General features: G+C 53.6%; 38 protein-coding genes. 23 read left to right on the top strand and 15 right to left on the bottom strand.

The genetic code is table 11. From position 1 onward, the window contains the following. Positions 1-74: 74 nt before the first annotated feature. From L215_RS0104280 to L215_RS0104315, 8 genes are all read right to left on the bottom strand, one after another. Positions 75-764, bottom strand: coding sequence for a DNA alkylation repair protein (locus L215_RS0104280; protein ID WP_027451398.1), 690 nt, complete (start codon positions 762-764; stop codon positions 75-77). A 432-nt stretch (positions 765-1,196) separates the two neighbouring features. Further along, positions 1,197-2,228, bottom strand: a complete 1,032-nt coding sequence (locus L215_RS0104285) for a sirohydrochlorin cobaltochelatase (protein WP_025883760.1) — start codon at positions 2,226-2,228, stop codon at positions 1,197-1,199. Between the two features lie 87 nt (positions 2,229-2,315). Next, positions 2,316-4,460, bottom strand: a complete 2,145-nt coding sequence (locus L215_RS0104290; protein WP_025883759.1) for a TonB-dependent receptor plug domain-containing protein — start codon at positions 4,458-4,460, stop codon at positions 2,316-2,318. 204 nt (positions 4,461-4,664) lie between these two features. Beyond that, the gene (locus L215_RS0104295) at positions 4,665-5,402 is read right to left on the bottom strand and encodes a precorrin-2 C(20)-methyltransferase (protein ID WP_025883758.1); all 738 of its coding nucleotides are present in this window, start codon (positions 5,400-5,402) and stop codon (positions 4,665-4,667) included. After that, positions 5,399-7,234, bottom strand: a complete 1,836-nt coding sequence (gene cobM / locus L215_RS0104300; RefSeq protein WP_027451400.1) for a precorrin-4 C(11)-methyltransferase — start codon at positions 7,232-7,234, stop codon at positions 5,399-5,401. Before cobM ends, L215_RS0104295 begins: the two co-directional genes overlap by 4 nt. Before the next feature lies 1 nt (position 7,235). Further along, on the bottom strand, positions 7,236-8,429 hold the full coding sequence (locus L215_RS0104305) for a bifunctional cobalt-precorrin-7 (C(5))-methyltransferase/cobalt-precorrin-6B (C(15))-methyltransferase (protein WP_025883757.1): 1,194 nt from the start codon (positions 8,427-8,429) through the stop codon (positions 7,236-7,238). Continuing rightward, entirely contained in the window at positions 8,426-9,829 is a 1,404-nt protein-coding gene (gene cobJ, locus L215_RS0104310) for a precorrin-3B C(17)-methyltransferase (protein WP_025883756.1), read from the bottom strand. The genes L215_RS0104305 and cobJ overlap by 4 nt, the downstream gene beginning before the upstream one ends. Positions 9,830-9,869: 40 nt before the next feature. Then, positions 9,870-11,336 (bottom strand): PepSY domain-containing protein, encoded by a 1,467-nt coding sequence (locus L215_RS0104315; RefSeq protein ID WP_025883754.1) that lies wholly within the window; start codon positions 11,334-11,336, stop codon positions 9,870-9,872. 401 nt (positions 11,337-11,737) lie between these two features. Here L215_RS0104315 and L215_RS0104320 point away from each other — a divergent pair, with 401 nt between their 5' ends. From L215_RS0104320 to L215_RS0104390, 14 genes are all read left to right on the top strand, one after another. After that, entirely contained in the window at positions 11,738-12,154 is a 417-nt protein-coding gene (locus L215_RS0104320) for a helix-turn-helix domain-containing protein (RefSeq protein WP_044111745.1), read from the top strand. Positions 12,155-12,159: 5 nt separating this feature from the next. After that, positions 12,160-13,116 carry an IS3 family transposase gene (locus L215_RS09295; RefSeq protein WP_044111749.1) on the top strand — a complete coding sequence of 319 codons (957 nt, stop codon included), beginning with the start codon at positions 12,160-12,162 and terminating at the stop codon, positions 13,114-13,116. A gap of 638 nt (positions 13,117-13,754) precedes the next feature. Beyond that, positions 13,755-17,150, top strand: a complete 3,396-nt coding sequence (locus L215_RS0104330) for a leucine-rich repeat domain-containing protein (protein WP_027451402.1) — start codon at positions 13,755-13,757, stop codon at positions 17,148-17,150. 376 nt (positions 17,151-17,526) lie between these two features. Then, on the top strand, positions 17,527-17,985 hold the full coding sequence (locus tag L215_RS0104340) for a radical SAM-associated putative lipoprotein (RefSeq protein ID WP_025883752.1): 459 nt from the start codon (positions 17,527-17,529) through the stop codon (positions 17,983-17,985). A gap of 71 nt (positions 17,986-18,056) precedes the next feature. Beyond that, a complete protein-coding gene (locus L215_RS0104345; protein ID WP_025883751.1) occupies positions 18,057-18,506 on the top strand; it encodes a radical SAM-associated putative lipoprotein in 450 nt (149 codons plus the stop codon). Positions 18,507-18,547: 41 nt separating this feature from the next. Continuing rightward, positions 18,548-18,805, top strand: coding sequence for a hypothetical protein (locus L215_RS0104350; protein WP_025883750.1), 258 nt, complete (start codon positions 18,548-18,550; stop codon positions 18,803-18,805). A 23-nt stretch (positions 18,806-18,828) separates the two neighbouring features. Further along, positions 18,829-19,968 carry a TIGR04133 family radical SAM/SPASM protein gene (locus L215_RS0104355; protein ID WP_027451404.1) on the top strand — a complete coding sequence of 380 codons (1,140 nt, stop codon included), beginning with the start codon at positions 18,829-18,831 and terminating at the stop codon, positions 19,966-19,968. Further along, on the top strand, positions 19,965-20,921 hold the full coding sequence (queG, locus tag L215_RS0104360) for a tRNA epoxyqueuosine(34) reductase QueG (RefSeq protein ID WP_025883748.1): 957 nt from the start codon (positions 19,965-19,967) through the stop codon (positions 20,919-20,921). Before L215_RS0104355 ends, queG begins: the two co-directional genes overlap by 4 nt. After that, positions 20,918-21,874 (top strand): bile acid:sodium symporter family protein, encoded by a 957-nt coding sequence (locus L215_RS0104365; RefSeq protein WP_025883747.1) that lies wholly within the window; start codon positions 20,918-20,920, stop codon positions 21,872-21,874. Before queG ends, L215_RS0104365 begins: the two co-directional genes overlap by 4 nt. A gap of 182 nt (positions 21,875-22,056) precedes the next feature. Further along, positions 22,057-23,517: an aminoacyl-histidine dipeptidase gene (locus L215_RS0104370; protein WP_027451405.1), complete on the top strand. Its 1,461-nt coding sequence runs from the start codon at positions 22,057-22,059 to the stop codon at positions 23,515-23,517. A gap of 13 nt (positions 23,518-23,530) precedes the next feature. After that, positions 23,531-24,421, top strand: a complete 891-nt coding sequence (gene fabD / locus L215_RS0104375; RefSeq protein ID WP_025883744.1) for an ACP S-malonyltransferase — start codon at positions 23,531-23,533, stop codon at positions 24,419-24,421. Positions 24,422-24,516: 95 nt separating this feature from the next. Beyond that, positions 24,517-24,996: a cytidine deaminase gene (gene cdd / locus L215_RS0104380; protein WP_025883743.1), complete on the top strand. Its 480-nt coding sequence runs from the start codon at positions 24,517-24,519 to the stop codon at positions 24,994-24,996. A 46-nt stretch (positions 24,997-25,042) separates the two neighbouring features. After that, on the top strand, positions 25,043-25,681 hold the full coding sequence (locus L215_RS0104385; protein WP_025883741.1) for a cytidylate kinase-like family protein: 639 nt from the start codon (positions 25,043-25,045) through the stop codon (positions 25,679-25,681). Positions 25,682-25,687: 6 nt separating this feature from the next. Then, positions 25,688-26,113 (top strand): DUF695 domain-containing protein, encoded by a 426-nt coding sequence (locus L215_RS0104390; protein ID WP_025883740.1) that lies wholly within the window; start codon positions 25,688-25,690, stop codon positions 26,111-26,113. 448 nt (positions 26,114-26,561) lie between these two features. Here the strand turns inward: L215_RS0104390 and L215_RS0104395 are convergent, their stop codons facing one another. The 3 genes from L215_RS0104395 to L215_RS0104405 are packed head-to-tail and all read right to left on the bottom strand — an operon-like array spanning position 26,562 to position 28,640. Then, positions 26,562-27,248, bottom strand: coding sequence for an RluA family pseudouridine synthase (locus tag L215_RS0104395; protein ID WP_025884196.1), 687 nt, complete (start codon positions 27,246-27,248; stop codon positions 26,562-26,564). 19 nt (positions 27,249-27,267) lie between these two features. Continuing rightward, on the bottom strand, positions 27,268-28,017 hold the full coding sequence (gene fabG, locus L215_RS0104400) for a 3-oxoacyl-[acyl-carrier-protein] reductase (protein WP_025884195.1): 750 nt from the start codon (positions 28,015-28,017) through the stop codon (positions 27,268-27,270). A 5-nt stretch (positions 28,018-28,022) separates the two neighbouring features. Continuing rightward, on the bottom strand, positions 28,023-28,640 hold the full coding sequence (locus L215_RS0104405; protein WP_025884194.1) for a TetR/AcrR family transcriptional regulator: 618 nt from the start codon (positions 28,638-28,640) through the stop codon (positions 28,023-28,025). A 107-nt stretch (positions 28,641-28,747) separates the two neighbouring features. On the opposite strand from L215_RS0104405, the gene L215_RS0104410 reads away from it, so the two are divergent. Then, on the top strand, positions 28,748-29,917 hold the full coding sequence (locus L215_RS0104410) for a sensor histidine kinase (protein WP_025884193.1): 1,170 nt from the start codon (positions 28,748-28,750) through the stop codon (positions 29,915-29,917). Between the two features lie 178 nt (positions 29,918-30,095). On the opposite strand, the gene L215_RS0104415 is transcribed toward L215_RS0104410, so the two are convergent. From L215_RS0104415 to L215_RS0104430, 4 genes are all read right to left on the bottom strand, one after another. After that, positions 30,096-30,674, bottom strand: a complete 579-nt coding sequence (locus L215_RS0104415; protein ID WP_025884192.1) for a CD225/dispanin family protein — start codon at positions 30,672-30,674, stop codon at positions 30,096-30,098. Positions 30,675-30,740: 66 nt separating this feature from the next. Further along, positions 30,741-31,505 carry a CD225/dispanin family protein gene (locus L215_RS09595; protein ID WP_025884191.1) on the bottom strand — a complete coding sequence of 255 codons (765 nt, stop codon included), beginning with the start codon at positions 31,503-31,505 and terminating at the stop codon, positions 30,741-30,743. Positions 31,506-31,942: 437 nt separating this feature from the next. Next, the gene (locus tag L215_RS0104425; protein WP_025884189.1) at positions 31,943-33,196 is read right to left on the bottom strand and encodes a type II toxin-antitoxin system HipA family toxin; all 1,254 of its coding nucleotides are present in this window, start codon (positions 33,194-33,196) and stop codon (positions 31,943-31,945) included. Between the two features lie 3 nt (positions 33,197-33,199). After that, on the bottom strand, positions 33,200-33,520 hold the full coding sequence (locus L215_RS0104430; RefSeq protein ID WP_025884187.1) for a helix-turn-helix domain-containing protein: 321 nt from the start codon (positions 33,518-33,520) through the stop codon (positions 33,200-33,202). A gap of 557 nt (positions 33,521-34,077) precedes the next feature. Between L215_RS0104430 and L215_RS0104435 the strand changes: the two genes are divergently transcribed. From L215_RS0104435 to L215_RS0104470, 8 genes are all read left to right on the top strand, one after another. Beyond that, entirely contained in the window at positions 34,078-34,965 is an 888-nt protein-coding gene (locus tag L215_RS0104435) for a cell division protein FtsX (protein ID WP_025884186.1), read from the top strand. 31 nt (positions 34,966-34,996) lie between these two features. After that, entirely contained in the window at positions 34,997-35,257 is a 261-nt protein-coding gene (locus L215_RS0104440) for a DUF3098 domain-containing protein (protein WP_025884185.1), read from the top strand. A 24-nt stretch (positions 35,258-35,281) separates the two neighbouring features. Beyond that, positions 35,282-36,133: an undecaprenyl-diphosphate phosphatase gene (locus L215_RS0104445; RefSeq protein WP_025884184.1), complete on the top strand. Its 852-nt coding sequence runs from the start codon at positions 35,282-35,284 to the stop codon at positions 36,131-36,133. Positions 36,134-36,200: 67 nt separating this feature from the next. Further along, positions 36,201-36,902, top strand: a complete 702-nt coding sequence (truB, locus tag L215_RS0104450; RefSeq protein ID WP_027451406.1) for a tRNA pseudouridine(55) synthase TruB — start codon at positions 36,201-36,203, stop codon at positions 36,900-36,902. Between the two features lie 40 nt (positions 36,903-36,942). Further along, positions 36,943-38,016, top strand: coding sequence for a tRNA preQ1(34) S-adenosylmethionine ribosyltransferase-isomerase QueA (gene queA / locus L215_RS0104455; protein ID WP_025884181.1), 1,074 nt, complete (start codon positions 36,943-36,945; stop codon positions 38,014-38,016). A 34-nt stretch (positions 38,017-38,050) separates the two neighbouring features. Then, entirely contained in the window at positions 38,051-38,518 is a 468-nt protein-coding gene (folK, locus tag L215_RS0104460) for a 2-amino-4-hydroxy-6-hydroxymethyldihydropteridine diphosphokinase (RefSeq protein ID WP_025884180.1), read from the top strand. Further along, entirely contained in the window at positions 38,515-39,927 is a 1,413-nt protein-coding gene (gene mnmE, locus L215_RS0104465; protein WP_027451407.1) for a tRNA uridine-5-carboxymethylaminomethyl(34) synthesis GTPase MnmE, read from the top strand. The genes folK and mnmE overlap by 4 nt, the downstream gene beginning before the upstream one ends. A 1-nt stretch (position 39,928) precedes the next feature. Then, entirely contained in the window at positions 39,929-40,231 is a 303-nt protein-coding gene (locus L215_RS0104470) for a nitrous oxide-stimulated promoter family protein (protein ID WP_025884178.1), read from the top strand. Positions 40,232-40,631: the final 400 nt, after the last annotated feature.

Here is a 40,631-nt window from a genome sequence, read left to right on the forward strand (position 1 = left end):
AGGTAGGAATTGGGCAAATTTCTAGGTACTTATTGGGCAAATTCCTAGGTAGGAATTCGATTAGAGGTTAGAGATTAGATGCGACGAGAGTCGCGGAGCTTCTGCTGGTACATACGTAGCACGGTGGCGTCGGTGATCTCCGTGCGGATGGCTTCCGTGAGGGAGGGCTCGCCAGTGAGCGTCATCTCGGCAAGGAGCCACGCTATAGCCATCTGGACGTAGTACGCATCGTCGTGTTGCAATGGGACGACATGGTCTAGTGCAGCTCTAGGGGTGGCTAAGCCGTGACGTATGAGGTCCAGCCAAGCAACGATGGTAAGCCGACGTGCGTAGGGATTGGCGTCGTGAGCATGCTCAGCTATCGAGCGGAGGACTATCTGGCGCTCTGTCTCTCCCCTACTCGACCAGCTTGCGAGGAGTTCCTTGTAGTAGTCAGGCACAGCCCAGCCATCGCAGAGGGGATAGAGGAGCGGTAGCCCCTTATTAGGAGTAGCTAAACGACCGATGACCCCGCCGAAGATGATCTTGTACTCATACCATGCGAGGGCTCTCTCGTGAAGTAGCTTGATGGCCTCGTCGAGTGTGAGCAAGCGACTGAGCTGCTTTACGGCTTGTCGGAGCCACTTCATACTAATGCCGAGGACGCTCTCGGGTCGTGAGGAGACTTTGGTGCGTAGTGCCATAAAGTCGGCATAGGCTGGCTCCCGACGCTGCTCCAGCTGTGCGAGCAGTGCGGAGGCTTCTTCAAGAGGAGACTGTTGCATAAAGGCGAATCGCTGTGTTGCTTTCGGAACTCGGCTTCGGTCACATACGGAGGTATGCTCCATTCAGACCTCACCCTCAGCGCCTTGCACTTCATCCTTTCTGCAAAGTCAGGACAATCTTGCAAGCAAGATTGTGAGACTGTTGACTTTTGCAACAGTCACATACGGAGGTATGCTCCCTTCAGACCTTACCCTCAGCGCCTTGCGCCTCATCCTTTCTGCAAAGTCAGGACAATCTTGCAAGCAAGATTGTGAGACTGTTGACTTTTGCAACAGTCTCAAGAGGTGTGGGTGTCATACGGAGGGTGTGTAGCAAGTTTCTCTAAATAGCACAGTCCCCCATATACGAACAGTGTATATGGGGGACTGATTACATGATGCCACCGTGAGCATGTGGAGAGCCTCCACAGTCACTTAGTGATGTGCTTGAGATTACTTCTCGTCCTCTTCGGGAGTGTAGAGAGGCTTGCCAGCGAGCGCCTTCTCCATGTGGCTTATCCAGACGTTGACGATAGCGGGATAGTCAGCTAGTCCGTTCATCGTGCAGTCATCTAGGGTGCACTTATAGCCAGCCTTGTTCATCTCATAGCGCCAGCTTCCCTCCTCAGGATTCTGAGGATCGACACCACCCTTGAGGTCGTTGTTGGCATGGTCACCAGCGATAGACATGAGCGGGTGTAGGAGCATCGTGCCTTTGGTCTTGCCAGCCTTCTTAGCGCGAGCGATCAAGTTTTCTACCAGGTTGCCCTCCATGTCGACGGTAGCGACGAAGTAGTTTTTGTTGAGCTTCTGTAGCTCCTCCTCGATCTTGAGGTAGCGAGAGTTACCGCGTCCGTAGTTCATGTTCTCAGGATTACCGTGTCCCATGAAGCTAACGAGCTTGTTATCAGCAACAGCCTTGCCATAGATCTTGTGAAGCTCAGCAGCAACGGTCTTGCAGTCATCATCGCTCTCTAGTAGTGGACCAGCAAGGTAGACGGTTGTCTTGGCGAACTCAGGGTGATCACCATCGTTGCGGAAGTCCTTAATGCAGTTCTGGATACGTAGGAACTCCTCACCAGGTACGATGTGTAGTGACTGTACTGCGATGTCCTTGTACCCAGCAACTCCAAGAGCCTCTAGATAGAACTTGGGTGCGTAGTAGTTCCACCCCTTCTGAGCGCAACGTGTCATGCAGATCTCAGAGGTAAAAGCGAAGTAGAGGTCTCTGTCGGGGAACTTCTTCTTAAAGGCCTCCTGTACCTTCTTAAAGGTCTGCTGAGGCTTATCCCAGGTACTACCGAAAGAGACGAGGAGTAGAGCCTTGTCTGTGGTCTTCTTTGCCTTCACCTCCTTGGTAACAGCCTGTAGCTTCTTGTCGTGATTTGAGAGAGCTAGGTTGTTGTCGTCCTCTGTACAACCTACGCAAGTCAGGAGGGTTAGTCCTAGAGCGCAGAGTGATAAGATTGTTAATAGCTTCTTCATTGTTGATAGGGTTATAAGTGATTTTATATGTGTGTGTGTTGGCTTGATAAAGTGTAGTGTACGCTAAGCGTGGGGAACAATATTTTTCTAATCCTCCTCATCCTCCTGAGAGCGCGAGCGACGGGAGGAGCGCTTGGTCGGTGTGATCTGCTTGGCTCGCCCGAAGTGTACGCTCATGGTCATGTAGAGTGTGCGCCCTGGCGTAGAGGTACCGTAGTGCAGACCGTGTGGTGTGGTCTCATAATAATTGAGCAGGTTGTCCACGCCAATGTTGAGGTCGAGAGACCAGTTCTCATTGGGTATGATCGTCTGCTGCGTGTTGAGACGCCATAGGTGATAGGGCTTGCCATTGCCATCATCCTGATAGTAACGGGTGCTCTGCATACGTCCGTATAGTCCTACGGCTAGCTTGTAGCGCTGCTGGAGGAAGGCTTCGCTCCACGACAGCCCCACAGTGGCACGGTGGTGTGCCATACCATCGATTGTGACCTGGCGCATCTCTTGCTTCTCGTCATCGTAGAGGAGTGCCTCTGTGTCAAGGTAGCTATAGCTGGTGGTTAGCGTCCACTGCTTATAGATGCGCCACTTGGCGGTGACATCAGCACCATAAGTCTTGGCGCTGTCCATATTCTTGTACTGACGCACGCGAGCTGGTCTGTAGGATGCGATGAGATCACCAGGAGCCTCTCGACTTGGGATCGTCACGAGGGTGATCATATTGTCAAGGAAGTTGGCATAGCCCGTAGCACTCACGTTGACTAGCGGGTTGTGGTACTCTACGCTAGCTGAGACATAGCGACTAGTCTGCGCCTTGAGGTTGGGATTGCCAAGGTGGAGTATGACCATCGCCATCTGGCGAACGTATCGATAGTGGAGCTCCTTGATCGTAGGAGTCTTAAAGCCTTCGGAGTAGGTAGCACGCAGATTGACAGGGCCTAGCTTGTAGAGGAGAGAGACCTTGGGGGTAAACTTCGCCCCAAAGGCTGGGTGGTAGGTTAGCCTAGCTCCTGCGGTGAGATTGAAGTTCCTCGTGGGTGTCCACTCATCCTGTAGGTAGAAGCCCGCCTGAAAGTCATTAACCCGATTCTCGTCCAGTCGGCGTGGTGCTATGAGCCAGTTGTGGTGTAGGTCTAAACCAGCGCTAAGTCGCTGATCGAAGGGAAGTGCGAAGACCCCCTTGAGCTCTGTCGTGATGCGCTGCTGATTGCTCTGCAACCCTACATTTCCAGGGAAGTAGGGGAAGCTGAGCTCCTTGCCATCTGGCAGGAACTCCTTAGCCCAAGTTTCACCTGTGTAGACGTAGTAATAGGCGTGCCTGTAGTACTGCATCTGAGCCGTCAGGACAGCTCCCTGTGGGGTCTGCCAGCGCATACCTGCACCTGCGGAGGTGTTGTGATAGCGGAAGTCGTAGGTCTTGTAGTCGGGCACACCCGTCGGGCGGTGGATATCCTTGCGATAGTAGTTGCCCTCGACATAAGCCGAGAGAGGCTTGCCCTGTCGCCAGTAGAGGTGTTGCCCTATCTGCCAGTCTAGATAGGGATTTGAGGTGTTGTTGACCGAGTTGGTTACAGGCTTTTCGTAGCGGTTGGGGTTTTCGTAGGTTGTGTTTTGCCAACCGTCAGAGTGCTTTAGATTAAAGTCAGTCAGCGTCGTCCAGTCGCCCACCCTATACTGAAAAGCGTTGGACTGATTGATCACTCCATAAGAGGCGACACGCGTGCTATTGTCTATGGATAGATTGTCGCGGCTCTTCTTGGTGATGATGTTGATGACACCCGCTATGGCGTCGCTACCGTAAAGCGCGGAGGAAGCTCCTTTCACCACCTCAATACGCTCGATGCGTGTCGGGTCAACCATATCTAGATTCGTTTGCCCCCCGAGGTCGCTCATGAGCCTCTTACCATCGACGAGGATGAGGATATAACGGTCTCCCAGCCCGCCCATCTGCATAGCTGTACCCATATCGCTATGACTAAAGTCTATCGACGGGATCAGCCCCGATAGTATCTCCGTGAGGGTTGCCGATCCGTAGCTCTCTAGCGTCTTGGCATTGATGATCTCCGTCTGCACAGGCGCATTCTTGAGGAGGTAGTTTGTTCCCGTGCCCGTCACGACCACCTCGTCAAGATTAACAACCGAGAGCGAGTCGGCCGGGGTCACGCTCTGCGCCATCAACGTAGCGGGAAGCAGCAGGACTAAGAGCTGTGCAACGATTGCCAGATATCTATTCATAAACCAACTGGATAAACTAACAGAGGCAGGCAACCTAACCAAAAGAAAAGCGGATTCGGTTAGAGTAGCTTTTACACCACAAAGGTAGTAAAAAAAAGTATTGTCCAGCAACCCACGAATCTTCTGGCCAGTAGACTTGCACTACATATTGGGAGGCTTACAGGCGACAAGGCGTGCAGCAGAGCGCAGGCTCCTTTGTCGGTCTTATTGCCCTTGCACTATCTTCACATACAGGTGGGGAACCCTTCGGCTAGGACGTATGATGATGAGGGAGAAGTAAGGGATGGGCTGACGGGCGAGGAATGTGTCACGGTCACTGGTGAGTAGCTCTAGAGCGGGATTGCCTAGATGCTCGGCATAGATGAAGTCATAGTTGTCCTCGGCTATGACCTCACAAACGATGTCAGCACAGCGCGAGAGCTTCATCACTACCACAGTAATTTCCATCGAAAGTGCCTCACGGAGCTGAGAGCTACTGAAAACCTTGCTCAGCACGAGGAGCGACTCGTCTTGACGCACCAGACCTTGACCAAAGGCTGCCGCTGCGGCTATATAATAAGGTATCCCTGGCACGACTTCTATCTCGGCACGAGCCTGACGGAGCAGGTCTGCGAGATACTGCACCGTGGCGTAGGTGCCGGCATCGCCGATGGTGACGACGCTACAAGCGAGTCCCCTACCCTGCTGCTCCATCAGTCGGGTGGCAAGCTGCTCGTAGTAGCGGATCGCCTCTGTACGGTCGCTGCTCATCGGGATCTCTAGGATCTGACAGCGCTGAGCGAGGGCGGAGCCTTCGGGCAGTGCAGCGACAATGCGGTGAGCTGCTTCGCCTAGGCAATAGATCTCGTCAGCCTTCTGGAGCTTGCCATAGGCACGCATAGAGATATCCTCAGGCGTGGCAGCGCCGAGGGAGACGATTGCTATCGGCTGTGGCGCTTTCATCGGCGGAAGAGGTGCTTGAAGTTGTCATTGTAGAGCTTGGAGAGCCCAGCACGATTGTCTATAGCGTCACCGACGACCATCAGCGTGGTGAGCGTGAGGTGATGCTCGCGAACTATCTGCGCCAGCTCGGAGAGTTGACCACGGTAGATGCGTTGCTCAGGCCAAGTAAGCTTGTAGCAGACCGCCACGGGCGTCGTGGGCGGATAGTGAACGAGTAGCTCCCGCTGCACCTCCTCGGCAAGGGTGGCACTGAGGTAGATGCACATCGTGCTTTGCGAGGCTGCGAGCTTGTGCAGTTGCTCTCGCTCGGGCATTGGCGTACGACCGCCGCCTCGGGTTAGGATGATGGTCTGCACACGCTCAGGGATGGTAAACTGAGACCTGAGCTCTGCGGCGGCTGCTAGGAAGGAAGAGATACCAGGCGTGATATGATAACTCATACCGGCCTCGTCAAAGAGTGCCATCTGCTCTTGTATGGCACCAAAGATGGCGGGGTCTCCCGTATGTAGTCGCACGATGAGGGCGTGCTTGTCGTAAAACTCCTTCATCAAGGCAAACTGCTCCTCGAGATTCATATCGGCGGAGCTTTTCACTGTGGCACCCTCCTTGGCATAGTAGGTTAGCTCAATGGGAACTAAGCTACCAGCATAGAGGATCAGGTCGGCTCGCTCGAGGAAGTGCTTGCCACGCACGGAGATTAGCTCTGGGTCGCCCGGGCCCGCCCCAACGATCTCTATATGCCCGTGGGGCAACCCTTCGGGAGCTACCGCAAGGCTATAGGTGAAGTCGCTCTGCGGAGTAAGACAACCCTTTTGCTTCTCTATAATAAGGAGTCCACCTTGACTGGCTGCGAGTGCGGAGGCTTCGCTGACGCTCGTCGAACCAGTGGCCGTGGCGACACGTTCCGAGGGATTGGGCACCTCGATGGTGGCTAGCTCGTCGCTACTGTAGAAGTGGCAAGGCTTGCCTAAGTGCTGGGAGAGCTCGTCGAGGATCGGCTCGCCACGCTTGAGCTCGATGCTATTGATCGTGGCGATGGCACTGGGTGCAAAGCCTTTGGCACGAATGTCTGAGAGGATATGCGCCACGACACCCTCGGGATTTGCCTGATGGCGACAACCCACACCGAGGTGCAGGAGCGGTGGACGGAAGTAGAGACAAGGGATGGTCAAGCCCTCTAACAGGCGAAAGCTCACCGCGATAAGCAGGTCGTAGCGACTTTGGTCTATCTCCTCGTAGCGGTAGTAGAGATCCACATGCTCTGGATGGGTGCGCTCTAGATAGGCGGTACCCTCGGAGCGCATCTCGAGAAGCAGGGCGACGGGACGCTTATTGACAAAGGTAGTGATGGCTGCGTTCATAGTACAGCCGGCGGTCTCGCGACTCCACCCGCTCTCTGCGCCCAAGGTGTCTAACGCCCACAGGCCCTGACGATCGCTCTGGGTGGTGATGACCGGCTCGGCACCTAGTACGTGTGCGATGCGCTCGGTCCACTCGTTGGCGCCGCCGATGTGTCCCGAAGCGACGGAGATGACGTACCGCCCCGTGGTATCTACGCAGAGAACTGCTGGGTCGTGATGCTTATCTCTGAGCAGTGGGGCAATGGTGCGAACGCAGATCCCCATGGCGGAGACGAAGAGCAAGACATCGCTCTCGTCAAAGAGGCTCTTAGCTCCTTCGGCTAGGTTGGGCAGTAGGGTGAATGCTTCGCTGGGTTTCTCCTGATGTGTCGTATAGAGCTTTACGTCGGGCAGTTCGCTCGCTATTTTGAGTGCGATTGCTTGGCCATCGGGAGAGATGGCGAGGATCGCTATGCGTGTTTGTGAGTACATACTAGTGTGTGCTTTTGGTCGCTTGTAGGACAGCTATCGGGTTGTAGTCGTCAATCTGCATACGGGTCGTGGAGGCTATGGAACCACCGACGGCTGCAATGGCTCGTCTGAAGGCTTCCTCGCTCTCGCTCGAGACGGAGTTGAAGACGATCCGCCCGCCTAGGGCGAGACGACGCCACGCCTCCTCGACGATCTCCTGCAAATGTCCACCATGCCCGCCAATGAAGATAGCGTCGGGCTGAGGCAATGGATCAAGATCGGCACGAAGAAAGTCGCCCCCGCAGAAGGTAATGCCCGGAGTGTGATGACGACGCGCATTGGCGTCGAGAAGCTCGGCGCCCTCGGGACGTATCTCGAAGGCGACCACCTGTAGGCTCGGTTGCTGCAGGCGAGCCTCGATGGAGACGGAGCCGGTGCAGGAACCGATGTCCCACAGGACGTGCGCCTGATGCAGGTCTAGCTGCGAGAGCGTCTCGAGACGTATCACCCGCTTGGTGATCATCCGCTCACGTCCATTCAGCGGAATGAAGTCCGCATCGGGGATACCAAAGGGACGAGGCAAAGGCTTCGTCTGAATGAGGATTAAGTTGTTGGGATAGGCAAAAGTGCGCTCAGCCATTTCCGCAATAGAGAGACGGTAGAGCTGCTGTCGCTCTCTATTGCCCAGATGCTCCCCAACGATGGCTCGGTAGTTGTCGTAGCCGTAGTCGAGCATGCGCTGGGCGATGCGCTGAGGAGTGTGCTCCTTGCGATCGGTCAAGATGCCAATCATTCGTTCGCCCGAGATCAGCGCAGCGTCAAAAGCTTGCCACGGTCTCCCCGTGAGCGACACAACGTGCATATCTTGGTAAGGTTGCAGTGCCGCATGGGCGAGGAGCTGGAGGGAGTGAAAGTAAGGATGTAGCTCAATCTCCGCCTCGGGGAGAAGCTGCATGATGCGTTGCCCGATACCGTTGAAGATGGGGTCGCACGAGGCGAAGACGACGACCGTGTCGTACGCTTTGTACTGCTCGATCACATCGTCTATCGGCGGAGTTATATCGATCCAGTGATATTCCGTCGGCAAGATCTCACGGACGATATCGTGGTGCCGAGCCCCTCCTGAGAAGGTGCGCTCGCCAGCGAGTCGCTCCAGTAGCTCGGGGTTCCACCGCTGCTCTCGGTCGTCACTAAGCCCTATGAGGATGATTTTCATAAGTCACGACCAGGCTTGAGCGTCTCGGCATCGCCATAGCTAAGGGTTGCGTTAACCAGCGTTGCCGCTAGATTGCTGCCCCCTTTGCGCCCCTCGATGATGAGCTTAGGGATGTCGTGGAAAGGCTTGACCATGTGCTTTGACTCGCACACATGGACGAAGCCGACGGGTGCTGCGACAATTCCAGCGGGGTGAGCCTTGCCCTGACGAATGAGGTGCGCCAGCTCCATGAGAGCCGTCGGTGCGTTGCCAAAAGCGTAGAGCGCATCGGGGTGCTCCTCGACAGCGAGCCGTATGCCGGCCTGTGTACGGGTTATGTCCAGTCGCTCCGCCATCTCAGCCACACGAGGGTCGTGCAGGTAGCAGAGAACCTCAATACCGTAGCGCTTCAAGGCTCCTTTGCGGATGCCCGAGGCAACCATCGTCACGTCGGTCACGATGGTTCGTATCTTACCATCGACATAACCTTGGTAAATGCGAGAGACCGCATTGGGGTCGCTGTAGAGTAGCTCCTCCATCTCAAAGTCAGCCGTCGTATGAACCGCGTGGAGCATCGCCCAGAGATGGTCGAGCGGATAACTCTCGGGCTGCTTGAGTAACGAGAGGATCGTGCGAAAGCTCTCGCTCATGATACGCTGCCCGACCTTCTCTTCGTCACTACCCTTGTCACGATAGTAGCCTCGTGGCGTGACAATCTTACCCTTTGAGAGGAAGCTCTGACTATTGCCAATGATGAGGACCGTAAACATATCCACCTCTTGCGTATCTAGCTCTCGTAGGGTCGTTGTCCAGACACGTTGGTCGGGACGCCCCGCCTGTTGCACCAGCCCTACGGGGGTGTCGGGTGAACGATGCTTGAGGAATAGCTCCCGCACACGCTCCAGCTGCCAGTACCGCTTGATGCTCTTGGGATTGTAGATTGCTGTGACGAAGTCCGCCTCTGCGGCTGCGATAGCGCGTCGCTCGATGATTGCCCACGGAGTCATCAGATCACTCAGAGAGATGATGCAAAGGTCATGGCCAATGGGTGCCCCGAGGAGGGCAGCCGCCTTCTGAAAGGCGGAGATCCCAGGCAATACCTCTAGCTCCACATCACTACCCCGATCATCGCACATCTCATAGAGAAGCGGCGCCATCCCGTAAATGCCCGCATCGCCAGAGCTAATGACACAAACCGTTTGTCCAGCCTCAGCTCGCTCGATAGCTAGCTTGGCTCGCTCACGCTCTTGGCGCATACCTGTGTCGATGCACTCGGCGCCCTCGTGTAGGTACTCTTCGATAAACTGAAAGTAGTAAGCATACCCCACCACCACATCAGCCTCTCTGAGGGCTTGATGCACAGCGGGCGTTATATCTTCTGGACTGCCGGGACCGATACCGGCGATATAGATCTTCTTCATAGTATCTCTTTGTTATGGTTGAACGGACTTCGCCCACCGCTTATTTACTGCGACGAGACTTCGCCCGACGAATGACTCTGCGAAGATAACGAAAACCGAGCACTACACCACTCACCGAGACGACCAAACCACCCAGTACCAGCACCAGCATGCAAATGATGCGTAGCGTCGGATGCTCCGCAAAGAAGCCGATACGGAGGTTGTGACAGAAGGGGTAGAGCCACTTCTTGACCCGTCCGTTGAGACTGTAATAACGTGTCTCTCCAGTCGTCGGACTGATGTAAAGACGGCTCGACTCCTTGTCCTGTGCTGAGATGCGATAGATCGGCAACTCATACTTATCATTTAAGCTAGCATAGTAGTTGTCGTAGTGATCCATCAGCTCGATCTGCATGTCGGCAGTTCCCAGCACAGGCGTGAGCTTAGCTTTGATATCCTGCTCTGTCAGATGCAACGGCTGTGGAGCCTCACCTAGCGCATCCCAGCTCTCCAGTTGTCCGTGGCGCTGCACCTCATAGTAAGGGTGCCCGCCATAGCTACGCCAAGTGATCTGCTGCACACCGCCCAGGTCAAGTAGCAAGCGATAGTCATACATGTCCGAGCGACCCAGCTGTGGAGCCTCTGCGACCTGCGCCTCCTTGCGCTTCGTCTCAGTCTCATGCTGAGGCACGATCCACGACGGCAGATCGTAGAGCGACATCACCCCGCTGAGGGCGAAAAGCGTTAGCGACAGACCAAAGATCACGCCTCCGACGAGGTGCCAGTGCAAAGTCTTCTGACGCTTGTAGGGACTGCGCAGACGCTTCGTCCGTCTCCACATACGGACGTAAAGGCGTATCCCAAGGTATAGCCCTGTAAAAGCAGCGATGACAGCCAGCGAAGCGAAGATTGAGATGACCCAAAGCCAGACGGTGCGGTTTTGCCGTAGCCACCAGTAGTAAAACATGTGGGGAATCGTACCACACGATGCCCCAATACGCTCGGAACGAGTGCAGAGCTGCACCGCATCGCCCGTTTGACTAGAGAGATAAAGGTAAGTTCCCTCAGGATCGTCAAAGCGGTATCGGTAGAGGGGCAGATCCTTCTTGACCCTCGGGTAAGGCGTCCAGGTGTCTATGTGTCGTATCGTATCAACCGCCACGATAGGCGCAGAGCTAAAGCGCGACGCATACTGCTCATACCAAGCCTCTGGCACCGAATCCGTAGCCGTCGTAAGTAGCGAGTCCGCATGCCACAGATACCCCCCCTCGCTCGTCTCCACACTCCACACCGGCTCGCCACAATGCGTGGTGAGCGAGAGTGCCGTCAGCTCTTCACCAGGCTGTAGCTTCGCCTGTAGCGTAGCTTCCGACGGTAGAGCCGCCGAGGTCGCAAGGGTATCCTGTAGCGGTAAGTCCTTGTCCCCGAGACGGGGAAAGGAGCAAAAGATCATCACTCCTCCCGAGATCAACCATAAGAGGAAGAGCGGGGCACAGACGGTGCCAAGTACTTTATGAAGCCAGCGCATAGCCGTAATCAGATTATAGAGTTATCATATTTCGTAAGATTGCTCCCATAGGGTTAAGGAGGGCGAAGCGTCAACACCTCTATCGTGATGTTCCCCTTCCTAACTGCAAAGGTACCACTATTCGTAAAGAGAATCACAAGCCAAGGCTGACGCATGATAACCAGCCGTCTAGAAGTTGCATATGACGATAGCTAGGAAATACACGGTTTGATTATTGCTACAGAGTGGCTACGAGACCTCTCTGATTACACCTTCCTTCCGAAGAATGAAATTCCTACCTAGGAATTTCCCAAATAGCTACCTAGGAATTCCCCCAATTCCTACCTAGGGAATAAAAAATTCTTCGGAGGATGTCTTACCCTGAAAAAAGTTGACTCGTAAGTAAGATAATTATGAGTACAATGAAACAGACAAAAGACACGAAGGCGATGCCCGCAAAGGGGTCAAAAAGTCGCCCAACCAAGGGACATGCCACAACCGCCGAACGGCTTGAAGCACTAAAGCGCTATTATGTAAATGGCTACTCGATCCAGCTTCTAGCAAACCAGTATCAGGTGACTTCATGTACGATTCGCAATTGGATTCGTATCTTTGAGCAAGAAAACCCTGAAGTGGCTAAAGCTATGAACAAAAAGAGAATACCCCCACAAGGGACCTCCTCAGAGGAGCTCCGCAAGGACGACTATGTCGCCCTGAAAGCACGTATCCTAGAGCTCGAAAAAGCTCTTGACCAAGCCTGCTTAGAGCGAGATGTCTTCAAGACCTGCTTGGAGGTGTACGGCATTGATGAGCAAAAAAAAAATGGGCACTCGTCGTAACAGCCATGCGAGATCAGTATAAATACCCAACCAAGACGGTCTGCAAGGTGCTAAATAAGAGTTCACAAGCCTATTACAAGCACCTCAAGTCCGACACGCCCTTGAGAGAATCTGAGCTCGAGTTTATAGTGACAAGCTATATTATGGAGGCACGGAAAAGCAATCCAGGCATCGGAGGCACCTCGCTGTGGAAGCAGTATTGCAGGGAGTGGGGAACCCGCTATCCCGTTGGTAGAGACAAGTTTGTGAGCTACATACGCAAGCACAAGCTCTACGTCCGCATACCCAGGCGCTACAAAGCTCCTCGCACCACGGACTCCACCCACGACCTGCTCACCTATCCCAACCTCGTTCAGGAGCTTATCCCCGACCGTCCGAATCAAGTGTGGAGCAGCGACATCACCTACATCCCCTTGGAGCGAGGAGATCACAGCATTGAGTTCTGCTTCTTATCCCTGATTTTGGATAACTACACGAAGGAGATCGTTGGCTATAGCCTAGGGGAAAGTCTCATCTCAGAATACCCCTGCAAAGCACTAAAGCAAGCCCTCAAGCGACTTCCCAAAGAGGAGGCAAGCCGCCTCATCCATCACTCCGATAGAGGCACCCAATATGCCAGTCGGCAGTACACTAACATGCTCAAGAAAAGAGGAATACAAATCAGCATGACAGAGTCAGGAGACCCTAAAGAGAACTCCCAGTCAGAGCGGGTAAACAGCACCATTAAGAACGAATTCTTAAAGGGCAAAATGTTCCGTAGCATCGATGAGGCAAATCGTGCAATCAGCAAAGCTATAGAGACTTATAACACCATTCGCCCTCATATGAGCATCGACTATATGACCCCACAAGAAGCTAGGGAATGTACGGGTCCCCTGAAGAAACGATGGCGTAGCTATCGTGAAGAAGCCATTCTGAAAGCTCAAAAAGACGAAGAGTCAAAGGAGCTAGTAACCAGCTAAATAGAACTTATTTCAGCAAAGAGAGAAGAGACTGGATTTTTCATTTTCAATCGGAACACAAAGAGCGGCAATGCACCTGACACACCAAACGCCCTCCGCTCCGCTACAGGCGTTTGGCTTAGTCAGTTGCATTGCCGACGGGGAGTTTATCCGATTTGAAAAAGAAAAAAAACAAGCCCGGGGTATACCACGAGAAACAACCCCAAACTACCAGAGTCAACTAAAATCAGTATCTTTGAAAAGTCGAGACAACTCATTCTAGTTTGACGACGAAAACGATGTCAACCGACATCAGTTTCAGCAAAAAAACAGTCAACCAATTTCAGGGAACGACAGGAATCAAATGAAACTTCGGAAGAATCAAAAAATAAGTCCGAAGAATTTGGTCATTTCCTAGGTAGCAAATCAGAAATATCTACGGAGGAATTTGGGCAATTCCTAGGTAGGAAATAAAACGAGCTCATTTTTATGCGTCAGCCATGCGTGAGAAATTGCATTAGCGGGTGGAATGTACGTTCTGCAAAGCCTAATCGTAAAATTTGTTTACATCGTAGCTTTTTTCCTATCTTTGCGAGTAGCATATCTAGAGGTTATTACGGTGACCTCATCTTTATTCACCCTTAAAGCGACAAATGACTATGGCAAAAAATCACCTAGCATTTTATCGGCTAAGCAGTTCTATCTTCCTTAGCCTACTCCTACTCTTGACGTGTAGCTCAAGAGGGGGAGCAGAGCCCAAGCTACCTTTAGAGCGTACGGGCTACTTCTATCTCAATCATCACTACATAACTCGTGACATCTACGACAAGAAGGTTAGCATACCCGACTACCTCAGTGAGGGTAAGGCTGTTCTCGTAGAGCTGTGTGGTATATGGAGTGTCAATGGACAAGAGATCCACAAGCAGGGGATGCTCAAAAATCTATATGCAACCTATGGTCCCGAGGGTACTAAGGAACTAGAGGTGATATGGGTTAATACAGACAGCACGACACTGGAGGAGATACAGGGTTCCTCATACTGGGGTAATGGATTTGACTGGACAGATGGAGGCACTATCCCATATCCTATTCTAAACACAAGTAGGTTTAGTCCTACTTATGGCTTCTTGTGGACTTATCTTCCTAAGTTTTACTTGATAGAGCCATCAGGCTGGTGCCTGGATGTCACAAAAATGCTGCTCAGCGAAGACATGAAGCCTGTGGAAAACTACAGTGCCATCATTCGAGAGCTACTAGATAAGCAAGTAGGAACCAAGTCTGCCCCAATCGTAGAGTCAATAGGAGGGGTTGAGACACTCTTTGTTGGTGAGACTGGATACTTTGAGAGTCGCACTCGATACTGGGGTAACCTCACCTCCATTCAGTGGTCTGCTGACGGAACTACAGAAACATCAGATGCTAATACCTTTAGGCCTGTATGGTCTCAGCCAGGGATATACAAAGTGCGCGTGAAGGTCTCTAACGAATATGGCGATGCAACTAAAGAAATCTCCGTCACCGTGCTCGGAGACGAAGAGAAAGTGTCAACCTTCCCCACAAAGTTTGGATTTGACGACTCCAAAGTTCCGACGACCTGGCGTGTATATGATCAGGACGAAGACGGATACTGCTGGCTACCCCTCGCCAAGGACCAAAAAGATCGTATCAGTGCCGAGATGCTATCGACTCTAGGCGGTCTAGGCGGTACTGCAGACGCTTTGGTCAGCTATAGCTACTACATGACCCACTTTGACTTTGAGAACGAAGAGGGATTCGGCTTTTATCTAAAGCCAGAGGACTGGTTGATCACTCCCACTATAGTAATTCCTAAGGATGCAACCAAGGCTACGCTTAGCTATCTTGATGGTTACTTCTACACGGTAGAGAAAGAAGAGCGCGTTGATGGTTACAAGGTTTTACTATCTGAAAGTGGTATAGCTCCAGAAGATTTTAAAGTAACGCTATTCAATAAGCCAACCATAGAATCTAGTAAAGATAAGACACCTGCCTTTGAGCGAAAAATAGACTTAACTGCCTACGCAGGCAAGAGTATTCGGATCGCTTTTGTCCATCCAGCTCGCTATAGCTACGAGGTGGGCACTGGGGTAATCATTGACGAGGTGACCGTAACCTCTGATGGTCATAACCCTAGTACTCGCTACACGACGGACCAGCCGTATATAGAGCTCTCTACATCTCGCCAGTCTGGATCTTGGAGCTTTAACATTGATGCTTCCGAAGAGGCACAGAAGAGTTGCTGGGCTGATTTGAACGGGAACGGATCGTTTGATCCAGGAGAAGATGAGGGCTTTGACTTCCGATTCACCAATTATCGCAAAGAGATCGGGAGCCAAAAGCTACGCATCTACGGAGATTTGACTCGATTTGAGTGTAGCTTCCAGGAGATTACTGAGATCGACCTAAGTCATGCACCTCACTTGACCACCTTCGTGTCAAACTACAACAAGGGCTTGACCCAGTTAGATCTCTCACACAACGAGGAGCTAATCAAGCTTGAGGCATATGGCAATGGACTGACTGACCTAACCCTCGGACGTAAGCCCCAGCTCAAGACCCTAGATCTCAACAGCAATGCTCTGACGAGCCTAGACCTTCATGAGGCTCCCCTGCTAGAGCGTGTTGACTGCTTTGGCAATTGTATTGAAGCCAAGGAGGCGCACCTTCTTGTCACTTCGCTCGTAGACAAGACAGCTGACCACCCAGGTAAGCTATTCTTCGTCAACACCACCTACGGTAAGGAAAAGAATCAGATCCTTGTCTCAGATGTCCTCTTAGCACAGAGCAAGCACTGGTCCGTCACAGACTTCAATGCCTCTAAGCCGTACAAGGGAATCGACAATACTCGCTACACGACCGAGCTACCCGCCATCACGCTAAAGGCTCAAGAAGCTACAGGAGAGTGGCACTTACAGATTAAGGTTGCAGAGGGCGAGGCTAGAGACTCTGTATGGCTTGACCTCAACGACAACAAGCTCTTTGACTTTGGCGAAGAGCTGACAGAGGATATCCTGCAAAATGGTTGGACAGCCCCCAGGAGCACTACCTCTGTGACTCTCTATGGAGCTGTCAATCAGATCAAATGTCAGGAGAATAAGCTCACTGAGATCGACTGCTCGGCAAACAATCGTCTAGAGCTCCTCGACTGTAGCAAGAACCTCATCTCCAAGATGACCCTCGGAGCACAGCCTAACCTAAAGGAGCTTTACTGCTATCAGAACCAGCTACAAGAGATAGACCTATCTCAATTACCTAATATCACAAGTCTATCTCTGAATAACAACAAATTCACCACCTTGGATCTCTCTAACAACACCAAGCTCAAGGTACTTATGCTGTCTGACAATGAGGTAAGCACGCTAGATCTTTCCAAGCTCACCGAGCTAGTCTTCTTTGCTTGCAACGATAATAAGGTCACCTCCTTAGACCTCTCTAAGCAGGTCAAGCTAGAGACCTTATACTGCGTTGGTAACAAGCTTAACACGCTTGATCTATCTGCGCTACAAGAGCTTCTAACCCTCTCCTGTGAAAACAACGAGTTAACCGCTCTTGACCTCTCAGCGAACAAAAAGCTAGAAGCTCTCTACTGCTACGAAAATGCCATCTCAGCATCTTCAATGAAGAAGCTCTTCACCACCCTATCCGATAGGAGTGGCAAGACTCAAGGCAAACTCTATGCAATCAATAGCGCAAAAGCCTCCGAGCGCAATGGTTATAACCTTGAAGATATAGCCATCGCCACGGCTAAGAACTGGCAGGTAAACGACTACAAGGGTGGAGCCAATGGAGGTACTAACCCGCTCGCTCTAGAGATCGTTACAACTCCTGGACAGATCATACCTCAAATATCTCAAGGGTGGCTCACGCTCTCAAGTGTTGAGCCCCACACTCTGGCCAAGCTATACACAGCAGATGGACTCTTGGTACGAGAGGGTAAAACGGGCTACGATGGGGTACTACGCCTAGACGTGAGTGCGCTAGATGCTGGGAACTACATCCTTGCTATAGGACAAGTTACCCTGAAGGTCGTACTCTGATACGAGATTGAAAGGACCAGACAGTAAAGTGGAGACGATTAGGATCCACTACTGTCCAATATAATCTCAAACAACACGATTAAGGGCTGATTTCTCTAATGGGGATCAGCCCTTTTTCAGTTTCTCACAAAAAGGGAGCTTGAGCAAGCAAAGCCAGATGGGAGAGAATCGAGATTTCTTCGGAGCTATGGTTTCATTCTTCCGAAGTTTCATTTCATTCTTCGGAAGTTTTGTTTCGTTCTTCCGAAGAATTTGTCGTTTGCTCCGTGGGGATTGCTGATTATCTCCGTGGAGATCGCTTTTTTGAGCGAATGACATTTTGGCAGATTCCTTTTTTTGTGCTATATTTGCCGCTGTATCAGTAATGCCTCACAATATGAAAAGAGTTTATCTATCCGTACGCTCGCTCCTATCCGCTGGAGCCGCTCTCCTACTTGGCTGGCTAGGCTTCTCTAGTTGCTCGGAAACTCCTGATTCTGGGAAGGTTGAGTATGGCACGCCCACAGTCGATTACGAGTTTAAGGTGCGCGTCACCGACCAAGACGCCAAGCCTGTCGAGGGTCTTCAGGTAGACCTGCCCCATAGCGATGGAGACAAAAAGGAACTCACCGATGCTCAGGGCAATGCGGAGCTAGATGGTAGCTACATGGGCTCCCGCAGGGATCATCAGGTGGTCCTAGAGGTGAAGGACATCGATGGCGAGAAGAATGGCGTCGTCGCAGACAAGCAAGTGACCGTAGAGGTCAAGAAGAGCGACTTCGTCAGCAAAGGCTCCGGGAACTGGAACGAAGGCAAGGTTAAGAAAGAGATAGAGATCCAAGTGGAGCGCAAGTAACCTGGTCTAAGTTTACTGTGCGCCTTCCATAAATTGTATTACATTTGTCGTAGTATCAAAGCGACCACACTATGAAAAGAGTTTATCTATCCGTACGCTCGCTCCTATCCGCTGGAGCCTCCCTCCTACTCGGCTGGCTGGGATTCGCCAGCTGTGATAGCATCGGAATGGAAGAGTATGGCACGCCCACAGTCGATTATGAGTTCAAGGTGCGCGTGACGGACCAAGACGCCAAGCCTGTCGAGGGGCTTCAGGTAGACCTACCCGATGGCCGTGGAGACGAAAAGGAGCTCACCGATGCTCAGGGCAAAGCTGAGCTAGACGGGAGCTACACAGGCTTTCACAGAGATCATCAGGTGGTCCTAGAGGTGAAGGACATCGATGGCGAGAAGAATGGTGTCGTCACAGACAAACAAGTGACCGTAGAGGTCAAGAAGAGCGACTTCGTCAGCAAAGGCTCTGGGAACTGGAACGAAGGCAAGGTTAAGAAGGATATAGAGATCCAAGTGGAGCGCAAGTAACCTCTGTAGATCCTCTATCCTCACTCTACTATATATAGTGTATGAAGCGAAAGCTCTCAAATATCATTTCTAATCTAATCGCAGGCACGCTGCTTGCGCTGATCGGTTGCTTGGGGTTCTCCAGCTGTAAGACACGTGCTACACAGAGGACGAGTGAGAGTAGCAAGTCGGAGCAGCCCGACACGACAACGCTCGCCAAGCCTAGCCCTAGACCAGACGGTATGGGCATGGTGATGTATGGCACGCCTACGACGATGTTTGAGCCGAAGCAGATCATAGAGCCGGAGAAGCCAGAGTGAACTAGAGATTGTGGTCTCATCGAATGAAACTAAGCAAGCATAAGTCCATCGGGCAGACGCTCCTACGTCCAGCATTCAAGCAGCGGATAGCCCTTGACCTGCATCGTGTCCTGCAGGCGGATAATGTGCGTCGGCACCCGATGACGACACTCTTCTGGGAGTGTACGCTACGCTGCAACCTGCACTGCGGGCACTGCGGTAGCGACTGTCGCGTGGAGAGCGGTGTCGATGAACTGTCGGTCGCTGACTTTATCCATATTATTGACGGGCTGACGCCTCACGTCGATCCCAACAAGCTACTGGTCATCTTCACGGGTGGCGAGGCGCTCGTGCGGCAAGACATTGAGGAGGCGGGGCTAGCCCTCTACCGTCGTGGTTACCCGTGGGGCATCGTGACCAATGGGATGCTCCTCGACACGCAGCGCCTAGAGAGCTTGCGCCGTGCTGGACTACACACAGCGACGGTGAGCCTAGATGGCTTTGCCGAGGCGCACAACGCTTTGCGAGGGCATCCACTCAGCTACGAACGAGCTTGGCGGGCTATCCAGCTACTCACGCAGGCCGAGGACTTGGTCTGGGATGTGGTGACTTGTGTCAATCCGATGAACTTTGACTCGCTCCCCGCCTTTCGCCAGCAACTGATTGATGCGGGTGTGAAGCGGTGGAGACTCTTCTCCATCTTCCCCGTGGGGCGCGCTGCGGAGAATAAGCAGCTCCAGCTCTCCGACAGTCAGTACTACCAGATGATGCAGTTTATCATCGAGACGAATGAGGCTGGAGAAATCGAGGCGCAGTATGGGTGTGAGGGCTATCTGGGCGCCTTCGAGGGGCGCACGCGCAAGCAGTTTTACCAATGCCGTGCTGGCGTGAATGTCGCCTCTATCCTGTGCGACGGCTCTATCAGCGCCTGCCCGAGTATTCGCTTTGACCACAAGCAGGGCAACATACATCACGACGACCTGTGGCAGGTGTGGGAGGAGCGCTTCGAGAGTTACCGTGATCGCTCGTGGGCTAAGACAGGGCCCTGTGCCGATTGTAAAAGCTGGAAGTACTGTCTGGGCAATGGTATGCACCTACGAGACGACGAAGGCAAGCTCCTCGTCTGCCATCTCCAGCGTCTTGAAGCGGGTGCCGAGGCGCTGCATGCCTCTGGGGGTAAATGACCCAACAATCGCTATCACCGACGGAGCTTATCGTTCGCTATGCACACGATGAGCTACATTTGAGCGCTGTAGGCTTAGCAGCTGCAGGAGCCGTCCCGCCTGATGTGTGGGAGGCTTATCAGCAGACGGTCACGGGAGATGCTTACGCTGGGCTAGACTACCTGCAGCGCTATGATGATGTTCGCTCAGATCCTCGCAAGTTGCTGCCCGAGGCTCAGTCGATCATTGTCGTGGCGCAGAGCTATTACCCACCAGTCAAGCAACCGCTAGAGGCTCCCCAAGTAGCTTACTACGCCTACGGACGCGACTACCACAAGGTGGTACGCAAGAAGCTGGAGCGTCTCCTCGCTTTCATTCAGTCAGAGGTGGATCAGAGCGCCACGGGGCGTGTCTGCTGCGACACGGCTCCGCTACTGGAGCGCTACTGGATCATGCAGAGCGGGCTCGCCTATCAGGGTCGCTCGAAGATGATGATCATACCTAAGCTGGGCACATTCTTTATCTATGGCTTCCTCGTTGTCTCTCTGCCTTTGGAGTACGGTACGGTGATAGATAGGAACTACTGCGGTCGCTGTCGAAGATGTATCGACCATTGTCCTGGAGGCGCTTTGCAGGCTGACGGCACCTTCCGAGCGGATCGTTGTCTGAGCTACCTGACGATCGAGCATCGGGGCGCTTGGACGGAGGGTGTCGCTGAGCGACTAGGCAATAGGTTCTTCGGCTGTGACGTTTGTCAGACTGTTTGCCCGCACAATGCACACTGCGCACCGCACGACGAACCAGACTTTATGATCCGCCCCGCCATTGCCCAGCTGACCTATGAGCAGCTGGCAAACTTTACCCCCGAACTCTACGAAACGCTAACGATAGGCTCCTCAATGCGACGATGCGCCTACGAGGACCTCCTCCGCAATGTCGAGGCGGTCTTAGCCAATCACACGACTACCCTATGACTAGACACTATAATATAGCAGACCTGCGAGGGCGCTTCATGCGTCGACTCAAAGATTACGGTCTCCCCCTCTCCATACTGATCGGCATCGTGGGCTATCGCCCGCTCTCCACGCTGAGCCCCGCCATCCCCTACATGCTGATGCTGATGCTCTTCTTTAGCTTTCTCAAGCTTACGCCTAGAGACTTGCGCATACGCCCCATTCACTTTCTCCTTCAGTTCATACAGATCGTACTAGCAGTGGGTGGCTACCTGCTGGTGCGCTACTCGGGCATCTCCGAGAGCACGCTCCTCGCTGAGGGACTGATGATCTGCTTCTTCTGTCCCGCAGCCTCCGCATCGCCCGTGGTCATCGGCTTCCTCGGAGGGAATGTCGCCCTTGGCACGACCTATGTCCTGCTGACCAGCGTGGGGGTCATCGCCTTGGCACCGCTTCTGCTGGGCTTTTTCGGCAGTGGTGCGATGGACTACGGAGCCACCTTTGTCCAAATCTTCTACCGTGTGCTACCGGTCATCACACTGCCCCTACTCCTCGCCTGGACCGTCCGCTATGGAGCCAAGCCCGCTTATCGTCTGCTCACGAAGATTCCCTCGGCGAGCTTCTGGGTCTGGCTCCTTTGTCTCTCGCTCATCATGGCCAATACGGTATACTTCATCGCTGAGGAGCCACGAGAGATGATTCCGACGATGATCCTCCTCGGTGTGATGGGTCTGATCGCCTGCATCGTTCAGTTTGTCCTCGGCAAGTGGCTCAGCAAGCGAGTCCTCGGCGAGAGCATCACGCTCGGGCAGAGCTTAGGACAGAAGAACTCGACCATCGCCATCTGGCTAGCGCAGAGCTACCTCAACCCGCTCTCCTCCGTCGCTATGGCCGCCTACTCTATCTGGCAAAACCTCCTCAACGCTTACCAGATACACCAAGCGACGAAGCGCTCGGGCAAAAAGCAATCGTAAAGACGAGCGACAGCCTGCGGTGCGGGCACGCCCTATTTGCGCACCAGACCGTATAGCCTGTCGGTATCGCTTATTTTGTTACCTTTGTCCTCAGAGTAACAAAGGTACCGTGTACCACGTTGCTACACAACAAAACGTGCCTCTCCACTGGAAGACGCATCAAACAATAAAGAGAATAAGCTATGATGAACAAAGCTGACTACCAAAAGCTCGCCCCCTCCACACTATGGGGCTATTTCTATGATCTCACACAGATACCCCGCCCCACAGGACACTGTCAGGCTGTACGGGAGTATGTCGTTGCCGAGGGCAAGCGACTAGGACTAGAGACCCATGTAGATGAGGTGGGCAACGTATTGATCCGCAAGCCAGCCTCACCAGGACTAGAGAATCGTCCCGTAGCTACCCTGCAGGGACACCTAGACATGGTGCCTCAGAAGAACTCTGACAAGGTGCACAACTTCGAGACCGACCCTATCCAAACGATGCAAGAAGGCGACTGGATCACGGCCGATGGCACGACACTTGGTGCGGACAACGGTATGGGCGTTGCCTTCTCTCTAGCGGTCCTCGCTGATGATACGCTCAAGCATGGTCCCCTCGAGGCTCTCTTTACCATTGATGAGGAGGTCGGCATGGACGGTGCCAACGGACTTAAGCCAGGCTTTAGCAAGGGCGACATACTCCTTAATATAGACTCCGAGGTGGAGGGCGATCTCTTCGTCGGTTGTGCTGGTGGTATCGATGTCAACGTCTCTCTAGAGTACCAAGACAACCACGAGCCTGACGCAGACGAGATAGGCGTACGCCTTACGATCAAGGGACTCAAGGGCGGACACAGCGGTGTGGACATACACCTCGGTCGTGCCAATGCCAACAAGCTCATGGCGCGTCTCCTCAAGGAGGCTGTCTCGCAGTGCGGCGCTCTAGTCGCTGAGATCGACGGCGGTAACATGCGCAATGCGATACCTCGTGAAGCGGTTGCTCTACTATCTATCAAGGAGGACGACACCGAGGCGCTCTGGGAGCTAGTATCCGACTACGAGGAGCTATTTAATAAGGAGTTCGCTGGGATCGAGAATCACATCACCGTCTCTCTAGAGCGCTGTGACCGTCCTAAGACGATCCTGCCCGACGAAATACAGGACGCGCTGATCCATGCGCTGAATGCTTGTCAGAATGGTGTCATCTCGATGCTCTCGGAGTTCCCCGACACAGTAGAGGCTTCGTCAAACCTAGCTCAGGTACAAGCTGGCGAAGGACATATCTCCGTTCGCTTCCTCGTCCGCTCCTCGAGTGACTCACGCAAGATGTGGGTTGCTTCTAGCATCGAGAGCTGCTTCCTACTGATGGACGCTCGCGTTGAGTTTGACGCGCCCTACACAGGCTGGCAGCCCAATGCTGAGTCTCACATTATGCAGGTAATGTGTCAGGCTGCCAAGGAGGTCTACGGCAAGGACCCCGCTGTCAAGGTGATGCACGCAGGCCTCGAGTGCGGTATCATACAGGGTGTCATGCCCGATATGGATATGATCTCCTTCGGTCCTGAGATCCAGCACCCACACTCACCAGATGAGCGTGTGAGCATCCCCTCTGTGGAGCGTAGCTATCGCATGCTCGTCCGTGCTCTGGAACTAATCTAATCGATAAGAACATATGAAAAAAGCTTTTGTATTCCCAGGTCAGGGCGCACAGTTCGTCGGTATGGGTCAAGAGATCTATACGAAGAGCGAAGCGGTACGCAAGCTCTTTGCGGAGGCAGATGAAGTGCTAGGCTTTGACCTAACCAAGACCATGTTTGAGGGTACCGAAGAGGACCTCAAGCAGACGAAGGTAACGCAGCCCGCTGTCTTCCTCCACTCTGTGGCTATGACGGTGGCGCTCGGAGATGCCTTCGCACCAGACATGGTTGCGGGACACTCGCTGGGCGAGTTCTCGGCGCTGGTTGCTAGTCGCGCCTTGCCTTTTGCCGATGCACTGCGACTTGTCTCGGAGCGTGCGCTGGCTATGCAGGCCGCTTGCGAGGCACACCCCTCGACGATGGCTGCGATCATCGGACTGCCTGACGAAAAGATCGAGGAGATCTGCCGTGGCATCTCTGATCAGGTGGTGGTTCCTGCGAACTATAACTGCTCGGGCCAGGTAGTCATCTCTGGCACTATGGAGGGTATCGCTGAGGCTTGCGAGCAGCTCAAGGCTGCGGGGGCTAAGCGTGCGCTACCACTCAAGGTGGGCGGAGCCTTTCACTCACCGCTTATGCAGCCCGCCAAGGAGCGTCTGCAGCGTGCTATCGAGGCAACGACCTTTGCCACACCTATCTGCCCGATCTATCAGAATGTAGATGCTCGTCCTCATACTGATGTGGAGGAGATCAAGGCCAATCTGATCGCTCAGCTCACGGCTCCCGTACGCTGGACGAAGAGTGTCGAGGCGATGGTCGCCGATGGCGCTACGCACTTCGTGGAGCTAGGACCAGGCAAAGTCTTAGCAGGTCTTATCGGTCGTATCGCCAGCGGTGTGACCTGTGAGAGCTTGGCAACGATCTAATGAATCTTTGCAAGAACTAAGGAGAGGACAAGTTCGGCTAGTCATCTAGTTGAGCTTGTCCTCTAGTTTATTCAGACATCTAAATAGTTAGCACTATGAGCGATAAGGAGTTACTAATCCCCTACACGCGGCTGCCCCGCTCGGAGTGGCCAGAGGTTTACGGACGTCTTGAGGAGGCTGCCGTAGAGGCTACCCGCCGGTCATATGCCCCGTACAGTCACTTTCATGTAGGTGCTGCAGCACTACTGGAGGATGGCGAGATCGTGCTGGGATGCAATCAGGAGAATGCCTCCTTCTCGCCCACGCTCTGTGCCGAGCGAACGGCCCTCTACGCCATCGGAGCGCACCACCCAGGAGCTGTCGTGGAGCGACTCATGATCGTCGCCGAGACGGAGGGCAAGCGTGTCGAGGCAATCTCCCCTTGTGGCGTGTGCCGACAGGTGATGATGGAGACGGCAAAGCGACAGGGCAAACCCTTTGAAGTAATCCTCTGCGGACTTGACGAAGCTATCGTTATCAGCGACTGTCGGCTCCTCTTGCCCTTTGCCTTTGACGGTTCAGATATTCCTTCGTAGCGCTAAGCGCACCCACCATTTGTAGAGACCTATTTCCCATTAGTATATGGCTTATCGCATCATTACGATCAGTAGACAGTATGGCTGTGGAGCTCGCACCATAGGGCGTCAGCTCTCGGAGCAACTCGGCTTGACCTATTACGACAAGGAGCTCATCCGCATGATCGCCGAAGAGAGTGGCTACGCAGCCGACTATGTCGAGGAGCAGAGCGAGTACGCCTCAACGTCGGGGCTGGACTTCATGCCGATGTCGCACGGAGCGCTCTTCTCCGTACCCATGACGGGACTCGTCGAGACACCCTCGGTGACCCGCTATCTCAACGACTTCATCCTCAAGATAGCCGAGGAAAACCCTTGCGTCATCATTGGGCGCAGTGCCGACTACATCCTACGAGACCGAGACGACGTGCTCAACGTATTCCTTTATGCCGATGTCGAGGCGCGTGTCAAGACACTCCTACAGCGAGGCGACGAGGAGACTGAGGACGAAGCGCGCAAGCGCATTGAGCAGTCCGACCGAGCCCGCCGCAAGAACTATAAGCAGATGACCAATAGGGAGTGGGGCGAGTCGACCAACTACCACCTCTGCCTCAATACGGGAGCCTTTGGTGCGCCCTGTTGTACCGACATCATTGCGCACGCCTACCAACTTCCCTGCGGTGGTGTAACCATTGGCAAGAAGTAACCCACTATGCGACTGACGGACAATTGGTTCAACGGCTTGGCCGAGAGCGAAGCTGGCCAAACGGCTCACCTGCATGTGCGTGATGAGCTGGAGGAGTTTCGCGCTACGGGCAAGTACCGCTTTGTGATCGAGATCGCTTATCCCTTTGACGGCGAAGGCATAGAGCCCTCAGATACGGACAGTGCGCAGATAGAGGCGGTGGACGAACTGCTCCAGACAGCTATGGAGCGGGACAAGATGGCGATCCTCGCAGCTTCTATCCTAGAGCCAGGACGCAAAGTGTGGCTCTATGTAAGCCGCACGTACGATCCCTTCTTCGATCGTCTCGAGGAGGTGCTGGCGGAGCTGCCCCTCTTGCCACTACAGTTTGAAGTAGTCCAAGACTCCGACTGGAGCTACTACCAGGAGCTACTAGACAAGCTACAGCCGTAGCCTAACAAACCTCCCATCATCGCCATCCGATAAACGGTTCCTCCGCTGGAACCGAAGAGTTCCTCCTCTGGAACTAAAGAGTTCCTCCCTTGGAACTGAAAAGTTCCTCCCTTGGAACTAAAAAGTTCCAAGAGGGGAACAAGTTTTGGAACTCGTAACTACTAGCACGTCAGTACGATACAAGCGATCAAACTTTCCACACCCACAAATGCAAAAGGAGACTGTTGCAAAAGTCAACAGTCTCACAATCTTGCTAGCAAGATTGTCCTGACTTTGCAGAAAGGATGAAGCGCAAGGCGCTGAGGGTGAGGTCTGAAGGGAGCATACCTCCGTATGTAACCGAAGCCGAATCCCGAAAGCAACACAGCGGTTCGCCTTTATGCAACAGTCTCAAAAGGAGATCCTCACGCTAGGTGAAGCTCTCCTTTTGTTTCGTCGGCTTGCTAGGTTACTTCGTATGGCTCAGCAAAGACCAGATAGCATCGTCCTCAGGGTACGGGGCGACGACCTCTATTTGCTCGTGCGTGACGGGGTGCTCGAAGCTTAATATACGCGCATGGAGCGAGATCCCGCCGTCTTTGTTGCTCCGTGGAGCGCCATACTTGAGGTCCCCCTTGATCGGGTAGCCCATGTGACTGAGCTGCGTACGTATCTGGTGATGCCGTCCCGTATGGAGCGTCACGGCCAGCAGACTGTAACGGTCGCCCACGGCAAGACGCTCGTAGGTGAGCCAGGCGCGCTTAGCCTCAGCGTGAGGCTCCGTCACGACGTAGCTCTTGTTTTGCTTACGATTGCGATAGAGCAGATCCTTGGCCTCGCCCGCTTTCTGAGGAAATGCCCCACAGACCACAGCGTGGTAGACTTTGTGGATCTCTCGTCGCTGAAACATAGCGTTGAGCCGTGCCAGAGCCTTCGAAGTCTTGGCAAAAAGCACGGCCCCCGACGTCGGTCTATCGATACGATGCGTGACCCCAACGAATGCCCGCCCAGGCTTGTCGTACTTATCGATGAGATAGCGCTCGACAAGCTCCGAGAGCGGTGTATCGCCCGTGCTATCACCCTGTACGAGCATCCCCGCCGGCTTATTGACGATGAGGAGATGATTGTCCTCGTAGAGGATCTGTAGGTCAGGCATCGGTCTGCTTACTAAGGCATTACATATTCATACCGCCACAGCAGGAGAGCACCTGTCCTGTCATGTAGGAGGAGAGGTCGCTCGCGAGGAAGAGAGCCACATTGGCCACATCCTCAGGCTTGCCACCACGACGTAGCGGGATCTGCTTAGCCCACTCCTTGCGTACCTCCTCGCTGAGGACAGCCGTCATATCGCTCTCGATGAAGCCTGGAGCGATGCTGTTGGCACGGATACCACGTGAGCCGAGCTCCTTGGCAACGCTCTTAGCCAGTGCGATCATACCAGCCTTAGAGGCCGAGTAGTTCACCTGCCCCGCATTGCCCGAAACACCGACGACGCTCGCCATATTGATGATGCTACCCTGACGCTGCTTCATCATGACGGGAGCCACGGCATGGGTCATATTGAAGGCGGACTTTAAGTTGACATTGATCACCGCATCCCACTGCTGCTCGCTCATACGCAGGAGCAGACCGTCACGGGTGATGCCCGCATTATTGACTAGGACGTCTAGCTTGCCAAAGTCAGCAACGATCTGATCAATGAGCTGATGCGCTGCCTCAAAGTCTGCAGCATTGCTCTCGTAGGTGCGTATCGTGACACCGCACTCCTTGGCTAGCTGAGCGTAGTAATCCTTTGCTTCGTCGGCCACCTTGAGGTCGCTGATAGCTACATGGCATCCAGCCTCTGCATACTTCGTGGCGATCGCTTTGCCGATACCACGTGCTGCTCCGGTGATCAGAGCCACTTTGTCCTGAAGTAGTTTCATAGATTCTATTGAGTTATAGGTTTTGTATTTGCATGATTGGTTAGTCCCTGTCTGAGCAGCTGCTTCATCGCAGCGATGATGCGGAGGTAGTCCTCCTTGCCGTACTCATGGTGGTAGCGATTGATGTAAGGGGCCTCCAGACTCTTGAAGCTCTTGAGGAGTAGGTAGGCTGTCGAGTTGATATCTGGGACCACTAGCTCTCCACGATCGTACCCCTCCTGCAGGATCCGCTTGAGCATGTCGTACTCGCTCTGGTCATACTTGAGGCGAAGGCGCTCAACGTTGAAAGTGTCGCTAAAGAAGCTCGCATTGTGCTCGCCCTGTCTCTGCACCGTCTTCTGAATCAGCTGCAGATGATTGTCCAGCAGCACCATCAGCTTAGTAATCGCATCGGCAGGACGAGCCAGCACTTCACTCAGCGACTGACTCATCAGACTAATCTCCCGCTCTATGACCGCCATGAGTAGCGTCTGCTTGTCCTTATAATAGGTGTAGACCGTACGCCGACTGCACCCCACAGCCTCAGCAATGGCGACCATGGTCGTCTCCTCGACTCCTTGCTGCACAAAGAGCGTGTGGGCCATTTGGACGATGCGCTGGCGCGTGTGTTGTGTAGAGGTCATAAGTGCGTGAACGATAATAAAAGCGTGAGATAACCGTTACAAAGATACAGCTTTGCGCCGAAAGTACCCTTTGGGATCAAGCGCACGCCATTCTAATCCTCACCCACATGTCATCTTCTAGGAGATTACTCGGCACCCTGCCTACCAATATACTACTTGTCGTGCTGGCGCTCGTCGTGGCACTCCTACCGCTCGTTCTCTCGGAGCCACTCGTGAGACGCATGGCCGACGAGGAGCGGCTCAAGATGCAGACCTGGGCGGAGGCGACCGAGTGCATAGCCAGCCAAAGCGACGAGCAGCTCAATGCCTTAGCTCTCCAAATCCTAGAGTCAAACACGACCATACCGCTCATCCTCACAGACAGCCTCGGGAATATCTTGGGATACAAAAACATTGACTCCGTGGCGGTCGCTCGTGACTCGACCTATCTGGCGAGGCGACTCACGGCTTTTCGCTCTGGCTATGCACCCATTGAGATAGACCTAGGCACCGCTGGGCGCCAATACCTTTACTACAGCGACAGCAGTAACCTAAGGCGATTGCTACGTTTCCCCTATCTGCAGACGGGCATCTTCATCCTCTACATCATCATCCTCGTCCTCACCATTCGCAGCCTACTGCACTGGGAGCAAGACCGCATATGGGTCGGACTCAGCAAGGAGACCGCCCACCAGCTCGGCACGCCTATCTCTTCGCTCATGGCGTGGACCGAACTGCTCAAGAGCTATGACCTACCTCCCGAAATCATCGAGAGCATAGGCCAAGATGTCAATCGCCTCGAGCTGATCGCACACCGCTTCCAAAAGGTCGGCAGCCTACCCGAGCTCTCGCCCATAGAGCTCAACGGACTGATCGCCACCTCTGTGCAATACCTCGCGCGACGCATCTCCAGACAGGTAGAGATCGTCTTCGAGCCAGCAGCTGAAGAGCTCTACTGTCTCATCACGCCCGACCTCATGAGCTGGGTCGTAGAGAATATCGTCAAGAACGGTGTCGACGCCATGGACGGCAAGGGTACGATCACCATCACCACAGAGGCACACGGCAAGAACGCCTATCTCGAGATCACCGACACGGGCCGTGGTATGACACGAGCCACGCAGCGGATGATCTTCAAGCCAGGCTTCACGACCAAGGAGCGTGGCTGGGGGCTCGGCTTGTCGCTCGCACGTCGCATCATACGTCACTACTTCCGCGGGCGCATCTACGTCAAGCGCTCCGAGCTACAAGTCGGCACCACCTTCCGCATCGCCCTCCCCCTGCAACAGCTCCCCTAACCCACTCGCCGTCCTTCCTTTCAAAAGTCTGAAAACGCTTCCGTGAAGAACAAAATATCCACGGGTGAAATTAACTTCTCCCGTGGATATCTAAGGTGAGGTCTACTTTTCCGACCAGTTATGGTTCAGTCCTTTCAGTTGTAAGACACAAAACCTTATCGACTAGCCAAGATACCGCCTATACAGTTGCCGAAACAGCTGCCGAAACAGCTGATGCGGCTACAATAGCTGCGATAATGAATATGGCTATAGTAATGCCGATGCACACTGCAGCCGCAATGGCCAAACCCTTAGCCCACTGGAGGGACTTACGACTTGCCCGCTCAGAACCCTCGTAGTCTCCTCTGTCATAGAGTGAGGAGACCTGTATGGAGTAAATAAGAGGTATAATACCTAGCGGGAAGAAAAGAATGGCGCAGAGGACACCCCACACAAGATTGTCGGGTGGCATCTTGGGACGGTTTTGTGGTTGCATAGGGCTACCCATCGGGGCGCCGGCGCCATACGCGGGGCCGTAAGGTGTACCATAAGGTGTGCCGTTAGATGGACTGTAAGATGGAGCTCCCGCATAGGGACTGGGACCTGACACTTGCGGTCCAAAGAGGGGACGTAGCTCATCCAGTGCTTGAGCAGGACAAGCATTGACCACGCCTTCGACACGTATTAACGTTTGGGGTGTAACCCCACGAGAGGACAACTCCTCAAGCGTATAAGGACCTACATCCTGTCCGTTGTGGACGATATAGTACTGTCTCATAGATATCTATAAATTACTAACATTGTGTCTCTAGTCATACGAATCTCATTGGATTCTCCCTAGAGTTTACCATACGGAGAAAAAGCCACCAAGGAAGTTCAATCCTAGGAAAATCAAGAATATTATCGAAGACCACTTGACCCAGGCTTGAGCCGTACGACTAGCCTCCCAAGCGCCCCTGTAGTCACCTCTGTTGTAGCATGATCCAACGCGAGATGAATAGATCGTCGCACCTATACCTCCTGGCAAGCATAAGAATATCAGGATGATACTCCATACAAGATAGTTAGGAGGCAGGACACCCTCTATCTCTTGTGATGGTGGAATGGTCGTAAATGGATTCGCCGTTGACCCGTCCGATCTGTATTGAGGAGCCTGCTGGTACTGTTGCCCCTGAGGAGCACCGTTGTAGTTAGGTGTCTGCTGATACTGTTGACCCTGAGGAGCTCCATTATAGTTAGGTGTCTGCTGGTACTGTTGACCCTGAGGAGCACCATTGTAGTTAGGTGTCTGCTGGTACTGTCGACCCTGAGGCGCGCCATTGTAGTTAGGAGCCTGCTGGTACTGTTGACCCTGAGGCGCACCATTGTAGTTAGGAGCCTGCTGGTTGGGCTGTTCTTGCGTTCCTTGGGGCGGTTGCTGGTACTGTTGTGTCTGGGGAGACTGCTGCCCTAAAAGTGGTCGTAGCTCTTCAAACTCACTCGCAGGACAAGGTTCTCCCATACCCTCTGTCCAGATCATAGTCTCAGGTGTCAACTCTCGTGACGCCAACTCGTCTAGCGTGTAGGGTCCCCTTTTCTGTCCGGAGAGGACGATGAAGTACTGGCTCATAGTTCTATTCTGTTTTATGCTTAGTATTTATTGCGATACGAGTGGGTCGAGCAGACTGGGCGAGGCTCGCCACAGCGACTTGACCTAGGCAGACACTACCGTATATGCTACTATGAAGAGTAACATACTTATCTCGTGGAGAGACTTCAGCAGTATATATGGGTAGTGACATCTCAAACGTCAATTTAGTGAGAAGTCAGCCTCTCTTTAAGTGCCCCTCACTCTTGATACGCAAAGATATGTACTTATTTTGACAGATGCAATACCCTAAAAGATGCGATCCCCCTCCTCTTGCGCCAAAAGAGGAAACGAAATACGGCCAAACATGGAAACGAAATACGGCCAAGTGTGGAAACGACGAAGGAGTCTTCGTCGCTTTGAGCTGAAAGTAAATTAGTTATATCGAGACGCTCTTGACCAGACAGCTCGCCGAGCGTCTACCCCAAGGGAGCCCAGCGATCAGCGAAGCTCGCTATTTCTCTCTTGGGGACTTCCAGCTGAGTGGCCAATGCCTGCCAGTCTTTCAGAGCTTCACATACCTCCGATATGATGCTGTCGGCGACCGGTCTACTGAGCATATATTCCTCTGAGGCATCACCTAGGAGCGAAAGGTCTGCCTCGTTAGACGTAGACGTGATCAGCAAGCTTTGGTGCCTGCTGAGTGTCGGATTTAGATCATAGGCGGGAGATAGCGTCCAGCCTTTTGGGGTAAGTAAGAAACCGTGATTTCGGAAGTGATCATCACTATTACCGATACAGATATTGAAAGCGACACGACGGTACAACTCTCGCAGATTGTTGTCGACATCGGCACCGTAACGAATGATAAAGTCTACGATATCCAAGTAGCCGTGGCCATTTGTGGCATTGTCACCATCATGCAGTCCGAGGAGTGTCATGGCGGATGCAAAGTGGATACGCTTCCCGCTCTTCGTCCTGTCAAAACGCTGAGAGATAAGCGTATGACGACTATCAGAGGTCTGTAGGGTCCTCGTCTCAGCCACCGATATGCCAGCCCTTTTCGCTAGCAAATGGCACAGATGTTCCCACAGCTCTGCATCATAGTCATCTTGGCGGGAGGGAAACTTTGCGACACACAATGATCCATCCGTATCTATCACACTTGCCTTGGGGCGTGCTCCTCCCAGAGATGAGCCAGGCTGAATCAGCTGTGCAATCCATTTTTTGTCAGGAAGTTCGTTCTGCTGCTCGCTTTGCTCTATTTGTCTGGCTGCAAACTCCAGATCTCGAATGTTTGCCAGGGGGGGAACCCTTAGCGTTGGTGTACTATTGATAAAGTCGGCATCTGCACGCTCTTTGAATCGAAAGCCTCCCATCCGAGAGTAATCATCAATTCCTAATAGGTAGTCAAATGAAGAGAGTCGGCGCAGAGGACGTCCTTCCTCTTGGGCTAAGAGTTGCTCTCGACGATTGAGCAATGTTCGCCCCCACCTATCGGGCAAAGCATCGGAGAAACACCCGAAGATATCACAACCTGCCGCTGTATATTGGACTCCTGGGTAGTTATTAAGATCTGCACTCAGGAGGAGTTCGCCTGCCTTACGTAGCCACTCTTCATCAAAGCTGAAGCCATAACTATCCCCTCCACGCAGAGATTCGTAGCTCAGCTCTCCTATTAGCGCAGGCTCCTTCAGCCAGTCAAAATCAGCGTATACCAGTAGCTTCTGCATAGATTATTCTTTCTTAGAGGCTCGACGACGAGCAACGAGCGACAGATCCTGGAGGCGGCGCCCTAGCTCATCCTCTCGAGCGATGTAGAGGATGTCATCTTCGAGTTGCAAGGCGTAGAGCACCCGCAGGTAAATTCCAATAGAGACGGAGGGCGTGCCTCGCTCTATGCGTGAGACGGTCAGTGTCGAGCATGTAGCTCGCTCAGCGACCTGTGCGATGGAGAGGTTACGCCTCAGGCGAGCCAACTTGATTTGCTCGCCTACCTCCTGCATCTTTAGCTCTAATTTGCGGGGTAGCTTCGTACCCATTGTGTTTTTCGTCATATCACTCAACCTATCATATAATATGCAAAGATACAACTTTATCGTTACTATTATAACTGTTGGCGGGAATACGTCAGGACTGACGCATTATAATCAGCCGTCTAGAAGTGGCACATGACGATAACTAGGAAATAGTCATTTCGATTATCGCTACACAGTGTCTACGAGACCTCTCTGATTACTCCTTTCTCCCGAAGAACGGAATTCCTACCTAGGAATTTGCCAAATAGCTACCTAGGAATTCCCCCAATTCCTACCTAGCAAATCAAAAATATCTACGGAGGAATTTGAGCAATTCCTAGGTAGGAAATGAGACGAGCGCATTTTTATAATGCGTCACCCCTGGGGAATACGTTCTGCTCAGATTGCTTTTGCTGGTGGAATATACGGGCCTGTAGCTCCGCTTCGGATATTTGAGTACCTTTGCACAAAGATGTATGATGCCCTTTGTATGGTCTCTGAATATAGACTAGGGAGGGGACGCATCGCTAATTGACCTGTTTTTATCTGTATATACCACAGCTCGTACATTTTACAGTTAAGATTTACGCTTGCCTATGTCGCATCACACCCCTCGTTCACGGCGCCGATCGCTACTCCCCTCGTCTAGGATTATTGCGATCGTATGTATCGCCTTACCTCTCTTCCTGCTGGGATCTATAGCTCTCCTCGAGGTGGGCAAGTGTCACCTAGAGCAGTCGGTGCGTGAGGAGATGACCTTCACCGTCCTGCTAGACCCAGAGACGACTGCTCAGGATAGCATCGAACTGATGCAGCAAGTGCAGCAAGCACCTTACATCAAGGATGTCAACTACATAACGCCTGACGAGGCGGCACGACAACTAGAGGAGGAGATCGGCGAAGACCCCGTCGCGGTCCTTGGCTTTAACCCCTTACAACCCTCGCTAGAGGTGCATCTCAAGTCACAGTACGCTGTGGCCGATAGCATGGCGCAGATAGAGAGCGACTTCGCATCGTGGGGCAACGTGCAGATGATGAGTTACCGTGGAGATATGCTCCAGATGATCGATGAGAATATGCAGCATCTCTCGACGATCCTACTGATCGTCTCGCTGATTCTGCTGATCATCGCTATCATACAGGTCAATAGTATGACCCACATTATGATCTACAGTCGGCGCTTCCTGATCCGCTCTATGACCCTATTGGGAGCTAAGCCAAGCTTGATCCGTAAGCCCTTTACCACTTACAGTATATTCAACGGGCTGTGGGGTGGTTTGCTAGCGACTTGTATGATTATAGGCTTGCTCTGCTATATGACACAGCGCAACCCGCTACTCCTCCAGAGCTACCTCAGCTACAGCGAGGTGGCGATCATCCTCGGAGGAATCATCTGCCTCGGCATCCTACTTTCGTGGATCACCGCCTCTATCTCGACGAGCCGATACATTCGTATGGATGGCGGACGGATCGTCATGGCTTAGTCATTATCTTATCCATCACAACTTATCAATTATGGTATTTGGCAAGAAGAATTATATCCTCCTAGCGGTCTCCGTGGGGATCATCATACTGGGGCTCCTCTTGATGTCAGGCGGAGGTAGCGCAGACAGCACAGAGTTTACGGCTGAGATCTTTAGCACACGTCGTATCGTGGTGGCGCCTATCGTCACGTTGGTCGGCTTCCTCCTAATCATCTATGCGATCATGGCTAAGCCCAAAGATCCCAACAAAAGCAACGGCAAGGATAGCAACACTAAGCCACAAAGCAAGTAAACCCCTTGTGCCGCAACGCTTAAGATGACGATACTTGAATCCATTATTCTAGCCATCGTAGAGGGCTTGACGGAGTTTCTCCCCGTCAGTTCTACGGGACACATGATCCTTACGCAGGGGGCGCTTGGTATGGAGAGTACGCCTTTCCTACGCGCCTTTACGGTGATGATCCAGTTTGGCGCGATCCTCTCGGTCGTGGTGCTGTACTACAAGCGCTTCTTCACCTTTCGAATTGAGGAGGGCGCACGACAGCTACCGCAGCGGTGGCAGTGGGTAGGACACTTCTCCTTTTACATCAAGCTCCTCGTGGGACTGATCCCCGCAGCGGTCATCGGGCTACTACTGGAGGAGCAGATAGACCAGCTCCTAGACAATGTCTATGTGGTCGCCACGACGCTCTTCCTAGGCGGTATCTTCATGCTCTTCATCGATCGCATCTGGCCAGCTCAGAGTCAGACGGCAGAGCGCCCATCGTACCGCAACGCTTTCGTCATAGGTTGCTTTCAGACCATCGCTATGATCCCAGGCGTGTCACGCTCTATGGCGACAATCGTGGGGGGACTGCAACAGCGACTCACAAGACGCGCAGCGACCGAGTTCTCCTTCTTCCTAGCGGTGCCGACGATGCTCGGTGCCACTCTGCTCAAGGGGTACAAACTTCTCTCCGATCCCGTCTCTAGTCAGATACTTCAGGAAAACTGGATGGCACTCCTCGTGGGCAATGTGGTAGCTTTCGTAGTGGCTCTGCTAGCGATCAAGTTCTTTATCAACTATGTAACCCGCTACGGCTTCAAGCTCTTCGGCTACTACCGTATCGTGGTCGGTCTACTGGTACTCATCCTACTGCTCTGTGGGGTGCCTCTAGCGATGCACTAATAAGATGAATCAGGAAGTCTCCTCCAAGCTATACACTCCTGCCGACCTACAGGCTCATCGCCCCCTCATGTTACGTACGGGAGCGATCATACCACTGGACAAGCCGTTGGGGTGGACCTCCTTTGACGTGGTCAATAAGTTGCGCATCATGGTGCGTCAGGTGACGGGCATCAAGCGCATCAAGGTAGGCCACGCTGGGACGCTTGATCCGCAGGCGACGGGCGTACTGGTGCTCTGTACGGGGCGTGCCACGAAGCTCATCGAGCAGCTGATGGATCATGACAAAGAGTACTGCGCCACGCTTCAGCTCGGAGCCACGACGCCCTCCTTCGACAGCGAGCACGAGATTGACGCGACTTATCCCTACGAACATATCACGGAGGAGATGGTGCGGAGCACCCTGCGCCAGTTCACGGGAGAGATAGACCAGCGACCTCCGAGCTTCTCAGCGGTCAAGGTGGGCGGTATACGCGCCTACGACCTAGCCCGTCAGGGACAGGAGGTAGAGCTAGCACACAAGCACGTCACCATCCACGAGCTGGAGCTGGTCAGCTTCACGCCCCCCACCCTACAGCTACGCATCGTCTGTAGCAGAGGCACCTACATTCGTTCGCTAGCACGCGACCTCGGCACGGCTCTCGACTCGGGAGCTTATCTCACTCAGCTGGTGCGGACACGCTCTGGCGAGATTTCTCAGGCGAACTGCTTTAGCCTCGACCAACTGGACGAGCTACTCGCCCTAACGCCCGACGAGGAGGAGCTCTCCTGACTACTATATTCCCTCTATCCCATTAGAAACAGAATCCAATATGCGACATAAAGCGAAGCTTTCACACTTTGACTACAAGCTCCCCGAGGAGCTCATTGCTCAGTATCCGACCACCTTCAGAGATCAGTCTCGGATGATGGTGCTGCACCGCACCGATGGCTCCATCGAGCATAAGAACTTTGTGGACATCCTCGACTACTTTGGCGAAAAAGACACCTTTGTCTTCAACGATACGAAGGTTTTCCCCGCAAGGCTCTATGGACTGAAAGAGAAGAATCAAGCGAAGATCGAGGTCTTCCTCCTGCGTGAGCTCAACGACTCCCTGCGTCTATGGGATGTCCTCGTAGATCCAGCCCGCAAGATCCGCATCGGCAACAAGCTCGAGTTCGGCGAGGAGGGCGGAGCTCCCGTGCTGGTCGCTGAGGTTATCGACAATACCATCTCGCGAGGACGTATCCTACGCTTCCTCTACGACGGCTCTCACGAGGACTTCCTCAAGGATCTGTACAGTCTAGGCGAAGCTCCACTACCCGCGGAGATCAAGCGCCCCGCTGAGCCAAGTGATCTAGAGCGTTACCAGAGTGTCTTTGCGAAGCACATCGGCGCCGTCTGCGCTCCTGCGGCAAGCCTGCACTTTAGCGACATCATCCTGCACAAGCTTCGTCTGCAGGGCTGCAACCTTGCTTTCCTCACGCTACACCACAACCTCTCCAGCTATCAGGAGATCGAGGTGGAGGCGATCAGCAAGTATAAGGTGGAGAACGAAGAGATGTACATCCCCCTCGAGTGCTGCGACATCGTCAACCAAGCGCGCGACGACAATGCGCAGATCGTTGCCGTCGGGGCTACCGTCATGCGAGCCCTCGAGACGGGCGTCAGCACGGACGGCTACCTCAAGGAGTTCAGTGGCTGGACCAATGAATTCATCTACCCGCCTTATCACATTCACCTGCCGACCGCTATGCTGACCAACTTCAATGCACCAAAGAGTATCAACCTCATGTGCGCCGCCACCATGGGCGGAGAGAAGAATGTGATGAATGCGATGAATGTGGCGGTCAAGGAGAAGTACCGCTTCGGTTGCTACGGGGATGCGCTCCTCATTATGGACTAAAGGATCCTGCTAAGCCTCTCTCACTGTCGCTCCTATGCCTACTGCTTACATAGCCCTCGGTAGCAACCTCGACGAGCCTCGTCATCAGTTGCTAGAGGCGATCAGGCGAATGCGCCTTCGTGGGCTCCAGATCTACAGTATCGCACCCTTTGTGGAGACTCGCCCCGTGGGATTCGCTTCGGAGCATCTCTTCCTCAATAGCGTTGTGGCTGCTCACACGACAGCCACGCCAGCAGAGCTTTTGGCACAGCTTCAGGAGATCGAGCGGAAGATGGGGCGACTGCACAAGTCGCACGACGGGATCTACTCCGACCGAGTCATAGACCTAGACATCCTGCTCTACGACCAGCGTGTCGTGACCACGCCTGAGCTCACCATCCCGCATCCTCGTATGTGTGAGCGAGCCTTCGTCGTGCAGCCACTCAGCTACATAGCGCCCGAACTCACCATCCCCACGACGGGGGCCACCGTGGCTCAGCTACTAGCCGCCCTGCCCTCATGATACATGATCTGAGCGAAACGATCTGCGCGCCTGCCACCGCACTAGGCGGGGGGCTAGCCGTCATACGTATCTCGGGAAGCTTAGCCCCGCAGATTGCTGAGACGCTTCTTGGCAAAAGGCTCGCGCCTCGTGAAGCCACGACCACTGGACTGCGAATTGACGGACAACTCATAGACCTCGTCGTAGCCACCTACTTTGCCGCGCCACACTCCTACACTGGCGAGGAGGTCGTCGAGCTCTCCTGCCACGCCTCTCCCTTCATCGTACGCTCTATACTAGAGTGGGTCACTCAGCAAGAGGGGTGCCGTATGGCCGATCCAGGCGAATTTACCCGTCGTGCCTTAGCGCATGGCAAGCTCGACCTCGCCGAGGCAGAGGCGGTCGCCGACCTCATCGCTGCGACCACTGCCACACAGCACAAGATGGCTATGCAGCAGCATACCGGCAGGCTCAGTCATCTGCTCAACGAACTGCGGGCGACGCTCCTACGCTTTGCCGGTCTCCTCGAGCTGGAGCTAGACTTTAGCGAAGAGGATGTCGCCTTTGCCGATCGCACCACTTTAGCTGAAACGTTAGCCACCATACAGCACCAGCTTCGCCTGCTCACGCAAAGCTTCAGCACCGGGCAAGAGCTCCAGCAAGGCATCCCGACCGCTATCATCGGCGCACCCAACGTAGGCAAGAGCAGCCTCCTCAACGCCCTTCTCCAACACGAGCGAGCCATCGTCAGCGACATCCCTGGCACCACCCGCGACACCGTCGAGGGGCGACTAACCATCCGTGGTACACTCTTCCGACTCATTGACACCGCTGGCCTGCGCCAGACGACCGACCTCGTGGAGCAACTAGGCATCGAGCGTAGCTACCAGCAGATCTCCTCGGCACGGCTCATCCTTTGGGTCATCGCCCCGCCCCTACCCACGTGGGACGAGCTAGAGACACAACTCGGTGAACTCCTACCACGCACCTCCCCCGACAGTACCCTCATGCTCCTGCTCAACAAGCGGGATCTACTCACCGAGAGCGAGGTCACGGACTGGCTCAGCCACTGCTCCGACCAGCTACAGCGCATCACAGACAAGCGGCACACTACCCCTCCGCTAGCCATCTCAGCACGAGCCGCTGAGGGCATCGAAGCCCTCGAAGAGCTTATGGTCACCCACACTCACACCCTGCACGGAGAGGAGGAGACTGTGATGCTCTACAACCTGCGCCACTACGAGGCGCTCACCAAGGCAAGTCTTGCCTTAGAGTTGGTCTCCGAGGGACTCCACAACGGCTTGACCAGCGACCTCATCACCCCCTATCTCCGTGAGGCTATCGAAGAGATCGGTCTCGTCACAGGCGCCTCCATCACCTCCGACGAAGTGCTCGGCTACATCTTCTCCCACTTCTGCATCGGCAAGTAGTATGGGCCAGGGACGCATCGCAGAGGAGCAGCAGGTCATTCGGCAAATGATCCAGCTCTACTGCAGGAAGAAAGAGGGAAATGAAACGCTCTGCGACAGTTGTCGCGAGCTACTCGAATACGCCACACGGCGACTAGACCGCTGCCACTACGGCGCAGCGAAGCCCACCTGCCGCAAATGCCCCATACACTGCTACCGACCCGACATGAAAGCCCGCATTCAGACGGTGATGCGCTGGGCCGGTCCTCGTATGCTCTTCCACCACCCCCTCGCCGCCGTCAAGCATCTCCTCCGCGAGCTCTAATCTCCGCCCCCATACAAGGTTACAATTCGAAAGCAAAGCGACAAGTCCTGACGCTTTGTCACCTGTCCATGCCAATTCTCAGGGAAGAATTTCCCAATACCTCACGAGGCAGCGAAATTTCCCCACGGAGGGCCGAAATCAAAGTTCGGAAGAATGAAATGAAACTTCGGAAGAAGCAAATCAAACTTCCGAAGTTTTTTTTCGTTCCTCGCTGGCTAATCCACGATCTCCACGGAGGGATCGTTCGATTTCCTCGATAGTGCCGTAAATAAAGTCACTCTGTATAATGTGTCACCCTATGGAGACATCTAGAAATTTCGTACATTTGCTGGCGATCAGGTACACATTTTCCTCGAAAATCAAGCGGATTTTCCAAAAACAGCCCTGTAATCAACTGACA

This window comes from Porphyromonas uenonis DSM 23387 = JCM 13868, from assembly GCF_000482365.1.
GTDB lineage: Bacteria > Bacteroidota > Bacteroidia > Bacteroidales > Porphyromonadaceae > Porphyromonas > Porphyromonas uenonis.

Coding starts and splice junctions, on each gene's coding strand:
- fabD (WP_025883744.1), top strand. CDS start 23,531: ATGAAAAAAGCTTTTGTATTCCCAGGTCAGGGCGCACAGTTCGTCGGT.
- cobJ (WP_025883756.1), bottom strand. CDS start 9,829: ATGAAGAAGATCTATATCGCCGGTATCGGTCCCGGCAGTCCAGAAGAT.
- L215_RS0104285 (WP_025883760.1), bottom strand. CDS start 2,228: ATGAAGAAGCTATTAACAATCTTATCACTCTGCGCTCTAGGACTAACC.
- folK (WP_025884180.1), top strand. CDS start 38,051: ATGCCTACTGCTTACATAGCCCTCGGTAGCAACCTCGACGAGCCTCGT.
- L215_RS0104435 (WP_025884186.1), top strand. CDS start 34,078: ATGTCGCATCACACCCCTCGTTCACGGCGCCGATCGCTACTCCCCTCG.
- fabG (WP_025884195.1), bottom strand. CDS start 28,017: ATGAAACTACTTCAGGACAAAGTGGCTCTGATCACCGGAGCAGCACGT.
- truB (WP_027451406.1), top strand. CDS start 36,201: ATGTTACGTACGGGAGCGATCATACCACTGGACAAGCCGTTGGGGTGG.
- queA (WP_025884181.1), top strand. CDS start 36,943: ATGCGACATAAAGCGAAGCTTTCACACTTTGACTACAAGCTCCCCGAG.
- L215_RS0104390 (WP_025883740.1), top strand. CDS start 25,688: ATGCGACTGACGGACAATTGGTTCAACGGCTTGGCCGAGAGCGAAGCT.
- L215_RS0104440 (WP_025884185.1), top strand. CDS start 34,997: ATGGTATTTGGCAAGAAGAATTATATCCTCCTAGCGGTCTCCGTGGGG.
- L215_RS0104385 (WP_025883741.1), top strand. CDS start 25,043: ATGGCTTATCGCATCATTACGATCAGTAGACAGTATGGCTGTGGAGCT.
- L215_RS0104290 (WP_025883759.1), bottom strand. CDS start 4,460: ATGAATAGATATCTGGCAATCGTTGCACAGCTCTTAGTCCTGCTGCTT.
- L215_RS0104315 (WP_025883754.1), bottom strand. CDS start 11,336: ATGCGCTGGCTTCATAAAGTACTTGGCACCGTCTGTGCCCCGCTCTTC.
- L215_RS0104340 (WP_025883752.1), top strand. CDS start 17,527: ATGAAAAGAGTTTATCTATCCGTACGCTCGCTCCTATCCGCTGGAGCC.
- queG (WP_025883748.1), top strand. CDS start 19,965: ATGACCCAACAATCGCTATCACCGACGGAGCTTATCGTTCGCTATGCA.
- L215_RS0104395 (WP_025884196.1), bottom strand. CDS start 27,248: ATGCCTGACCTACAGATCCTCTACGAGGACAATCATCTCCTCATCGTC.
- L215_RS0104330 (WP_027451402.1), top strand. CDS start 13,755: ATGGCAAAAAATCACCTAGCATTTTATCGGCTAAGCAGTTCTATCTTC.
- L215_RS09595 (WP_025884191.1), bottom strand. CDS start 31,505: ATGAGCCAGTACTTCATCGTCCTCTCCGGACAGAAAAGGGGACCCTAC.
- mnmE (WP_027451407.1), top strand. CDS start 38,515: ATGATACATGATCTGAGCGAAACGATCTGCGCGCCTGCCACCGCACTA.
- cdd (WP_025883743.1), top strand. CDS start 24,517: ATGAGCGATAAGGAGTTACTAATCCCCTACACGCGGCTGCCCCGCTCG.
- L215_RS0104305 (WP_025883757.1), bottom strand. CDS start 8,429: ATGAAAATCATCCTCATAGGGCTTAGTGACGACCGAGAGCAGCGGTGG.
- L215_RS0104280 (WP_027451398.1), bottom strand. CDS start 764: ATGCAACAGTCTCCTCTTGAAGAAGCCTCCGCACTGCTCGCACAGCTG.
- L215_RS0104350 (WP_025883750.1), top strand. CDS start 18,548: ATGAAGCGAAAGCTCTCAAATATCATTTCTAATCTAATCGCAGGCACG.
- L215_RS0104345 (WP_025883751.1), top strand. CDS start 18,057: ATGAAAAGAGTTTATCTATCCGTACGCTCGCTCCTATCCGCTGGAGCC.
- L215_RS0104370 (WP_027451405.1), top strand. CDS start 22,057: ATGATGAACAAAGCTGACTACCAAAAGCTCGCCCCCTCCACACTATGG.
- cobM (WP_027451400.1), bottom strand. CDS start 7,234: ATGTACTCACAAACACGCATAGCGATCCTCGCCATCTCTCCCGATGGC.
- L215_RS0104365 (WP_025883747.1), top strand. CDS start 20,918: ATGACTAGACACTATAATATAGCAGACCTGCGAGGGCGCTTCATGCGT.
- L215_RS0104355 (WP_027451404.1), top strand. CDS start 18,829: ATGAAACTAAGCAAGCATAAGTCCATCGGGCAGACGCTCCTACGTCCA.
- L215_RS0104470 (WP_025884178.1), top strand. CDS start 39,929: ATGGGCCAGGGACGCATCGCAGAGGAGCAGCAGGTCATTCGGCAAATG.
- L215_RS0104410 (WP_025884193.1), top strand. CDS start 28,748: ATGTCATCTTCTAGGAGATTACTCGGCACCCTGCCTACCAATATACTA.
- L215_RS0104295 (WP_025883758.1), bottom strand. CDS start 5,402: ATGAAAGCGCCACAGCCGATAGCAATCGTCTCCCTCGGCGCTGCCACG.
- L215_RS0104430 (WP_025884187.1), bottom strand. CDS start 33,520: ATGACGAAAAACACAATGGGTACGAAGCTACCCCGCAAATTAGAGCTA.
- L215_RS0104320 (WP_044111745.1), top strand. CDS start 11,738: ATGAAACAGACAAAAGACACGAAGGCGATGCCCGCAAAGGGGTCAAAA.
- L215_RS0104405 (WP_025884194.1), bottom strand. CDS start 28,640: ATGACCTCTACACAACACACGCGCCAGCGCATCGTCCAAATGGCCCAC.
- L215_RS0104415 (WP_025884192.1), bottom strand. CDS start 30,674: ATGAGACAGTACTATATCGTCCACAACGGACAGGATGTAGGTCCTTAT.
- L215_RS09295 (WP_044111749.1), top strand. CDS start 12,160: ATGCGAGATCAGTATAAATACCCAACCAAGACGGTCTGCAAGGTGCTA.
- L215_RS0104425 (WP_025884189.1), bottom strand. CDS start 33,196: ATGCAGAAGCTACTGGTATACGCTGATTTTGACTGGCTGAAGGAGCCT.
- L215_RS0104445 (WP_025884184.1), top strand. CDS start 35,282: ATGACGATACTTGAATCCATTATTCTAGCCATCGTAGAGGGCTTGACG.